At 59.7% G+C, this 56,950-nt stretch carries 54 protein-coding genes, 1 tRNA gene and 2 rRNA genes (1 of these 57 cut by a window edge); 28 read left to right on the top strand and 29 right to left on the bottom strand.

All coding sequences use genetic code 11. The annotated features are described in order from the left end of the window. A protein-coding gene (locus LAO20_09240; GenBank protein MBZ5531603.1) for an MlaD family protein crosses the window boundary here: on the top strand, nt 1-339 show its 3' portion. It extends 735 nt beyond the left edge of the window; the window shows 339 of its 1,074 coding nt (coding positions 736-1,074); the start codon falls outside the window, past its left edge; the stop codon is at nt 337-339. Nucleotides 340-356: 17 nt separating this feature from the next. Here LAO20_09240 and LAO20_09235 read toward each other — a convergent pair whose 3' ends face one another. Next, a complete protein-coding gene (locus tag LAO20_09235) occupies nt 357-782 on the bottom strand; it encodes a hypothetical protein (GenBank protein ID MBZ5531602.1) in 426 nt (141 codons plus the stop codon). Nucleotides 783-823: 41 nt separating this feature from the next. Continuing rightward, a complete protein-coding gene (locus tag LAO20_09230; GenBank protein MBZ5531601.1) occupies nt 824-2,320 on the bottom strand; it encodes a hypothetical protein in 1,497 nt (498 codons plus the stop codon). Nucleotides 2,321-2,544: 224 nt separating this feature from the next. Between LAO20_09230 and LAO20_09225 the strand changes: the two genes are divergently transcribed. Beyond that, a complete protein-coding gene (locus tag LAO20_09225) occupies nt 2,545-4,605 on the top strand; it encodes a M13 family metallopeptidase (protein ID MBZ5531600.1) in 2,061 nt (686 codons plus the stop codon). A 192-nt stretch (nt 4,606-4,797) separates the two neighbouring features. Here the strand turns inward: LAO20_09225 and lipA are convergent, their stop codons facing one another. Next, a complete protein-coding gene (gene lipA, locus LAO20_09220) occupies nt 4,798-5,730 on the bottom strand; it encodes a lipoyl synthase (protein ID MBZ5531599.1) in 933 nt (310 codons plus the stop codon). 193 nt (nt 5,731-5,923) lie between these two features. Between lipA and hemE the strand changes: the two genes are divergently transcribed. The 3 genes from hemE to hemG are packed head-to-tail and all read left to right on the top strand — an operon-like array spanning nt 5,924 to nt 9,390. Further along, nucleotides 5,924-6,979: a uroporphyrinogen decarboxylase gene (gene hemE, locus LAO20_09215; GenBank protein ID MBZ5531598.1), complete on the top strand. Its 1,056-nt coding sequence runs from the start codon at nt 5,924-5,926 to the stop codon at nt 6,977-6,979. Nucleotides 6,980-7,014: 35 nt separating this feature from the next. Beyond that, on the top strand, nt 7,015-7,959 hold the full coding sequence (hemH, locus tag LAO20_09210; GenBank protein ID MBZ5531597.1) for a ferrochelatase: 945 nt from the start codon (nt 7,015-7,017) through the stop codon (nt 7,957-7,959). Between the two features lie 12 nt (nt 7,960-7,971). Then, nucleotides 7,972-9,390 (top strand): protoporphyrinogen oxidase, encoded by a 1,419-nt coding sequence (hemG, locus tag LAO20_09205; protein ID MBZ5531596.1) that lies wholly within the window; start codon nt 7,972-7,974, stop codon nt 9,388-9,390. Nucleotides 9,391-9,412: 22 nt separating this feature from the next. Here the strand turns inward: hemG and LAO20_09200 are convergent, their stop codons facing one another. Then, the gene (locus LAO20_09200) at nt 9,413-9,880 is read right to left on the bottom strand and encodes an MmcQ/YjbR family DNA-binding protein (GenBank protein MBZ5531595.1); all 468 of its coding nucleotides are present in this window, start codon (nt 9,878-9,880) and stop codon (nt 9,413-9,415) included. A 118-nt stretch (nt 9,881-9,998) separates the two neighbouring features. On the opposite strand from LAO20_09200, the gene LAO20_09195 reads away from it, so the two are divergent. Then, complete coding sequence (locus LAO20_09195) at nt 9,999-10,751, top strand: hypothetical protein (protein MBZ5531594.1); 753 nt, start codon at nt 9,999-10,001, stop codon at nt 10,749-10,751. A 129-nt stretch (nt 10,752-10,880) separates the two neighbouring features. After that, the gene (locus LAO20_09190) at nt 10,881-11,327 is read left to right on the top strand and encodes a hypothetical protein (protein MBZ5531593.1); all 447 of its coding nucleotides are present in this window, start codon (nt 10,881-10,883) and stop codon (nt 11,325-11,327) included. Nucleotides 11,328-11,376: 49 nt separating this feature from the next. Here the strand turns inward: LAO20_09190 and LAO20_09185 are convergent, their stop codons facing one another. Both LAO20_09185 and LAO20_09180 read right to left on the bottom strand, forming a co-directional pair. Then, a complete protein-coding gene (locus LAO20_09185) occupies nt 11,377-12,150 on the bottom strand; it encodes a DUF3891 family protein (GenBank protein ID MBZ5531592.1) in 774 nt (257 codons plus the stop codon). Further along, nucleotides 12,147-12,584 carry a DUF488 family protein gene (locus tag LAO20_09180; GenBank protein MBZ5531591.1) on the bottom strand — a complete coding sequence of 146 codons (438 nt, stop codon included), beginning with the start codon at nt 12,582-12,584 and terminating at the stop codon, nt 12,147-12,149. The genes LAO20_09185 and LAO20_09180 overlap by 4 nt, the downstream gene beginning before the upstream one ends. Before the next feature lie 80 nt (nt 12,585-12,664). Between LAO20_09180 and LAO20_09175 the strand changes: the two genes are divergently transcribed. The 9 genes from LAO20_09175 to LAO20_09135 all read left to right on the top strand — a co-directional run bounded on the left by LAO20_09175 (nt 12,665) and on the right by LAO20_09135 (nt 21,073). Then, nucleotides 12,665-13,033, top strand: a complete 369-nt coding sequence (locus LAO20_09175) for a cytochrome c (GenBank protein ID MBZ5531590.1) — start codon at nt 12,665-12,667, stop codon at nt 13,031-13,033. A gap of 166 nt (nt 13,034-13,199) precedes the next feature. Then, nucleotides 13,200-14,354, top strand: a complete 1,155-nt coding sequence (locus tag LAO20_09170; protein ID MBZ5531589.1) for a 2-hydroxyacyl-CoA dehydratase — start codon at nt 13,200-13,202, stop codon at nt 14,352-14,354. A gap of 56 nt (nt 14,355-14,410) precedes the next feature. Continuing rightward, nucleotides 14,411-15,688, top strand: coding sequence for a 2-hydroxyacyl-CoA dehydratase family protein (locus LAO20_09165; GenBank protein ID MBZ5531588.1), 1,278 nt, complete (start codon nt 14,411-14,413; stop codon nt 15,686-15,688). A gap of 7 nt (nt 15,689-15,695) precedes the next feature. Then, nucleotides 15,696-16,535 carry an acyl-CoA dehydratase activase gene (locus LAO20_09160; protein ID MBZ5531587.1) on the top strand — a complete coding sequence of 280 codons (840 nt, stop codon included), beginning with the start codon at nt 15,696-15,698 and terminating at the stop codon, nt 16,533-16,535. Beyond that, nucleotides 16,513-17,310, top strand: coding sequence for an acyl-CoA dehydratase activase (locus LAO20_09155; GenBank protein MBZ5531586.1), 798 nt, complete (start codon nt 16,513-16,515; stop codon nt 17,308-17,310). The genes LAO20_09160 and LAO20_09155 overlap by 23 nt, the downstream gene beginning before the upstream one ends. A 9-nt stretch (nt 17,311-17,319) precedes the next feature. Next, nucleotides 17,320-18,387 (top strand): 6-hydroxycyclohex-1-ene-1-carbonyl-CoA dehydrogenase, encoded by a 1,068-nt coding sequence (gene had / locus LAO20_09150; GenBank protein ID MBZ5531585.1) that lies wholly within the window; start codon nt 17,320-17,322, stop codon nt 18,385-18,387. Between the two features lie 18 nt (nt 18,388-18,405). Then, nucleotides 18,406-19,509, top strand: coding sequence for a 6-oxocyclohex-1-ene-1-carbonyl-CoA hydratase (oah, locus tag LAO20_09145; protein MBZ5531584.1), 1,104 nt, complete (start codon nt 18,406-18,408; stop codon nt 19,507-19,509). Next, on the top strand, nt 19,476-20,315 hold the full coding sequence (locus LAO20_09140) for an enoyl-CoA hydratase/isomerase family protein (protein ID MBZ5531583.1): 840 nt from the start codon (nt 19,476-19,478) through the stop codon (nt 20,313-20,315). Before oah ends, LAO20_09140 begins: the two co-directional genes overlap by 34 nt. A gap of 122 nt (nt 20,316-20,437) precedes the next feature. After that, nucleotides 20,438-21,073, top strand: coding sequence for a hypothetical protein (locus LAO20_09135; protein ID MBZ5531582.1), 636 nt, complete (start codon nt 20,438-20,440; stop codon nt 21,071-21,073). Nucleotides 21,074-21,141: 68 nt separating this feature from the next. Here the strand turns inward: LAO20_09135 and LAO20_09130 are convergent. Next, a tRNA-Ser gene (locus LAO20_09130) sits at nt 21,142-21,235 on the bottom strand. 506 nt (nt 21,236-21,741) lie between these two features. Here LAO20_09130 and LAO20_09125 point away from each other — a divergent pair. Further along, entirely contained in the window at nt 21,742-23,946 is a 2,205-nt protein-coding gene (locus LAO20_09125; GenBank protein ID MBZ5531581.1) for an accessory Sec system translocase SecA2, read from the top strand. Between the two features lie 37 nt (nt 23,947-23,983). On the opposite strand, the gene LAO20_09120 is transcribed toward LAO20_09125, so the two are convergent. The 5 genes from LAO20_09120 to LAO20_09100 form a co-directional block, all read right to left on the bottom strand. Then, on the bottom strand, nt 23,984-24,550 hold the full coding sequence (locus LAO20_09120) for a hypothetical protein (GenBank protein ID MBZ5531580.1): 567 nt from the start codon (nt 24,548-24,550) through the stop codon (nt 23,984-23,986). 398 nt (nt 24,551-24,948) lie between these two features. After that, a complete protein-coding gene (locus tag LAO20_09115; protein ID MBZ5531579.1) occupies nt 24,949-26,793 on the bottom strand; it encodes a BACON domain-containing protein in 1,845 nt (614 codons plus the stop codon). A 301-nt stretch (nt 26,794-27,094) separates the two neighbouring features. After that, nucleotides 27,095-28,861 (bottom strand): hypothetical protein, encoded by a 1,767-nt coding sequence (locus LAO20_09110; protein ID MBZ5531578.1) that lies wholly within the window; start codon nt 28,859-28,861, stop codon nt 27,095-27,097. Next, a complete protein-coding gene (locus tag LAO20_09105; GenBank protein MBZ5531577.1) occupies nt 28,858-29,622 on the bottom strand; it encodes an ABC transporter ATP-binding protein in 765 nt (254 codons plus the stop codon). The genes LAO20_09110 and LAO20_09105 overlap by 4 nt, the downstream gene beginning before the upstream one ends. An 87-nt stretch (nt 29,623-29,709) precedes the next feature. After that, nucleotides 29,710-31,095, bottom strand: a complete 1,386-nt coding sequence (locus LAO20_09100) for a cytochrome P450 (GenBank protein MBZ5531576.1) — start codon at nt 31,093-31,095, stop codon at nt 29,710-29,712. A gap of 696 nt (nt 31,096-31,791) precedes the next feature. Between LAO20_09100 and LAO20_09095 the strand changes: the two genes are divergently transcribed. From LAO20_09095 to LAO20_09085, 3 genes are all read left to right on the top strand, one after another. Continuing rightward, entirely contained in the window at nt 31,792-32,367 is a 576-nt protein-coding gene (locus LAO20_09095) for a pseudouridine synthase (protein ID MBZ5531575.1), read from the top strand. A gap of 87 nt (nt 32,368-32,454) precedes the next feature. Further along, entirely contained in the window at nt 32,455-33,513 is a 1,059-nt protein-coding gene (locus LAO20_09090) for a tetratricopeptide repeat protein (protein ID MBZ5531574.1), read from the top strand. Next, nucleotides 33,513-34,049: a metalloprotease family protein gene (locus tag LAO20_09085; protein MBZ5531573.1), complete on the top strand. Its 537-nt coding sequence runs from the start codon at nt 33,513-33,515 to the stop codon at nt 34,047-34,049. The genes LAO20_09090 and LAO20_09085 overlap by 1 nt, the downstream gene beginning before the upstream one ends. 86 nt (nt 34,050-34,135) lie before the next feature. Here the strand turns inward: LAO20_09085 and LAO20_09080 are convergent, their stop codons facing one another. Next, entirely contained in the window at nt 34,136-34,576 is a 441-nt protein-coding gene (locus LAO20_09080; GenBank protein MBZ5531572.1) for a hypothetical protein, read from the bottom strand. A gap of 71 nt (nt 34,577-34,647) precedes the next feature. Here LAO20_09080 and LAO20_09075 point away from each other — a divergent pair, with 71 nt between their 5' ends. From LAO20_09075 to LAO20_09065, 3 genes are read left to right on the top strand one after another with little or no spacing between them, the layout of a single operon-like run. Beyond that, nucleotides 34,648-35,496, top strand: a complete 849-nt coding sequence (locus tag LAO20_09075) for an N-acyl homoserine lactonase family protein (GenBank protein ID MBZ5531571.1) — start codon at nt 34,648-34,650, stop codon at nt 35,494-35,496. A 28-nt stretch (nt 35,497-35,524) separates the two neighbouring features. Then, on the top strand, nt 35,525-36,055 hold the full coding sequence (locus LAO20_09070) for a cupin domain-containing protein (GenBank protein ID MBZ5531570.1): 531 nt from the start codon (nt 35,525-35,527) through the stop codon (nt 36,053-36,055). A gap of 44 nt (nt 36,056-36,099) precedes the next feature. Next, complete coding sequence (locus LAO20_09065) at nt 36,100-37,155, top strand: succinylglutamate desuccinylase/aspartoacylase family protein (protein MBZ5531569.1); 1,056 nt, start codon at nt 36,100-36,102, stop codon at nt 37,153-37,155. Between the two features lie 6 nt (nt 37,156-37,161). Here the strand turns inward: LAO20_09065 and LAO20_09060 are convergent, their stop codons facing one another. The 7 genes from LAO20_09060 to LAO20_09030 form a co-directional block, all read right to left on the bottom strand. After that, the gene (locus LAO20_09060; protein ID MBZ5531568.1) at nt 37,162-37,599 is read right to left on the bottom strand and encodes a hypothetical protein; all 438 of its coding nucleotides are present in this window, start codon (nt 37,597-37,599) and stop codon (nt 37,162-37,164) included. A 76-nt stretch (nt 37,600-37,675) separates the two neighbouring features. Continuing rightward, nucleotides 37,676-38,287, bottom strand: a complete 612-nt coding sequence (locus LAO20_09055) for a hypothetical protein (protein MBZ5531567.1) — start codon at nt 38,285-38,287, stop codon at nt 37,676-37,678. Next, nucleotides 38,284-38,778, bottom strand: a complete 495-nt coding sequence (locus tag LAO20_09050) for a sigma-70 family RNA polymerase sigma factor (GenBank protein MBZ5531566.1) — start codon at nt 38,776-38,778, stop codon at nt 38,284-38,286. Before LAO20_09050 ends, LAO20_09055 begins: the two co-directional genes overlap by 4 nt. A 102-nt stretch (nt 38,779-38,880) precedes the next feature. Then, on the bottom strand, nt 38,881-39,399 hold the full coding sequence (locus tag LAO20_09045; protein ID MBZ5531565.1) for a hypothetical protein: 519 nt from the start codon (nt 39,397-39,399) through the stop codon (nt 38,881-38,883). A gap of 496 nt (nt 39,400-39,895) precedes the next feature. Next, nucleotides 39,896-40,312, bottom strand: a complete 417-nt coding sequence (locus tag LAO20_09040) for a hypothetical protein (protein ID MBZ5531564.1) — start codon at nt 40,310-40,312, stop codon at nt 39,896-39,898. Nucleotides 40,313-40,474: 162 nt separating this feature from the next. Further along, the gene (locus tag LAO20_09035) at nt 40,475-42,436 is read right to left on the bottom strand and encodes a DUF2207 domain-containing protein (GenBank protein MBZ5531563.1); all 1,962 of its coding nucleotides are present in this window, start codon (nt 42,434-42,436) and stop codon (nt 40,475-40,477) included. Between the two features lie 131 nt (nt 42,437-42,567). Continuing rightward, complete coding sequence (locus LAO20_09030; protein ID MBZ5531562.1) at nt 42,568-43,050, bottom strand: hypothetical protein; 483 nt, start codon at nt 43,048-43,050, stop codon at nt 42,568-42,570. A gap of 153 nt (nt 43,051-43,203) precedes the next feature. On the opposite strand from LAO20_09030, the gene LAO20_09025 reads away from it, so the two are divergent. Next, a complete protein-coding gene (locus LAO20_09025; GenBank protein MBZ5531561.1) occupies nt 43,204-43,764 on the top strand; it encodes a hypothetical protein in 561 nt (186 codons plus the stop codon). A gap of 25 nt (nt 43,765-43,789) precedes the next feature. Here the strand turns inward: LAO20_09025 and LAO20_09020 are convergent, their stop codons facing one another. Both LAO20_09020 and LAO20_09015 read right to left on the bottom strand, forming a co-directional pair. Then, entirely contained in the window at nt 43,790-44,506 is a 717-nt protein-coding gene (locus LAO20_09020; GenBank protein ID MBZ5531560.1) for a response regulator, read from the bottom strand. A gap of 626 nt (nt 44,507-45,132) precedes the next feature. Then, nucleotides 45,133-46,686: a hypothetical protein gene (locus LAO20_09015; protein ID MBZ5531559.1), complete on the bottom strand. Its 1,554-nt coding sequence runs from the start codon at nt 46,684-46,686 to the stop codon at nt 45,133-45,135. A 189-nt stretch (nt 46,687-46,875) separates the two neighbouring features. On the opposite strand from LAO20_09015, the gene LAO20_09010 reads away from it, so the two are divergent. Then, a complete protein-coding gene (locus LAO20_09010; protein ID MBZ5531558.1) occupies nt 46,876-47,901 on the top strand; it encodes a putative zinc-binding metallopeptidase in 1,026 nt (341 codons plus the stop codon). A gap of 57 nt (nt 47,902-47,958) precedes the next feature. Continuing rightward, nucleotides 47,959-49,014 (top strand): D-alanine--D-alanine ligase, encoded by a 1,056-nt coding sequence (locus LAO20_09005; protein ID MBZ5531557.1) that lies wholly within the window; start codon nt 47,959-47,961, stop codon nt 49,012-49,014. A gap of 21 nt (nt 49,015-49,035) precedes the next feature. Here the strand turns inward: LAO20_09005 and LAO20_09000 are convergent, their stop codons facing one another. The 3 genes from LAO20_09000 to LAO20_08990 form a co-directional block, all read right to left on the bottom strand. Next, a complete protein-coding gene (locus LAO20_09000; protein MBZ5531556.1) occupies nt 49,036-49,374 on the bottom strand; it encodes a hypothetical protein in 339 nt (112 codons plus the stop codon). Nucleotides 49,375-49,435: 61 nt separating this feature from the next. Beyond that, nucleotides 49,436-49,951 (bottom strand): nuclear transport factor 2 family protein, encoded by a 516-nt coding sequence (locus LAO20_08995; GenBank protein MBZ5531555.1) that lies wholly within the window; start codon nt 49,949-49,951, stop codon nt 49,436-49,438. A gap of 440 nt (nt 49,952-50,391) precedes the next feature. After that, the gene (locus tag LAO20_08990) at nt 50,392-51,081 is read right to left on the bottom strand and encodes a YdeI/OmpD-associated family protein (GenBank protein MBZ5531554.1); all 690 of its coding nucleotides are present in this window, start codon (nt 51,079-51,081) and stop codon (nt 50,392-50,394) included. 229 nt (nt 51,082-51,310) lie between these two features. Here LAO20_08990 and LAO20_08985 point away from each other — a divergent pair, with 229 nt between their 5' ends. After that, nucleotides 51,311-52,183 (top strand): hypothetical protein, encoded by an 873-nt coding sequence (locus tag LAO20_08985; protein MBZ5531553.1) that lies wholly within the window; start codon nt 51,311-51,313, stop codon nt 52,181-52,183. Nucleotides 52,184-52,516: 333 nt separating this feature from the next. Here the strand turns inward: LAO20_08985 and LAO20_08980 are convergent, their stop codons facing one another. Both LAO20_08980 and LAO20_08975 read right to left on the bottom strand, forming a co-directional pair. Next, on the bottom strand, nt 52,517-53,332 hold the full coding sequence (locus LAO20_08980) for an SDR family oxidoreductase (GenBank protein ID MBZ5531552.1): 816 nt from the start codon (nt 53,330-53,332) through the stop codon (nt 52,517-52,519). Nucleotides 53,333-53,632: 300 nt separating this feature from the next. Further along, complete coding sequence (locus LAO20_08975; protein MBZ5531551.1) at nt 53,633-54,202, bottom strand: DNA-3-methyladenine glycosylase I; 570 nt, start codon at nt 54,200-54,202, stop codon at nt 53,633-53,635. A gap of 398 nt (nt 54,203-54,600) precedes the next feature. Here LAO20_08975 and LAO20_08970 point away from each other — a divergent pair, with 398 nt between their 5' ends. Then, nucleotides 54,601-55,143 (top strand): hypothetical protein, encoded by a 543-nt coding sequence (locus tag LAO20_08970; protein ID MBZ5531550.1) that lies wholly within the window; start codon nt 54,601-54,603, stop codon nt 55,141-55,143. 416 nt (nt 55,144-55,559) lie between these two features. Here LAO20_08970 and rrf read toward each other — a convergent pair. After that, nucleotides 55,560-55,676: ribosomal RNA gene (gene rrf / locus LAO20_08965) — 5S ribosomal RNA — on the bottom strand. Nucleotides 55,677-56,032: 356 nt separating this feature from the next. Next, nucleotides 56,033-56,950: ribosomal RNA gene (locus LAO20_08960) — 23S ribosomal RNA — on the bottom strand; the annotation flags it as partial.

Below are 56,950 nucleotides of genomic sequence, written 5' to 3'. Positions count from 1 at the left end.
AGTCTGGGCAAGTTCCTGAAAGACGAAAGCCTGTACAACAACCTGAACCAGACCGCCGCCAAAGCCAACAAGCTGATGGACGACGTCAACGCGGGCAAAGGGACTCTGGGCAAGCTGGCCAAAGACGAAGAACTCGCCAAGAAGCTGCACAACACCATTGAAAAGCTTTCCGCCATCACGGACCGCCTGGAAGCCGGCGAAGGTACCGCCGGGCGCCTCCTGAAAGACCCGTCGGTGTACAACAACACCGACCAGATGCTGATCGAGACCCGCAATTTGATCAAAGCCGTGCGCGAAAATCCCAAGAAATACCTGACCATCCACTTCCGGATTTTTTGACCCGTGGGGACGCCAGGCTAATCTCCCGGCGCTCGTCCAAAGCCGGGTTCCTTTTCCGGCACGCAGGCCTTCTTGATGGCGTCACAGCGTTCTGTCTCTTTGCATCCGCCTGCTGTGCCATAGCAAGAGCACACGGCTTTGTCTTTTTCATCCAGCACGCCGATGCCCCGGCACGGCTGGTTATTGATGCAAGAGCCGCGAAGGCCGTTGGCGTATTTAGGGCCACAGTCGCCCACGCTGGCCACCGGCCTGGCGTTCACCACAGGCGGGACGGCTTGCCGCAGAGGTTCGAGCTTGGGCGCAACTTCTGAAACCGGCGCGGGCTTCTTCTCGTCGTTTTGAGCGGACTGCTGCTGCCGGCGCGAGCAGCCTGTCGCAATGGCGCAGGCGGTCAGCAGCAACACTAGCCCGCTGCGCAGGACCCGTTCACAATCTTGCATCATGACTCCCTCCTTATTGCGCAAGGCGCCATTCCCTGGCCATGCTAGTAAGAATAGTTGGATTGTTGCACGTGTTGCGCTTCAGCGGTGTACTCCCAGCGCTTGGTGCAGCCGGCAGACGAATCCGTGGTAAATCGCATCCACAGAGAGGATGTGCCCTGCCATCCGGTCTGGATCATCGCGTCGTAGTCGCCCCAATAACCCCGCGTGTCTGAACACACCGGCGCATTTTGCAGGATGTCCACGGGAAAGATAAAGGCGCTGCCGTTTACGTAGCCCAGCGTGGCCCGGGACACGTTCACAAAGTTGGCGTTGCCGTAGTGATAGGCCCACGACGCCTGCCACGTGGGCGGCAAGCCAATGAACCCGGGCCATGCCACCACATCCGGGTTGTAGGTGTCCACGGCGCTCCCTCCCGGACCGCCGCCTTGAAAGTTCCAGCCGGTTACCTGCCAGCAATTGGTCAGCGCGGCGCTACAGGCAGAGGCATCAAGGTACAGATGGCCGTTCGAGCCCATGCGCGTGTACAGGAGGCGAATCGCGTCATTGCCGCCCTCTGAAGCCGCGCCCACGTCGTATCCGAACTGTGGCCCGCTGCGCAACGTCAACTCCGAGCCCTGGACGGTGGTCCCAAAGTCAATGCCGGGATAGAGCGAGGAGGCATAACTTACCGCAACGGGGCTCCCCCAGGCGCCGTTGACCAGATGATTCATGTAGATGTAGTAGTTGCCGTCACCGCCCCTGACCTGGGCCGCTATATAGATTGACCCGTCGCGGCTGGCGCGCAATTTGGCATGAGAAACCGAGTAGAACTTGGGAAAAGGCGTGGGCAGCGGTTGAAAGCTTCCGTTTTCGTTTGGGCTACGGTACACATCAATCAAGCCGGTGGCCACATCCACGTAGGCGGCAAAGACTTCGCCGGCGCTGTTGGAGGCCATGCTGCCTCCGTCGTAAAAGTGCCCTTGCGGCGTGTCCGGGACTCCCGGCACGGATTGCTTGTTGCTGACGCACTGATAATTGGCGAAGGTCGCGCCGCCATCCGTGGACTTGGCGATACAGGCCCCGCCGATGTACGAACTTCTGCCGTCTCCATAATAGAGGTAGCCGTGGATTCCTCCCACGGGCATCTTGGCGCTGGGGACCGCCAGATTGGACATGAAGACCACGTGGTACGAAGCTCCTGAAGTGGCGAGCGCCGGATCGCCCCACAAGACGGCCCAGCCTTTGGGGGGCGACACTTTCCCTCCGTACGTCCACTTGCCGCCGCCGTCGTCGGAGTAGGACCAGCCCATCAGGGACGCGCCGGCGGTCACGGTGCGGTCAAATTGCGCGTAGTTGATGAACTGCTGCTCGTTCGTTTCGTCGTTGTACGCCACCACAATGCGGTTCTGCTGTCCGCCAACATACGAGGTGGTGGCCGCGGTCTCTGACTGGGTCCCACCTGCGGTGGGACTGTCTTGTCCAGTCACGCTGGTGGAATTTGTGCATCCGGCCAGGAAAATCAGGCCCATTAACGCCAACAAGAAGCCAACGGTCTTCACGCAGCTACCTCCTTCAGAAGCGAGATGGCAATCAGCGGCCCGGCGAAGCAGTGCGCAACGCCAAGTCTGAATCATATAGCTAGTGAAAGGACCGTTGCAGGCGTTTCAAGAAAAACTGCGGCGACAGAGCTCCTTGGCGATCTTCCCCGATGTTAGGATAAGGAGTTTCATGCTTTCCAGCGTCCGCGAAAGTGACAAATTAGCTCCTTCGAGGCACATTTCCCATGCGTAAATCTCTGCTCTTGATCGTTGTATGCCTGCTCTCAACTCTCGCCTGGTCACAGGTTGCTGCGGAGAAGAATAAAGCCGCCGCGCCGGCGGACACGGCCAAGCCTGCCTCCAGCCTGGATGTATCCGCGATGGACAAGAGCGCTGATCCCTGCGTGGACTTTTACCAGTATGCCTGCGGCGGTTGGATGAAGAACAATCCCATCCCCGCCGACCAGGCCGCCTGGGGCCGGTTTAGCCAACTCATCGAACGCAACCGCACGGCGCTGCGCGCCATCCTGGAAGAGGCGGCTGCGGCCAGCAAGCGCACGCCCAATGAGCAGAAAATCGGCGACTACTACGCCAGTTGCATGGACGAAGACGCCATCAACAAGAAAGGAATCGCCGTCCTCAAGCCGGAGTTCGACCGCATTGATGCGTTGAAAGACAAGAGCGGCCTGCCGGCGCTCATCGCCCACCTGCACGCGGAGGGCGTCAACGCGCTGTTTGGTTTTGGCTCCGGCCCGGACTTCAAAAACGCCAAGCTGATCATCGCCCAGGCCGACCAGGGGGGACTCTCCCTTCCTGACCGCGACTACTACCTGAAAGATGATGCCAAGTCGCAAGAGCTGCTTAACGCCTATGTCATGCACGTGACCAAGGTCTTCCAGTTGTTGGGCGAATCGCCCAGAGGCGCGACACAGAAGGCCGAGGCCGTGATGGAAATTGAAACGGCGCTGGCCAAGGGGTCCATGGACCGCGTCGTGCGGCGCGAGCCAGCAAACATTTATCACCATCTGTCGTCGGACGAGTGGCAGGAACTGGCCCCGTCTTTTTCTTTGCCCGCCTACCTGGCCACGCTCGATTCGCCCAATTTCAAGAGCTTAAACGTCGTCGCGCCCGACTTTTTCAAGGCGCTCGATGCAGAACTTAAGGACGCCAACCTGGACGACCTTAAAACGTATCTGCGCTGGCAACTGGTTCACAGCCAGGTGCAGGTCCTGCCCACGGCGTTCGTCAACGAAGACTTCGCGTTCTACGGCCAAAAACTCACCGGCGCCAAAGAGCTGCGCCCGCGCTGGAAGCGCTGCGTCAACGCCGCCGACAGCGACCTGGGCGAGGCCCTGGGCCAGGTCTTTGTCGAGAAACATTTCCCGCCCGCCGCCAAGGCCCGCACCCTGGCCATGGTCCAGCAGTTGGAAGACGCGTTGAAAGCGGACATTCAGGGTCTGCCCTGGATGTCAGACGCCACCAAGAAACAGGCGCTGATCAAGCTGGCGGCCATCCAGAACAAGATCGGGTATCCCGCCAAGTGGCGCGACTACACGGCGCTGAAAATTGTCCGCGGTGACGCGCTGGGCAATTCGCTGCGCGCCAATGCATTTGAAGTCCGCCGCCAGTTGAGCAAGATCAACCAGCCTCTGGACAAGCAGGAGTGGCAGATGACTCCGCCGACGGTGAACGCCTACTACGACTCCAGCGAAAATGACATCAACTTCCCCGCCGGCATCCTGCAGCCGCCGTTCTTTGATTTCAAAGCCGACGACGCGCTGAACTTCGGCGGCATAGGCGCCGTGATCGGGCACGAACTCACCCACGGCTTTGACGATCAAGGCCGCCAGTTTGACGCCGAAGGCAACCTGCATGACTGGTGGACCGCCGAAGACGGCAAGGCCTTTGAGCAGCGCGCGCAGTGCGAGGTGGATGAATACAACGCCTTCGTCCCCGTGGCTGACGTGCATTTGAACGGCAAGCTCACGCTGGGCGAAAACACCGCCGACAACGGCGGCCTGCGCATCGCTTACATGGCCTTGATGGCGTCCCTGGGCGCGCAACCTAAACCGCCGGCCAAGATTGACGGCTTCACTCCGGAGCAGCGCCTGTTCCTGGGCTGGGGCCAGATCTGGTGCCAGAACGTGCGGCCGGAGATGTCCCGCATGCTGGCCCAGACCAATGAGCACTCGCCCGGACGCTTTCGCGCCAACGGCGTGGTGCAGAACATGCCGGAGTTCCAGAAAGCCTGGGGCTGCAAAGAAGGCCAGCCCATGGTCGCCAAAAACGCGTGCCGGGTGTGGTAGATGGGGTCGTATTAGCTCGACCTAAATTCATTCGACCACAAAGGACACAAAGGGGCACGAAATCAGAGCTTAAAGGCAGGCCTTCTTGGCGGGAACGGCGAAGTAACCGAATGCTTCTTTCCGCGGCGGGGCCAACTTGTGCGCCGAGCCGCCTGCCACGAGAGCGGAAAGATTCAAGAGCGTTCGAACCCCTTAGGCGGGGTGGAGCGAAGCGACAGAAATAAGCCCCGTGCTCTCCGCCTGCTCATGCGCATGGTATGACGACCGCACCAAGGGGCCGCTTTCCACGTGCTTGAAGCCCATCTTCATGGCTTCCGTCTTCAGGAAGGCGAATTCGTCAGGCGTGTAGTAGCGGGTAATCGGGAGATGATCTTTTGATGGCCGCAGGTACTGGCCGACGGTGAGAATGTCTACTTTTCGCGCGGCCAAGTCACGGAAAACCTCCAGCAGCTCATCCATGGTTTCGCCGATGCCCACCATCACGCCGGTTTTTGAAACCATGCCGGGAGCAAAGCGCTTCACGTTGCTGAGCAGATCGAGCGTGCGTTTGTAGCGCGCGCCGGAGCGGACAGCGCGATAAAGCCGGGGGACCGTCTCGGTGTTGTGGTTGAGCACTTCCGGCCGGGCGTCAATCACGATCTGCAGGCAGTCTTCGCGGCCCTGAAAATCCGGGATGAGCACTTCCACCTGGCAGCCGGGGGCCTGGCGGTGGACCTCGCGAATGGTCTCAGCAAAAATCCTGGCGCCGCCTTCATTGTCGTCGTCGCGATTCACGCTGGTGATCACCGCGTGCTTCAGGCCCAGCGCGGCCACGGCTTCCGCTACGCGGCGCGGCTCGTCCCAGTCCAAGGGCTCGGGTTTGCCTTTGGGGACGGCGCAAAATCCGCAGCGTCGCGTACACAAATTGCCCAGCAGCATGAAGGTGGCGGTCTTGTGGTTCCAGCACTCGCCAATGTTCGGGCACTGGGCCGATTCGCAGACCGTGTGCAGATCGAGCGTGCGCGCCAGCTTTTTCAGGCTGTGGTAGTTGTCGCCCATGGGAGCGCGGGCCTTGAGCCACTCGGGCTTGGCGCGCGGACGCCGCGGCGCAAGGTCAATCTGGACGAGTTCTACCGGGCTGGCCATTCGGTTTGGTCTCTTCTATTGTACGATGCCGCTGGCTGGCGTTGCGATTCGGAGGCACCCACGTGATTTTTGCAACCGAGCTGGCAAGCTCTCCATGTCGTTTCACAACGCCACAGTCACGCTGCCACAGCGTGAAGGAGTCGATTTGCCGCTGTAGTCTGCAAACGCATAAAGATGCTACAGTTTTCAGGTAATGTCTGCTCCCAACTCAAGGTTTGTCCGGGCCTGCCGATGCGAGCCGGTGGACGCCACTCCCATCTGGCTGATGCGCCAGGCGGGCCGCTACATGGCTGAATATCGCACGGTGCGCAAAAAGCACTCGCTGCTGGAGATTTGCAAGACGCCTGCGCTGGCCGCTGAAGTCACCATCACCGCCGCGGAGAAGCTGGACGTGGACGCGGCCATCATCTTTGCCGATTTGCTGCTGCCCCTGGAAGTGATGGGGCTGCCGTTTCACTTTGAGGCCGGCGAAGGTCCGGTGATTGAGCATCCGGTGCGCACCAGCAAGGACGTGGACAAGCTGCGGACGGACCGCGCTGCCGAGCTGGGCTACGTGGCTGAATCCGTCCGGCTGGTGGCCGACCATTTTGGGGCGAAGTTGCCGGTGATCGGCTTCTGCGGCGCGCCCTTTACCCTGGCCAGCTACATGATTGAAGGCGGTGGTTCGCGCAGCTACGTCCTTACCAAGAAGATGATGTACAACCAGACCGCAACCTGGCAGAAGCTCATGCGCAAACTGGTGGACGTTCTGGCCTTTTATGCAGCCGAGCAGGTCGCCGCCGGAGCTGATGTGCTGCAGGTCTTTGACAGCTGGGTGGGCTGCCTGAGCGTGGAAGATTATCGCCAGTACGTGCTGCCCTTCGCCACCGATCTGATCAAGCGGCTCAAAGCGACCGGCGTGCCGGTCATCTACTTCGGCACGGACACGGCCACGCTTCTGCCGTCCATGAAGCAGACCGGCGCTGACGTGATGGGCGTGGATTGGCGCTTCCCTCTGGAACACGCATGGGAGAGCCTGGATTTTAAGGGCGCCGTGCAGGGCAACCTTGATCCGGTCTTGCTCTTTGCCGGACAAGAGGAACTGCGAGCGCGAACGCGCGCCATCCTTCGCCAGGCGGGCGGCCGTCCTGGACACATCTTTAACCTGGGGCACGGAATTCTGCCGGAAACTCCGGTGGAGAACGTCCGCGCGCTGGTGGATTTTGTTAGAGAATTGAGCACGCAGAGTTCTGCTGCGGCAGGACGCTAGAGCAATTTGCGCTGGCGGGTGTCAGGAGCCGCCCTATGAACCGATCAACATCCGCAGTCCTGCTGCTTGCTCACGGCAGCCCGGAATCTCCGGCAGATATCCCGGAGTTCATGAACTACATTACCGGCGGGCGTCCCGTGCCTGACGCGGTGATTGCCGAAGTCAAACACCGCTATGGGCTGATCGGCAAATCTCCGCTGACGGAGATCACCCTGGCCCAAGCCGCCGCGCTTCAGCGCGAGACCGGCCTTCCCGTGCACGTAGGCATGCGCAATTGGCGGCCGTTCATCGCCGACGCCGTCCGCCAGATTGTGAGCGACGGCGTGGAACGCGTCGCCGCAATTTGTCTGGCTCCGCAAAATTCTTCCACTAGCACCGGTCTCTATCGCAAAGCCATGATGACTGAGATGAAGCCGGATATCTCCGTGCAGTTTGTCGAGTCCTGGCATGATCATCCTTTGTTGGTTCAGGCCTTTGCGGAAAAGCTGGAAGCGGCGTGGCGGAACGCCTGCCAGGAATTGGGCGCGCCCGTTCCGGTCATCTTTACCGCGCACAGCGTGCCCATGCGTACCATTCAGGCGGGCGATCCCTATGAGCGCCAGGCCAGCGAAACAGCGCGTCTGGTGGGAGCAAAAGTTCCCGGACTCGCTCCCGAGCTGCAGCGCTTCGCTTTTCAAAGCCAGGGGATGTCCGGCGGCCCGTGGCTGGGCCCTACAGTGGAAACCGCGGTGCTCGAGTTGAAGCGGCAAGGGCACCACGGCGTGCTCATGGCGCCCATCGGTTTTGTTTGCGACCACGTTGAAGTTTTGTATGACGTGGACATTGGCTTCCGCCAGTTCGCCACCGAACTAGGTCTCAAATTCTGGCGCACTGAGTCGCTCAACGCATCGCCAACGTTGATCAAGGCATTGGCCGCGCTGGTGGCATCCTGCTTAGCCGCGGCGACGCAAAACCAGGTCGCGTCCAAACCGGTTTCCTAGAGTTCATCCAACATGAAACGAGTGGCCATCATCGGCGGCGGCATTGCAGGGTTGAGTGCAGCGTATTACCTGGAACAAGCGCGCCGCCGCGGCGCCCAGGTCTCCTGGACCCTGTTTGAAAAGTCTTCACGCCTGGGCGGAGTGATCAAGACCGAACTGAGCGAGGGACTTGTCCTGGAAGCCGGGCCCGATTCCTTTCTCACCATGAAGCCCGATGGCGCCCAGTTTTGCCGCGATCTTGGCCTGGGTGATCAGCTCATCAGCTCCAATGATTTTCAACGCAAAACCTACATCCTGGTAAAGGGCCGCCTGGTGGCCATCCCTGACGGACTGGAATTCATGGTGCCGACGCGCGTGTTGCCCATGGCCACCACGCCGCTTTTTTCTTTTGCCACCAAATTGCGGATGGCCAAGGAGTGGTGGTCGGGGCCAAGCGGAGAGAAACCGCACTGGGGCGACCCGCATGCGGACGAATCGGTAGCGGACTTTGTGCGCCGCCATTTTGGCCCGGAGATGGTGGACCGGGTAGCCGAACCGCTGCTGGCCGGCGTCTACGGCGGCAACGCTGACAAAATGAGCGTCCGCGCGGTGCTGCCGCGATTCGTTGAGATGGAGCGCGAAGCCGGCAGCCTGGTGCGGGCCTCGATGAACGCCCGCAAGGCGCGCGCGCAGAGCGGCGGCCCGTCCGGCGCTGCGTCCACAGGCGCGCAGCCGTTGTTCACTTCGCTGCGCAACGGCATGCAGCAGATGGTGGACGCGGCAGTCGCCGCGTTGCCGCAATCGTCCGTCCGCCTGGGGCAGGAGGTAACGGTCGTCCGTCCCATGAATGATGACTGGCACGTTGAGTATGAAAACAGTCGCGAGCGATTTCAGGAAGTCCTGCTGGCGGTGCCCGCGTCTTCGGCTGCGGGAATTCTGCGGCAATGCCATCCCGCGCTGATGGAAGGGCTGGCGCGAATCCAGTATTCCTCTTCCGCCGCCGTGCTCCTGGCATACGACCAGGCGGAACTGCCGCCGGGCTTCGGGTTCCTGGTGCCGCGCACGGAAGGCCGCAAGATGCTGGCGTGCACGTTTGTGCACAAGAAATTTTCTTTTCGCGCGCCGGAACGCTCCGCGCTGCTGCGCTGCTTTATTTCCAGCGCGCGCGTGCCGGACCTGCTCAGCTTCAGCGACGACCAGTTGCTGGCCATGGTCCGCAAAGAACTCAAAGACATTCTGGGACTCAGCGAGCAACCGCGCCTCACCCGCGTTTTCCGCTGGCAGCAGGCCTTGCCGCAATATGAAACCGGGCACCTGGAGCGCGTGGAGGCCATGGAGAAAATCCTGGAAGACATTCCCGGACTGCGGATCATCGGAAACTCATTTCACGGGATCGGCATCCCCGACTGCATTCGTTCCGGAAGAGAGGCGGCTACCGCCGCGGTGGCGTAGTTTCTGTCGCTGCGCTCCATTATCACGATGTCTTCTTTTTTCTAGCTTTCCGTTTCGCCTTTGTCTTGGTTCTTGATTTCGATCTTCGGGTCCCGCCAGGTTTGGGCCTGCGCGCGCTCTTTCCACGCGACGGCGCAGGCGTGGTCCCGCTCAACTCCGCTTGCTTGCGCTTCGGCAGCTTTTCCAGCACCAGACGATATGAGTATTCGATCAGCTCCTGAATTTCCGGCGGCCGCAGCGCGTCCACCTCGGTCATCGCCACCCAGTGGTTGCGCGCCATGTAGGGCGCAGGAATAATGCCTTCGACTTCCACCAGTTCTGTAAATCTCTCCGGCGTGCACTTGAAGGCAATCTTGGTGGGACCCAGGCCCGGCTCCAGGTTGGCGACGCAATAGATCTTGCCCGCAATGCGGAACAGCAGGTCGTGCTCCCACTGCACGTCTTCCGTGGTGTGCGGAAGCGCCAGGCAGACTTCGCGCACCCAGTCAATGTAAGTCGCCACGGCGGATACTATATCCGATGGAAGTTCTTTCCGTAATGCGAAGGTAACTTTTCCTTCTGCTTGGGGTTTGCTAGCCTTGGAACAAGGGAAACGGGGGCATCTGACGATGAAAACTTTAGCCGCCTTATGTGTTACTGGGCTGCTGGCCGCAGCGCCAGTCGTCTATGCCCAGCAGGAACGCCAGGACCTGGGGGCCGCTACCCAGGCCATGAGCAACCATCACCATGACCATCATGAGATGAGCGTGCACATGAAGATGAGCGAGCTGCGTGATCCCCAGCCGGGCGACGCGAAGAAGGCCCAGAAGGTGGTGGAGCAGGCGCGCCAGGCCCTGGAAAAATATCGCGACTACAACGTCGCCCTGGCCGAAGGGTTCCAGATCTTTCTGCCTAACATCCCCCAGCCCATGTATCACTTCACCAACTATGGCTACGCGTACAATGCCGCTTTTGAATTTGACGCCACCAAGCCAACTTCGCTGCTCTACGAAAAACACGGCGACGACTACAAACTAATCGGCGCCATGTACACAGCGCCCGTGCGCTTTACCGAAGACCAGATCAACCAGCGCATTCCCCTGAGCGTGGCCCAGTGGCACCAGCACGTGAACATGTGCAAGCCTCCGCTGGGGCAGGAGCTGGACCAGTTGTCCAGGCACGCCCGGTTTGGCTTGCGCGGCTCCATCAACACGCGCGAAGAATGCGAAGCCGCGGGCGGGACCTTTATGCCGCACGTCTTTGGCTGGATGGTGCATGTCTATCCCTGGGAGAAAACTCCGGACGCGATCTGGTCCGTGGAACGCCAGCTCAAAGACAAGCCGGCAACGGGGCACGATCACCGTGATCACAGGGACAACTAAGACCGAGCCTTTCTCATATTTCGAGCGAAGCGGCTTTACTCAACAACTGACGTTATAAGCTAACTACTTGGGCAGGACAAATTGTGCCCCACAAACTCCGGGTTCAGGAATTACTGAGTGGAGGTGAATGTGACTGAAGAAGAACTAAAACACATTAAACATGAAATCAAATTGTTTGTTAATGCAGCACGCGTCTGGGAGGACTCGAATACAAAATATGAGGATGTACCTAATTTAAAAGCATTGGCCCAAGTTGCAGTGTTTACGCACGGTAGAAATCTGATCGAGCTTTTGGGTAAGCGCAAACAAAGTCCTGAACTAGAAAAGTACTACGCCCATATCTGTGACGCCGTAAGTCACATTAAACTTCGAGGGAAAACAGGCCCGAATTGCAAAGTAGGCAAGAATGAGTGCAGGAAAACTCTCAAGGAGCCTTGCGCCAATCCACAGCACTCTCGCTGGAATACCCCGCTCCACGAAGAAGTCGGCGTTTTTTCCCGAGAACTTGCACACCATATCCTCAAGCACCTCAATATTCCAAAGGAATCTCGTCTCCTTCTTAGCCAACTAGGCTGAGTGAAAGACTATAGGGTTCCCTCGCTCCGCTCGGGATAAAGAAAGGCAATTACCAAATCTTGATCCCAAATTCCCGTGACGAAATCTCTTTCGTCGCCGGATGCCGTAGCGCAGCCACGGAGAATTCTGTCCCGCCCGGTATCAGCGCAGGCTCCATCCGGTAGCCGCCCGCTTCTGCGCTGAGCTTGGGCTTCACACCGAAGTATTCCGGAAACTCCACGTTCTCTTGCGCGCCGCAACACCAGTAGAGTGACAGCAAATCGCAAAACTGCAGCAGGTCGGTCAATGCTTCTAACTCTTCTGCGCTACGCTCCTGCTTGCCGGCGAGCTTCTTCTGGCGTTGGGATTCTGCGCCGAGAAACTCCTGGAGCTTCTTGCGGTCTCTTTCGCTGTCGGCGGCGGACTGGAGGCGATGCTCGGCCAGCCGCCAGAAATGGCGGCTCACCATGTAACCTCCGGCGGGGGAAACCGGTTTGGCGATTTCAATGGACTGCGTCCACGCCGCCAGAAAGTCGGGCACAGCCATGTGCAGGAATGATCTTGGTTTGAACCCCCGCCCCGCGCGGCTTCCCTGAACGGCCTGCGCGTCGGGCATGCCCCATCCGGCATCATGCAAGGCGATGGCCCGTCTCAGCGGCGCGTCCAGCTTGGGCACGCGAGGCCCGCTGAGCTTTGCCGCGATGTCGCCGGCAAGCGCCGCGTGCGAAGGCTGGGTGATCATCCAGCAGCTTTCGTACTCGCGCTTCTGGGTTTCAGAGATCACGTCCCAGGCGGAGAGAAGCTTCCCTCTGGGAGCTGCCGGCGCCAGAGGGCAGAGAATCATGAGCGTCTGCTGGGCCGGCGCTTGGCTACCCGCCCCGACGCGGCTGCGGCCTTTGCCGGACCGCTGCTCGATGGCGGCTTCTTGGTTCCGTCAAGAAGTTCTTTCAAGGCGACAGCGTTGTTGCGTTCCAGGTTGCTGGACGAATAAATCAGCGTGACCTGGTCGTGATGGTTGATCAGGTCGTAGAGCACGGCCAGGGCCTCTGTGGCTTCCGGTGTGGAAAGTTCCTTGAAGTAGCGCTTCTTGAACAGCGCCCAGTTGGCGCTGGCGTGGTACCACTTGCGCAGCTCGTCGGACGGGGCCAGGTCTTTCAACCAGTGGTCAATGCGCGCCTTCGCTTTGGTGAGGCCGCGCGGCCATAAGCGGTCCACCAGGACGCGCTGGCCGTCGGCCAGAGACGGCTGGTCATAGGCGCGTTTGATTTCGACGGGCATGCCGTGCACCGTTTGTGCTTCGCACCATTTGTACTGCAAACGGGGTTTGCAAAACGGCTGTCTCCAGACATAATAGTCATTTGAGGCAAACAGCGTCCATCCTTCTTGTAGCGCTTGCGGCGGCATTGCTGCTGGCCATCGCCGGCTGCGGCAAAGATCCCGCAACCATGACGGACGCCGAACTCGGGCTCAACGCCGAGCAGTCCCGCGGGCGGCGCGTCTACAATCTCTACTGCCTCAGTTGCCATCCTGCGTATTCCACCCATGGCAACAAAGGTCCGGGATTGAAGGGGATGTACGGCAAGCCGTACCTGCCCAGCGGCCTCACTGCCACCGACGAGCACGTGATCCAAGCCATCATGCAGGGCCGCGGGATGATGCCGCACTTCGGAGATTCTGTGAATCAGCGGGAATTGCAGGACATGATCGCGTATCTGCACACTCTGTAAGCGAAGGCGTGCCCCGCGCCGGCTGATGGTCCCAGTCAGGCTGTGACACCGGCGACCCTGGGCAGTCGCCACTCCGAAACCCCCAAAAGTGGCCGTAAAAGAGCGCACTCATCCAGAGTGATGCCCGTCACATCCCTTCCGCCCGCCCTAGGTGAATCATTGCTGCATGGAACAATTCGAACGAACGTTCGATAGTCTTTATGAGGGGATGCAGGACCTCACTTTTGCCGGCGTGCGGCAATGGAAAGAGCAGCATCCCGGAGCAAAATCCGTAGCGTTCTTTCCCGTCTATGCGCCGATGGAGCTTGTCCACGCCGCGGGCATGCTTCCCGTGATGCTGAGCGGAGCGGGCGACCGGCTGGACATCCAGCACGCCGATTCGCGCTTCGGCTCGTTCATCTGCTCCATCATCAAAACCACCATGGAGATGGCCATGACCGGCCATCTGGAGCCTTTCGACGGCCTGCTTTTCTCTTCCATCTGCGACTCCGCCCGCAATCTCTGCTTCGTGGTCAAGCGCAACTACCCGCAGACGTATGTGGATTTCCTGCATCTGCCGCACAGCACTTCAGAGACCAGCGTGGAGTTCCTCAGAGCCGAATACCGCCGGATCATCACGGAACTGGAGCGGTTGGGCGGAGCTCCGATTCAGGATGAAGCGCTGCGCCGGAGCATCGCGCTCTACAACGAACAGCGTCGCCTGGTGCGGCAACTCTACGAATTGCGCACGCAAAGCCCGCACCTGTTACGGGCGTGGGAATCGTACGTGCTCATCCGCAGCGGCAACCTGATGCCGGTGGAGGAGCACATCCAGGTCCTGAAGCAGGCCCTCGAACAAATTCCAACTCGGCCGGGAAAGAAGCGGGACGCCATCCGCGTGGTCATTGAAGGCGCGTTCTGCGAGCAGCCTCCTCTAGAGCTCATTCGACTGCTGGAAAACGCCGGCTGCGACATTGTGGAAGACGACCTGGCCATAGCGCAGCGCTGGTTCACCGAAGACGTTCCCGTCACGGGCGACCCGGTGCACGCGCTGGCTGAGAGTTACGTGCAGCGTTCGGTCTATTCCTCCGTGCGCCACGATTTTTCCAAGCCGCGCTGGGAAGGCCTGGCGGAGAAGGTCCGCAACACGCGCGCGGAAGCCGTGATCTTCCTGATCGCCAAGTTCTGCGAGCCGGCGTATTTCGATTTTGTGCTCTTCAAGAAGAAAGTTGACGAAATGGGTCTGCCGCACCTGCTGCTGGAGTTCGAAGAAAAGCTGTTCACCTTTGATCGCCTGCGCACGGAAGTGGAGACGTTCGTCGAATCCCTGGTCTTTGATTAAGCAGACCAGACTGAAAACCAGACTGATTGGTACCTGACCAAGAAGGAGCAGCCGTAATGGCCGAAAAATCTACAAGCGAATACCGCGGAAGCATTCACCAGCAGCAAAAGGACCTGATGCTGGATTGGTACCAGCGTCTGGACCACTCGGCTGAGACCGGAGACCCGCCCACGGTGTCCATGATGATTTCCGGCAACTGCGTGGAACTGCTGGAAGGCTTTGGCGCGATTCCGCTCTATCCTGAAGTGAACGCGCTGCAGCTGGCCATCCGCCACCAGTCGCTGGAGCCGATTCTTGCGGCCGAGGAGATGGGTTACGCCGGAGACAATTGCGCCTACGTGAAGGCCGATATCGGCTGCATGCTCAAAGGCATCACCCCCACCGGCGGCCGGTTGCCCAAGCCCACGCTGGTGTTGTGCAACTTTGTCGGCTGCAACACCTACGTGAAATGGTTCGAGCACGTGGCCGCATTCACCGGCGCGCCTCTGTACGTTGTGGACGTGCCCTTTCTCCGCGGCGACCAACCTTCGCAGGCAGATATTGACTACGTTGTCCGGCAGCTCAAGGAAGTTGTGGTGCAGCTGGAGAAGCTGACCGGACGCAAGTTCGACTACGACCGCTTCCAGCAGTCGGTGGCCTATTCCAGCGAAGTCGAGGACCTCTGGTCACAGATCAAGCACCTGGCCAAGAATTCCCCGTCGCCATTTGACGCTTACTTCGATGCCATCACCCTGATGGGCCCTTTGTACGTCTACCGCGGCAAGCGTGAAGGCGTGGAGTTCTTCCGCGCGGCGCTCAACGAACTCAAGCAGAAAGTCCAAGCCGGCGAAGGCGTCTATGACCAGGAGCGCTTCCGCGTGGTAGTGGAGGGCCCGCCGCCGTATCCCTACTTCCGCACCTTCCGTGACATGTTTGCCAGTTGGAAGGCGGTTGCTGTGGCGTCCACCTATTCCACCGTCGGCGGGTTGTGGGAGTTCGGGTTCCGGCACGATTCGAAGACTCCTTTCGAATCGGTGGCCATGCATATGCTCGCGCAAAACGTGACGAACCGTAACTATCTGCAACGTTACGACCAGATTGCACGCTACGTGAAGGAATGGAAGGCCGACGGCGTGATCATCCACTTCGTCAAGAGTTGCCGCCTGTTTTCCGCCGGACAGGGAGACATGCGCGACTACTTCACCAAGCAACTGGGCGTTCCCACGTTGTACATAGAGTCCGACCTGGAAGACCCGCGCTATTTTGCCGAAGCGCAAACCAAGAACCGGATTGATGCTTTTTTTGAATCCCTGGAGCACGCCAAGCACACGGCAGCACACGCCGTGGGTGCGTGAGGTCACTATGAGAATTGCAGCAGGAGTGGACGTAGGTTCAACGCAGACCAAAGCGGTGCTGGTGGGGGCCAACGGCGACGGCGTGAAAATTCTGTCGCGGTCGCTCATGGACACCGGCGCCAACGTCCGCAAAGCCGCGGAAAAGGCCTTCGACGAGTGCTGCCAGGCGGCGGGCGTCGCGCAGGCTGACGTGGGCTTTGTGGTCGGTACCGGCTATGGCCGCTACAACATTTCCTTCGGTCACACACAGATGACGGAGATCAGTTGTCATGCCCGTGGCGCCCACTTTCTCTGCCCCGGCACTCGAACCGTGATTGACATGGGCGGCCAGGACGCAAAAGCCATCGGCGTCGGCCCTTCCGGCGAAGTCCTGGACTTTGTGATGAATGACAAATGCGCCGCCGGCACGGGACGTTTTCTGGCCAATGCCGCCGAAGTGATGGGACTGGGCTTGGATGATATCGGGCCGCTGTCTCTCCGCGCGACTCGCCCGGTGAAGATAGCAACCGTGTGCACGGTCTTTGTGGAGTCTGACATTCTCTCGTACCTCTCGCAGGGCAAGAAACCGGAAGACATCATGGAAGGCGTGCATCTGGCGATTGCCAAGCGCACGATGTCACTGGCGCGGCGCGTAAACATTGAGCCGCTGGTCACCATGACCGGCGGTGTGGCCCGCAACGTGGGCATGGTGCGCGCCCTGGAAACGGTGCTGGGACAAAAAATCATCGTCACCCCGGACGCCCAGTTCATGGGCGCGGTGGGCGCTGCGCTGTTCTCGCTGGAGAAACTTGGCGAAAGCTTCGAAGCCACTGTTTGGAGGGACCATGCCGTTAGTAGCCGGAATTGATTGCGGATCAGGATTCACCAAAGCGCTGGTGGCCGAGCAGGATTCGCCGGGAAGCGAGCTGCGCATTTTGGGCCGCGGACGCGCCCGCAGCGGCATCAATGTTGATCAGGCGGCCAATGAAGCGCTGGAGCAGGCACTGGCCGGCAATCTAAGGTCGGACTTGAACTACATTGCCGCCACCGGCTTTGGACGCTACAACCTGAGCTTTCGCGACATCGCCATTACGGAGATCACCACGGCCGCGCGCGGCGCCTATTTTCTCTTTCCCCATCCCGGCGCTGTGCTGGACATTGGCAGCCAGACCACGCGGGCCATCGCCGTCAAGGAAAACGGCCGAGTGAACACTTTCAAGAGCAATGACAAGTGCGCTGCCGGCTCCGGCATGTTCATCGCCCGGGCGGCGAAATATCTGGAGGTCCCGCTGGAGCAGGTGGGCGAACTTTCCCTGCATGCCGCCCACTCGCATCCCATCAGCAGCGTATGCGCCGTGCTGGCGGAAAGCGAGATCATCAACCACGTCAGCAGCGGCGTGAGCGTGGAAGACATTTTGCGCGGCATCCATGATTCGCTCGCAGACCGCGCCGGCGCGCTGCTGAAGCGCGTGGGCCTGCACGGCGAGCTCACCTTCATCGGAGGCGTTGCCCATCAGCAAGGGATGGTGCGGGCGCTGGAGCAGCGGCTCAATGTAAAAGTGAATGTGGCCGAAGATTGTGAATACGTTTGCGCGCTGGGCGCGGCCGTGCTTGGTTTGCGCCGCCTGGCCAGCAGGAACTGAGAGGGAAACATGGCAATCCAGGGTGCGTATGGATACCGGCTTTCGACCGTGGGGAAACCGCTGGATCTGGCGGAGCTGCCGAAGCTTGAGCCCGGACCGGACGAGGTCATCGTTAAGGTAGCCGGATGCGGCGTGTGCCACACCGATGTAGGCTTCGCCTCAGAAGGCGTGCCCACGCGGCACGTCCTTCCTTTGGTGCTGGGCCATGAAATTGCCGGCCACGTGGTTGACGCAGGCGCCAAGGCGCAGTTGTGGATAGGGCAGGCGGTGATTGTCCCCGCGGTGATCGCTTGCGGCGAATGTCCCGCATGCCGTGCAGGCCGGCCCACCACTTGCCGCAAGCAGTTCATGCCCGGCAACGACGGCGATGGAGGCTTTGCCACGCACGTGCGCGTGCCCGCGCGCGGGCTTTGCCGCGTTCCAGACAAGCTGCCTCCGGGCGTTTCTCTGGCAGCCCTGTCCGTGGTGGCTGATGCCGTGACCACTCCTTACGAAGCAATTCGCCGTTCGGGATTGAAGTCCGGCGACGTGGCGGTGATCGTGGGCGCGGGTGGCATCGGCAGCTTCGCCGTGCAGATTGCCGCGGCGATGGGCGCCAAGGCAATCGCCATTGATATTGATGCCGAACGCCTGGAACTGGCCCAGCAGTATGGAGCGTCACTCATCCTGAATTCTGACCGGGGCGATGAGAAACAACTCAAAGCCAGCGTGCGCAACTTTGCCAGCGAGCAAGCTGCGCCCGGCTCAACGCTGAAAATTTTTGAGATGAGCGGCACTCCGGCGGGACAAATCACGGCGTTCAACTTGCTCGATTTTGGCGCGCATCTGGCCATCGTCGGCTTCACGCCGAAGAAAGTTGAAGTGCGGCTGTCAAACCTGATGGCCTTTGACGCCACGGCCCGCGGCAACTGGGGTTGTCCGGCGGAAAATTATCCCGCCGCGCTTGACCTGGTGCTCAGCGGCAAGGTCACCATCGAACCATTCATTGAGCGCCATTCGTTGACTGAAACTCCGGAAGTGCTTGCCGGAGTCGCCCGGCACGCATTCCGCCGTCGCGTGGTGCTGGTGCCAAACTAAGAAGCCTGGGAGGCTGCGATGAAAGACCACAACCTGACTGAGAATTTTGTTCCGCGTGAAATCCTGGTGGAACAGAGGCCGGTGCGCGACCGCGAAGGCCGGGCCGTTCCGGGGCTGCACAACGTGTGGATCACGTTGAACAATCCGGCCGAGCTGAACAGCTACACCACGTCCACGGCGAAAGAAGTGATCCTGGCGCTGCGCGAAGCCAGCAATGATCGCGCCGCGGTGGCCGTGGTGCTGACCGGCGCGGGCACGCGCGCCTTCTGCAGCGGCGGCAACACGCGGGAGTATGCCGAAATCTACGCCGGATCGCCGGCCGAGTATCGCCAGTACATGCGGCTGTTCAATGACATGGTCACGGCCATCCTGCATTGCGACAAGCCGGTGATCTGCCGGGTGAACGGCATGCGCATGGGCGGCGGACAGGAAATCGGCATGGCCTGCGACTTTTCCATCGCCAGCGATCTGGCCGTGTTCAGCCAGGCCGGGCCCAAGCACGGCTCCGTGCCCGATGGCGGCAGCACGGATTTTCTTCCGCTGTATGTGGGAATCGAGCGCGCCATGGCCAGCGCGACTCTGTGCGAACCCTGGAGCGCACACCGCTTCTACGCGCTGGGCGGGCTCACGCAGATTGTTCCTGTACTGAAAGCGAATGGGAAGTGGGCGCCCAATCCTCTCGTCGTCACCGACCGCTACCTCGACGAATTCGGACGCATGGCGCTGGGCGAGTGGAAGACCGGCGAAGAGAAAGATCGCGCCAAGAAAGTCTTGGCCGAGGCCACCGTTGATCTGCAGCTCCTGGACGAAGCGGTGGAGAGCATGTGCACCAAGCTGCTCTACACCATGCCGGACTGCCTGACCAAGACCATCGAGAGCCTGCGCAAGCACAAACTGGAACACTGGGACCGCAACCGCGAGACCAGTCGCGCATGGCTGGCTCTGAACATGATGACCGAGGCCAACGCGGGCTTCCGCGCATTTCACTTCGGCACCAAAGAACAGCGCGAAGTGGATTTCGTCCGGCTGCGGCAGCGCCTGGCTGAAGGCGCGCGCTGGGGAGAAGAATTGATCGAAGAAGTCGCTCCATGGACGGCGAAAGCAGAAATGGCCAAGGTGTGACCATGGAGAACACGGTTGTAGAGAACAAAGTCCGGCTTGAGTTCACGCATCAAGGCCAGGTCGCGCGGATCACCTTGTCCGCGCCCAAGGCCAACATCCTGGATAAGGCCATGATGCTTGGCCTTCACCTGACGCTGGAAGGACTCACGCCCCACACAGACCTGAAAGCAATCGTGCTCGCCGGGGCGGGTCCGCACTTCAGCTTTGGGGCCAGCATTGAAGAACATCTGCCGGACCAGATCGGCGATACGCTCACTCATCTGCGCAAACTCCTGCTGAAAATGGCGGGGGCGCCGGCGCCGCTGATCGCCGCCGTCCGCGGACAATGCATGGGCGGAGGATTTGAACTCGCGCTGGCCTGCGACCTGATCGTCGCCGAAGAAAGTGCGCAGTTCGCGCTGCCGGAGATCAAGCTGGGCGTGTTTCCGCCTGCAGGGGCGGCGTTGCTGCCCGTGCGCATGGGCGCGGGACGCGCCGCGGAAATGGTGCTGACCGGCGCCAGCTGGACTGCACAGAGAGCCGCCGCTGCTGGATTGATCAACAAGGTTTTCCCCAACGGGGAACTCGAGGCCCAACTTGACGCTTGGCTGGAGTCGGAATTTCTGCCTCGATCAGCCGCGGCATTGCATTTTGCCGCGCAGGCAGCGCGACTGCCTCTGGTTCGCGCGTTGGAAATTGACTTGCCCGCGTTGGAGCACATTTACCTGAACGAACTCATGCAACAGCCCGATGCCGCCGAAGGAATTCTGGCGTTCCTGGAAAAACGCCAGCCGCACTGGTCGGTAGAGCGTCAGGTTCCGGCATAGAGCAGACTCCAGCTCGGGTACCGGCACGTTTCGCGCGTGAGCCGCAAGTCCGCTTCTTCTTTGCAGTGATTCGCCCGCGTTCTGGTGTTACACTTCGTGCCGGCGTTTTACTGGAGCGAACCATGCGTCGAACCATTGCAGTTCCTTTGATGCTACTTCTCTTGGCTCTGGCAGCAGGCGCGCAGCAGCCCGCCATTGGATTCTGCACCCTGGACAAAACTTTGGACTTCAAGACGGCCAAGGCAGGAGACAAGATCGCCCTGCACCTTACGCGCGATCTTGTGGTCAAGGGGAAGACTCTCATGCCGCACGGCACTGCGTTAAGCGCGACGGTGGTTGACGCGAAAGACGGGAATACGGTTTCGATCGCGCTCGACCAGGCGACGCCGAATCCCGGTCAAGAGGTCCGCCTGGTGGGCATCATTGCAGCGGTGGCGACTCCACCGGAGGACCTGTCATCTGACCCGTTCTACTCCATGAACCACTCCGCTGAGCCTACACAGCGGACTGGAAACGCGGGGGCTAGTTCAGCCGCAGGTTCAAGCGCGGCGGTGCAGACCGCGATCCTGAAAGGCAAGAACGAACCGAAGTCGAACCTGCAAGAAGATTCCAGCGGAGCGATAGGGATCGATGGACTAAAGCTGAATTGGGTCCTCGATAAGCGTCCGGTGATGACGGTGATGACCGCCAAGAAGAAGAACTTCAAGCTCCTAAGCGGGACGGAGTTCCTGCTGCGCATGGCCCCACCGCAGATGTAACGAAAGTGATAGGGGGAACGCAGAGGATACGCAGGAATGCTGAGCTGCTGAGGAAACAAAGGAGAATCTGGCGGAGAGAGGGGGATTCGAACCCCCGATAGAAGTGTTAGCCCCTATAACGGTTTAGCAAACCGCCGCCTTCAGCCACTCGGCCATCTCTCCGCGAGGATGCGACGCGCTGGACATTATTGTACCAGCTTTCGCCGGCGATGATCGTCTGCCTAAAGGCCCGCAATTCGCAAGCGAATCGCTAGACGCTGATACGGGTAGTGGCTCAGCTTAACCTGATTCACTACCCCGGCAAAAGTGTTTCTGAATTCATGCCCACCGTGCCATACTTTTAGGCGGATGGTCCGGCGTACTTCAATTCTGATTCTGGCGGCGGTGGTTTCTGTTCTGACAACGCAGCCGGTACCCGTGCGCGCCGAGCGCGCCGCCGATGCATATGCCATCCTGTGGCAAAGCGAAGCAAGAGCCAGCCGGCCCGCGGAGGTCAGGTTTGTCGCTTCACCTTGCCGCGCGCTTTGCGATTTCCAGCACCCCGCGCAACCGGCTCCTGCCCTTTTGACCGGGTTTTCTGCAAGTTTGCATTCCCGTGCTCCTCCTTCTTTCTCACTCGCCGATTAAACACGCAAATTGCAGCCTGGAAGTGAGATAAAGGAGGGGCCATGCGCCAGCTCTTACGAGCATTGTTTTCCCGCCGCGACCCGATGGCGGAGGAGGTCCGCCACATCAATGCCCTGCGCGCGGAGTTGCGAGAAAGGACGGACGCGGAACTGCGGGCGTTCGCGCAAGACGCGACGAGCCGGACGGAGATCACGGCCGCGGCAGCCGATGCAGCGTCCCGCGTGCTCAGCCAGAACATGTTTGACGTCCAGCTGCGCGGCGCGCTGACGCTCAGCGAAGGCCGCATCGCTGAGATGCAAACCGGCGAAGGCAAAACCCTGGCGGCCGTCCCCGCGGTGATTTGTTATGCCCGCGCCGGACAGGGCGTCCACGTGATGACCGTGAATGACTACCTGGCGCGGCGCGACGCCAACTGGATGCGCGGGATTTACGAATATTTTGGTCTCAGCGTCGGGTACATCCAGCGCGAAATGACTGCCGCTGAACGCCAGCAGGCCTACTCGCGTGACGTCACCTACGCCACGGCCAATGAAGTTGGCTTTGACTTTCTTCGCGACCAGCTTGCCTTGCATGCGGAAGAACAGGTGCATCGCCCGTTCGCGGTGGCGGTGATTGATGAAGCCGACTCCATCCTGATTGACGAAGCGCGCATTCCGCTGGTGATCGCCGGCGGCGACGCCGTGGTTGAGTCGCTTCCCTACCGCGTGGACACAGTCACGCGGCACATGCGTCGCGGCGTCCACTACACCGTGGATGAACACGGGCGCAACGCGGTCCTGACGGCGGAAGGCGCGCACATCGCCGAGCAGGCTTTTCACTCCGGCAGTCTGTACGAAGAGAGAAACCTGAACCTGCTGTGCGCGATCCAGGATTCGCTCCACGCGCACGCGCTCCTGCGGCGCGACGTGGATTACCTGGTCAAAGATGGCGCCATTGAGTCGGTGGACGAGTTCAAAGGACGCATCGTACAGGACCGCCGCTGGCCCGCGGGATTGCACTCGGCGATTGAAGCCAAAGAAGGCGTGGCGCTGAAGAAGCAAGGCCAGGTGCTGGGCTCCATTACTTTGCAGAACCTGGTCGCGCTGTACCCGCAGGTCTGCGGGATGACCGGCACGGCCGCCACGCAGGCCCGCGAACTCCGGGAACTCTACGGGCTGGAGGTGGAGGTCATCCCCACCAATCGCCCGGTAATTCGTGTGGACCATCCCGATGAGCTCTTCGCGAACAAAGCTGAGAAAGAAGAAGCGGTGCTCGATGAGATTTTTGCGACCTGGCGCTCAGGACGCCCGGTGCTGGTGGGCACCACCAGCGTGGAAGAATCTGAACGCTTCAGCCGGCGGCTGCACGCTGCGGGCATTCCGCACCACGTGCTGAACGCGCGCAATGAAGAGCAGGAAGCTGGCATCGTGGCGCGCGCCGGCGAGCGCGGCGCGGTCACCATCTCCACCAACATGGCGGGGCGCGGCACGGACATACAACTGGGCGCCGGGGTGGCGGAGCTCGGCGGGTTGTACGTGATCGGCACCAACAAACATGAGAGCCGCCGCATTGATCACCAACTGCGCGGGCGCGCCGGACGCCAGGGCGATCCCGGCTCGTCACGCTTCTTCATCTCGCTGCAGGATGATCTGCTACAGCGTTTCGCGGGCGACGATCCGCTGCTGCGCAATGCAAGCGCCGAGGCGATCCAGCGCGTGGTGGAAGGCCAGAACCTGACCGCCCGCCAGTTTCTCAACAAGTATGAATCGGTCATTGAAGGCCAGCGCCAGATCATCCAGAAAAGGCGCCAGCAGGTGCTTAAGGGGGAGCGACCCGCGAAGTTCCCGCGGGAAAACCGCATCGGACTGGAATACACGGATGAACCCGACGCGGAAAATGAAAGCGCTGATGTTTCTGCCACTCCGATGTCAGAGTTGGAACGCCTGGTCCGGCTGACGACCCTTGACGATCTCTGGGCGGACTACCTGGCCGAGGTCGCCGACTACCGCGCGGGCATCCACCTGGTGTCATGGAGTCGCGACCCGCTGCACGAATACTTGATCAACGTCCACCAGATGTTTACGCGGCTGGAAGCCAATATCGAAGAAGAGTCAGCGCGGCGGCTAGCGGAAGCGCAGACGTCTGGAATCTTGCCCAAGCAACGCGGCGCCACCTGGACTTATCTCACCACCGACATGCCTTTCGGCCCCGCCACGGAACGAATTCTGCGCGGCCTGGTGCGGATGGCGGGCGGAAAGGTGTTATAAGGCGCGCGCTCCCGCGCAACCAAGCAAACGGTGGCTCTTACGCGACGTCCGCCGCCAGCATCGCCCGTCGAGGCAGCGCGAAGCAATTCGGCGTCGCCGGCTTGGCCAGCTCCACCTGGGAGAGGTCCCGTAGCGCCAGCTGTTGCGCCGCGACTACTTGCTGCACGGTGCAACCCAGCAAGCTGGAGCACTCCTGCACGGAGTAGCCTTCCAGCACGGACATCACGAACACAAACCGCTCAAAGGGCGCCAGCGCGGTCACCGCTTGCAGAATTTCCTGACGGTTGAAATCTCCCGCCATCGCGCCGTCAATCTGCCACTCAGCTTTTTTGTCCGGCAACGGATCGCCGGGTTGCGGCGTCACCGCTTTGATGGCGTTCTTGATGATGGCCCGCTTGCTCCATGACCGCGCCCACTGCGCGAACACCGCGTTGCCGCCGATGCTGTCTTCCAGTCCGGCCACAAAGCATTCCGCCGCCACGTCCTGGTCCGCGGTGAGCAGCAGCGCCAGCAGGTGCAGGTTGTTCATGTCTTCCGAGAAAATCTTCTGGAAGTCCTTGCGGGTGGCGAATTCTTCTTCCCGGGTTTGCTTGCGGCCAAACATCGTCTGCTTCTCCTTGTTCCTGCCGGCTCAATAAACGTTGGACGTAAAAAGCTTCATTGCGGTTCAGTAATTCTGCACTTCTTACAGATTCCCCAACTGCCAACAGGTTTCACTTGACTTATAGTGCACTCCGCCGGCCAGACGTTGCAGCGACCCTAACAAATTCATTCAAAATGACTTGCTGCAATCTTTTGCAGCCGGCGACGCTCTCTGGAATGTGTCCCCCATTGCACATTGTGGGCCAGGGGACACGGTTTCACTGAGTTCCAAAGACCGTTGATGTGCCAGCCTCCGGTGGAATTACGGGGCGCGAGGAGGTTTGGATTTGGAAGTTATCTCTTCAAGATGCAAAGAAATCCCGGGAAAGAGCGTAACCCTTCCCCGGGATTATTAGAGTGTCAATTTACGGGAACCGCCCCTGAAAGAGCAGTTAGATCGTCTGTTTGCCAGGTAGACATCGCAAAGATATGGTGCACGTGATGGTCCGTGCCCACATAGAAGACGCCCTGACTTGCTCCTGTGACGAGCGTGTTATCAAGAAAGCTGGAAACTGGGCTTCCAGACTCAGCGGCCAGTGCTTGAGAAAGGCTCGAAATATCGTCCCGCTGCCAACCGGTCGCCGTCCCAAATATATGATTCACATGCCCATCGGTTCCGAAATAAAACACCGCCTGGGCAGCGCCAGTAAGGAAGGTTCGGTCCAGGAAGCTGGAGATTGAAGATCCAGCCGATGCGGACGGGGCACCTGTGATCGCCGAGATATCGTCGGTTTGCCATGTGCCCGTGCTGGTGAACGCGAAGATATGGTGCACGTGTTGATCTGATCCTATGTAATACACATTTTGCCGCGCTCCGGTCGCTGAACTCGCGTCCAGGAATGTCGACAACGAACTCACAAAAGTGGCCGCAGGTGCTCCGGAGAGCGCTGTAAGATCATCAGTCTGCCAGCCACTCGGAAATTCAAATATGTGGTGAACGTGCTTATCAGTTCCCAGATAGAACACTCCAATCGGGGAGCCGGTAACACCGTTGGCATCCACAAAACTGGAAAGCGGACTGCCTGCCATCGCCAACGGAGCATTGCTGCGAACAGTCAAATCGTCACTCTGCCAGGTTGTCCCACTCAACGAAATGCGATGTACGTGCTGATCGGTACCCAAATAGAAAACGGATTGAAGGAATCCAGTACTTGAAGTTGGATCCAGGAAGCTTGACAAGGGACTTCCCGCTCCCACGGCGGTGGCGCCGCTCAGAGTGGTAATGTCATTGTCGTGCCAGGCTCCAGCTGTTCCAAATAAATGATGCACATGGTTATTACTGCTGAGGTAAAAGATATGCTGGGCGGTGCCTGTGATCTGCGCGGAGTCCAGATACCCGGAAACCGGACTGGAAGCGGCGGCTGCAGGTCCTGCGGAAAGTGCGGTCAGGTCCTCTTGCTGCCAAGCCGATGTGGCAAAGATGTGCCGGATATGCTGGTCATTCCCAACATAAAATATGTCCTGACTGGCTCCACTCGCAAAAGTAGGATCTACGAAAGTAACCAGGGAACTTCGGGCCTGATTGGCCACATTCAAAGTAACTACTATTGACCGGTTTACATTTCCATTCGTACCTTTGAGCGTCATGGGATAAATCCCAGGCGCGACATTCGTGGCTACGGTGAGGGTCATGGTGGATGAAATGCCCGTAACAGGATTTGTGCTGAAACTCGATCCCACGCCACTCGGAGGATTAAGAAGCGCGAGGCTGACAGCCCCGGTGAAGTTCTGGAACCGTACCACTGAAATGTTATAAAGGGCCGTTCCGCCCGGTGTGGCTGTCTCCACGGGGTCTGCAGATATGGAAAAATCTCCGATGGCCGCATCTTGAATGATGTTCACTGTCGCGGTGGTCTGATCTGACTGGGTGATCACAATGTTGCCGGTTCGAGAAGCCAGGTCCGGATTCGCGGACACCGAAAAGGTCAGGACAAATTGATTCGCTGAGCCGCCCCCACCCGACAAAGGAGATGCCGTGATGAATGTTCCGCTTGCCTTAGCTGTCCAAGTACAGCTTACGGAGCCGTTCATGCCCGCGGTGATAGTGACAAAGTTAGGGCCGCCTGCGCCTGATCCATAGTGAAATGTTGGAGCAGCTGGAAGTATGCTAATAGGTGCGCTGCAGGCAGCAAGAGCTGGCGTACATAGCCCAGTCATAGACAATATCGCTAGAGCTAACCGAGCAGCGACGTGGAATAGTTTCATCTCTGATCTCCTGTTTGGAATAAACTATATTAATCTATCGCCATATATGGGTATATGTAAGTCGTGGCAATATAGGCCTAGGTGAAATATTGTTGAATAAATATAGCGCTAGTTCCATAATGGGACGACTGGAAGTACCTATGTAGGGGCGCTATCATTGGCTAGTCATGTGAAGATTCCTGGTTGATCGCTGAAACGCTCCGCTTAGCCGCTGCGGTAAGAAGCCGGGCTTCTGTTCGATTTCCTTCGTCACAAGCCCGCAAGAGCGATGACCGTTGCCTTGAAGGCGTCCACGAATGCTTCACCTTCCCTGCAGGTTCAGCCACTGGTATCCCGCCGCCTCGGGTTCTTCAAACACCAGGTGGGTCTCATCGAGTTCGTCGTAACGGAACCAGGCGTAGAGCTTCCACGCGGCAAAGATCATCGCCGCGAGCAGCCAAAGCATCCACGGGCTGCGCCGCAGGAATATCCGCTCCCACTCCGGCACGGTGGTCACGAACATCAGAAAGCCCAGAGCGTAGAGCACCGCCATGACCGTGGCGCTCTGCTTCCAGGGCGCGTACGCGCAAGTGAACGGGACCTTGCGGTAGCGGCGCAGCAGCACGCCGGCCAGACAATAGCTGGCGGTCATGACCACGGCCACGTGTCCGGCGGCGAGTGTCCAACCAAAGGCGCGGGCGTAAATCGGCAGGGCGACCAGCGCCAGCCACGGCCACACGAAGGTCAGCATGATCTTGCGCGCCAGCCGCGCGGCCTGGTGCTGGTCATAGTCCACAATGGCGCGGTGCAGCCAGTTGGCGCGCAGTTCCGCCGGCAGCTCAAAAACAAACCTGAGCCCGCAGATCACGGTGTAAGAAATGATGAACGGCAAAGACAGGATGGCGACGCCGGGCAAGCCGGGCGCGGCGGCAGGCGGGTGGGCGAAAGCTGACGCCAGAGTTTGCGCGGCGATCACCACGCCAAGTCCGGCAAAGCCACCGAAGAAAAGCATGTGCCGGTCGCTGCGCAGCAGGGCCTTCATGGCAAAGCGATACTCGGCGCGCTCGAACGGTGTGCGCAGCATGATGCGGTCCGCCGCGCGGCCCAGCATGTTCCACACCCGTGAGCGGTTGCGCCGCGCCGTGGTGGTGTCCAGCATTTCCGGCAGGCGTATGAAGTGCCGGTAGTAGCTGAGGACGTAAACGCCCGCGGCAGTGACCATCGCCAGGCCGGTGAGTTTGAGCCCCATCATGCCCAGACGCATCAGGTCCGGGTCAGCGCGATGGAGCAGCGTGCGCGAAAGTCCCAGGAACCAAACCGGAGGCAGCAGTTCAAAGACCTTGCCGCGCGTGCCGGCGGGCGCGGTCAGCAGCGGCAGGACGGCAAAGCTGTAACAGAGCAAGAGCAACAGCGCCGTGACGACGGCCATCCGCGCGTAAATGGAAACGCGGCGGAACGCGGCTTCCGGCAACACCACCATGAGCAGGCCGATGATCGCAAACAACGCGAAGAACGTAAACAAGCTGGCCAGCAGCACGCCGAGAGCGTGCGTCGCGCTGAACGCCAGGAAGTCATGAAACTTCAGGTTGATGGTCACGTCCATGGAAAACAGGAACGACGAGAACAGGTTGACGTCAACGGCAAAAATCACCGCTAGGGTGATGATGGCCGTGATGTTGGCCAGAAAAATCGTCCGCGTGCGGATGGGCAGCGGCGCCAGGTTGGCGTAGTCGCGGCGGTCGGGGAAAATGCTGTCCCACTTGAGCACCGTGACAATTCCGGTGATGGCCACGGAGAAGGCAAAGAAGAAGTATTGGTCGCCTAGCGACGCCGGATACGGATCAAACTCCAATTGGCCGCGCACCCAGCGCAGCAGGGAAGAATACTTGTTGAAGAGGAGGATCGAGATGAAGCCGCCCGGCGCCGCCAGCAGCGCCAGAATCGCGCCGATGCCCAGGTTGAGTTCGCCTTCGCCGGCATCGCCCGCGGCGGTCAGGCGCAGCCCAAAGTGCGAAACCAGCCGCCAGAACGGCTGGGTCAGCATCCGCGCTTTGTGTTGTTCCAGCAGCAAACGCCAGGTTGCGATCACGCGCTCATGATCTCCACAATGCTGCGGGCGGTGACTTCCGCGTCGTCGTCTTCCATGAGGTGGGAAAACGTGTCTTCCAGTGACGCCAGACCGCTCATGTTCTGTATGTCATTGACGGTTCCGTGGGCCACCAGTTCGCCCTGGCGCAGGATGAGCACATGCGAGCAAAGCTTCTCCACCACTTCCAGCACGTGCGAGCAATAAAAGATGATCTTGCCTTGCTCGCCCAGCGACTTCACCAGCTTGCGGAACACCATGGCGGAAGTGATGTCCAGGCCGGAGAGGGGTTCGTCGAAGACCAGAATTTCCGGATCGTGCATGAGCGCGGCGATCAGCAGCACGCGTTGCCGCATCCCCTTGGAATACGACGCGATGGATCCGTGGCGGTGCGGGTACAGCTTGAACAACTCCAGCAGCGCTGCGGCGCGTTTGCGCAACTGCTCGCGGTCCATGCCGCGCAGGGTGCCGACAAATTCCAGGTATTCCCATCCGGTAAGAAAAGGATAGAGCAGGGCTTCTTCCGGGACGTAACCCAGGCGCCGCTTGAAGGCCGGCAGATCGCGCGTGATGTTCTGGCCATGAAACAGGACTTCGCCGCGCGTGGGCTCCATGAGCCCGGTGATCATCTTGACGGTGGTGCTTTTGCCCGACCCGTTGGGTCCCAGGTAGCCGAGGATTTCTCCCGGGCGGATGGTGAAGCTCACATTGCTCACCGCCGGCAGGCTGGCGTAGCACTTGGTCAGGGCCCGGGCTTCCAGCATGGATGGCCACCTCACGGGTGTTGGCAGATTGTCCGAAGGACTAAGACACCGATCAGGCGCTTAGGGTTCCAGCGAGAGATGAGGGCTTCACACACTCCGCAGTCGCACCGGCACACCGCGTCGCGGACGCAGCGTCACGGAAGGCTCGGCTTCCACTTTGGCGGGGTCCACCGCCAGCTCCAGGCGAAAGCGCTGGAGAGTCATCGCCAGCACCACCAGGATTTCCGTCATGGCGAAGTTCAGGCCCACGCAGGTGCGCGGTCCGGCGCCGAAAGGAAGATAGGCGCAGCGCGGACGCGCCGCCGCATTCTCCGCGGCAAAACGCTCTGGATTGAAACGCTCCGGCTCCGGCCACCAGCGCGGGTCGCGGTGCGTGACGCAAGGGAAGATCAGGACCTCCGTCCCCGGCGCAACTTGGTAACCGCCAATCTCGTCTTCCTTCACCGCCGTCCGCGAGATCGCCCACACCGGCGGGTACAGACGCATGGCTTCTTCGGCGACGTTGCGCGTGTACTTCAGCTTGAACAGGTCTTCATACGCGGGCGCGGCGCCGTTGAGGAAGCGCGCCTCATCGGCCATGCGTTCCATCACTTCCGGCCGCGTGGCGATGAGAAACAGCGCCCAGGCCAGCGCCAGCGTGGTGGTCTCATGTCCGGCGGTAAGCAGCGTGGCCACTTCGTCGCGCAGTTGCTTGGCGGACATGGCGGCCCCGGTGTCGTCGCGAGCGTCCATCAGCGACGTCAGCAGGTCGGTCTTGCCTCCGCTCTCCGGCGAGTTCTCGCGCGCGGCGATCATGCGGTCCACCACGGCGTGAAAGCTGGCCATGGATTTGCGATGCTCGCGGTGGCGGCGCGTGGGAATCTGGTGCGGCACCCGCACCACCGACCATGCGCGGTCCACGGAAAACTCGCGGCCCACGTGCAGCGCCTGCTGGATCACGTCAAGATCGGCTTCCAGGCTGGTGGAGAAAAGCGCCTGGCTCACAATGTTCAGTGTGAGCCGCATCAGGTCGGGAACAATGTCAAAGACTTCGCCCGAGGCCGCGCGCTGCTGCCACCGTTCCAACATCGCCAGCGCCTGCCCTTCCATCACGCGCACGGACGAGGCCACCTGCTGGCTCTGAAACGCCGCCTGGGTCATCTTGCGCTGCCGCTGCCACAACGCGCCTTCGCTGGTCAGCAGGCCTTCGCCCAGCGAGAGCTTCAGGATGCTGTAGTCGCGCCCTTTGCGATAGGCGGCAAAATTGGTCTGCAGCACCTGCTGGATATGGTCGGGATGGTTTAGCTGGTAGGTGGTCCACATGCCGCGATAGCGGACCACGTCGCCGAACTCGCGCGCCATTTCAGCAAAGCAGCCTAATGGATCTCTCTTGAATTTCGGCAGGCTGAGAAAAAAGCCGAGAATGCCCGGTCCCGGCGCCGTGCTCCGCAGACTAGGGGACTTGTGAGAGGAAACAGAAGAAGGAGTTACCACTTCCTGATTTTACTGCACGGGAGATCGCTGAGCACACGCAGACTCGCGTGTGCATGCTCATTAGACGGACGCTCCGCTGTTTGGTTTGGTCTCTTTATTAGTGTCCGATTGCGAACAGTATTAGATTCGAAAGCGAACACCTTAAGGCCATGATCATTGCTCAGCGGCGCGATTACATGCTGAAAACCAAGGCTTTGCAGCTTGTCGGCGCCTTGGCATGGCAGGTGCAATAGAAATGCTCGAAGTTTGTTGTAACCAAAACCCAACTACAAACGTAATTAGTTTTGAAAGGAAACAATACATGATGTTCGACGGCAAAAATAATCGCACTCTTGATAGTTTCTCTCTCCGGGTCGCGCTGACCGTGGGCGCGTTTGCCACCTGGCTCGGTGTTGGCTATTTCCTGCTGGCCATGGCGTAAGCTTCCGGCAGCTCTGTGCGGAACGCCAGACGTTTCGCGCACTCGTACTTGGTCTTTGACAACAGATTTTCTGGCGGTGTTGGCGATTCATACTGCGTTTGCGACTCTTCATAACCGCAACGCCAGCCAGAAAGAAAGCGATCATGGGCGCTGATGCAACGTTGCGAACCTGTAGCCTCAACTGTCGCGCAGTTTACGCTCCTTTCCACTCGTGCCTTTGCTCTCCGCGCCCATGCGTTGCTTTCTGACTCCCCGGCATCAGGTAAGCTTAGTCGGTGCCATACCGCTACATCCTCTTTTACAAGCCGTTTGGCGCGCTGAGCCAGTTTTCCGGCGCTGGGCATACGCTTAAGCAATACATTTCGCTCAAAGGCGTCTATCCCGCCGGCCGCCTCGATCATGACAGTGAAGGCCTGCTGCTGCTCACCGACGACGGCGACTTGCAGCACCGGCTCACCGATCCCAAGTTCCAACACCCGCGAACTTATTGGGTGCAAGTGGAAGGTAGCCCGTCGGGCGACGCATTGCGCCGCTTGGCCGAAGGCGTGGTCATCCAGGGCAAGCGCACGCTGCCGGCTCAGGCACGGCTTCTGGCGGAAGAACCGGCGCTTCCGCCGCGCGACCCTCCGATTCGCTTTCGCAAGAACATTCCCACGGCGTGGCTGGAGCTCACGCTCACCGAAGGCCGCAACCGCCAGGTGCGGCGGATGACCGCCGCGGTCGGCCATCCCACGCTTCGCCTGGTGCGCGTGGCCATCGGCCGGCTCCAACTGCAAGGTCTCCAGCCGGGAGAGTGGCGGGAGATCAGCGTCGAAGAGCTAAAAGCGATCCAGGGCAGGCCGGCTCGCTAGCTGGTGCGCACGCTGGCGTCCTTCTTTGGTCCAGCGTCGGAAGGCAGTTGCGTCTTGTCGCCAACATTGCTCAAATAGAACTACTACATGCGCAAAGCAACCTGTAGCGTCTGCGGTTCTGAACAACCGTCGGGAGAGATGTTTGCCCTGGACGGGAGGCCCATCTGCGCGTCTTGCGCGGAAAAGCTCCCGGCGGAAACCAAAGCAGCGGGCGAAAAGCTGCAGCTCGGGCGCATCATGGACCCCACCATCTGCTCGGTTTGCGCGACGGACCTCGGCGACACCGCGCTTCCGCTCATCGGCGGCAAACCGGTCTGCGATAGCTGCGCTCCCGGGCTCTACCATCGGCCATTCCCGCTCTGGCTCAAAGCCAGCCTGGCCGTGTTGCTCGTGCTTCTGGGATGGTCGCTGTGGCGCAGCCGGCATTACTTTGCCGCGGAACGCCACATGGTCCGTGGTGAACGCGCCATGGGCCGCCAAGACTATACCCGCGCTTCCAATGAATTTCAGCAAGCGCTCTTGATCTTGCCGGACACGCAAAAGGCCGTCCTTCTGGGCGCCAAAGCGAATTTCATGGCGGGTGATCCTGACGGCGCCGAGCGTTTCCTCAGGCAGCGCTCGCATTGGGATCATGATGATGCCCTGTACAAAGAAGTCAACGGGATATTTAAGCGCTCGGTGGACGCGGTGCGCAAAGCGCGGCGCGCCGTTACGCTTGATGGCCAAGGCCAGTATGGCGAGGCCGCTCGGCTCATGACCGAAGCCGCCAAGGAATACCCGCAAGCCCTTAACCTGGTGATTGCGTCTGAGGTCTTCAATTCGCGCGCCGCGTTTTATCGCAAAGATTATGATGCGTCGCTGACGTTTGCCCAGGCTGCCCTGGACAAAAGTCCCAACGATCCCAACCTCAATGCCGGCGTGGCTGCCGCCGTGGCTTGCAAATACGCTCTGACCGGAGACGCCAAGTTCCGCGACCAGGCCGAGCAGCTGCTGGCCAAGGCGCAAACTCTGGCGCAGGCCTCGCCCGACGACCGCGCTGCTTATGACAGCTACTCGGTGCGCATTCGCTACCGCTTGCAGTCCCGCGAGATTCTGGACAAAGACGAATACGACCGCCGTTTCCCGCCGAAAGGAGCCAAGCGCTGATGTTCCTGATCCCTGGCGTCGTCATCTCGGTGCTTACCTTTCCCGGAGTCATCGTGCACGAGGCGGCGCATTTGCTCTGCTGCCGCATTGCCCGGCTCGCGGTCTTTGACGTCAGTTATTTCCGCTTTGGCAATCCCGCCGGATATGTAATTCATGAAGCCACCACTGATTTCAAGAAAAACTTCCTGGTGGCGATGGGGCCGTTCTTTCTGAACTCAGCGTTCTGCGTGCTCTTTTGTTTCGCTGCATTTCTGCCGCTGTGGGAATTCCGCATCGCCGACCCTTTGGCCTATTTCTTCTACTGGCTGGGATTGTCCATTGGCATGCACGCCTTCCCCTCCACGCAGGACCTGAAAGCGATGTGGAAGCTCATGCCGGCGGAAGCGCGAAAGTTCAACCTGCTGGCGATTGTCAGCTACCCCATTGTGGCTGTGGTTTACGTCCTGAACTATGCCAAGTTTTTCTGGGCGGACCTGGCTTACGGGCTGGCGATTGGCATTTTGTTGCCCATCGCCATTTTCAAAGCGCTGGTTTAACGCAAAAGAGTGGTCCAGCGCGAAGAGTTGGTCTAGCGCAAAGGGCTGACTTCGCGCGAAGAGGTGGTTTAGCGCGAAGGGCAGGTTTAGCGCGGCGTGTTCGCCGGGAACTTATGGCTGTATGCTTTGACGCTGCCCTCGTCCGCCGGCTCAGATTCTCCCGGCAGGACTTCGCGCAGCGCCCACTCGATGCGGCTCACCGATTCGCTAATCATCTTGATCTGTTTTGCCTGCTCGGTGTAGGGAGCGTAAGATATCGCCTGCAGCGCGTTGCGGACGTGGTGGTTCATACCCGCGATGACACGGATCTTTTCCATGGTCGCGCGATACTGCCTTTGCTCGTAACTGAAAACCACCAGCGCGGCAAGCATCCCAATAATGATGTCATCAATCGCCTCGACCATCGAGAATGACTTGTGGCTGATCAGAATCTCGAACCACACGCCAAGAGCAGCGATGAGGACGCCCAGCAACACGCTGGTCCCGATTCGCCGCATGAGAGACGGGGCTTGGGGAGTCCTAAACATTCAGATTCCCATTATTTCACGGGCGCGCAGCTTGTAGTATTTGAAAACTTTTCAAAGCCAGGACCACCAACATGTTTGCTCAGTTCAGATGCATTGTCTTTAGTTTTTGCGCGATCGTTTGCTTCTGCGCTTCGGCTGCCGACAACCCGCCGCCGCAGTATGAGGTGTATGCCATCCGCTACGCCACCATTCCTGACTTTCCCGTGGGCGCGCTGGTCCAGGGCGCCGATCCCGCGCGCAAGCTGGACATCGCCATGGCCGTATGGCTCATCAAGGGCAGCGGCCGCAATATTCTGGTGGACTCCGGGTTCTATCGCGACCAGTTTTTCAAAGACTGGACGGTGAAAGACTTCCTCAAGGCGTCGGAAGCCGTGGTCCGCGCCGGCGTCAAGCCGGAAGAAATCACTGACGTGATCATCACCCACATGCACTGGGACCACGCCGACGGCATGGACTTGTTTCCCAACGCCCGCATATGGCTGCAGCGCGACGAATACACCTACTACACCGGCGAAGCCTGGCAGCACAAGAACACCCACGGCGGGATTGAGAAAGATGACGTCATGGCACTGGTGAAGCTGAACATGGAAGGCCGCGTCGGCCTGGTGGAAGGCGATGCCCAGGAGATCCTTCCCGGCGTGACTTGCTACATCGGCGGGAAACATACGTACCAGTCGCAATATGTCGGCGTGAAGACCAAAGCTGGCACCGTGGTCCTGGCCAGCGACAACATGTATCTCTACGAAAACCTGGAGAAGCACCTGCCCATCGCCCAGACGCTGGACGCGGCCTCCAACCTTCGCGCTCAGGACCGTATGAAACAAATCGCCGGCAGCCCCCGCCTCATTGTCCCCGGCCACGATCCGGCCATGTTTGAGCGGTTCGCCAAGGTGAATGAGCGAGTAGTGAGGATCGAGTAAGACCGCGCAAGGGCGTACAATGGCGCGCATGAAGATCCGACGCGTCGTCACCGGTAAGACCGGTCCGGGAAAATCAATTTTCGTCCATGATGAAGCCGTCAACCCAGCAGCCTTGGCGTCCGGCTATGAGTTCCATCGCATGTGGGGCAGTGACCAGCCACCGGCGCTTCCTGCCGACGGCAGCGCGCCGTCGCAACCCAGGTACTTTCCTTCCACCGCCGGCTACCGCTTCGGCTTCTTCACGCTGCCGCCTTACACCGAGCGCGCTCCTGAGCCGCCTCCGGATCCCGACAAGGTCCTGGCGGAACTGGAAGCCAAGGTGCCCGGCATGGCTGAAGCCCTGGAACCGGGCGGCCGCGGCATGCACACTACGGACACCGTGGACTTTGACGTGGTGATCTCCGGTGAAGTCTGGCTGGAACTGGACGACGGCGCGGAGGTCCATTTGAAGGCCGGGGACTGCGTGGTGCAGAACGGAACGCGGCATGCCTGGCACAATCGCTCCGCGCAGCCGTGCGTGATCGCCGTGTGCCTGCTGGGGGCCAAGCGAGCGCGCTGAGCCGCTGAGGCTTCCGCCGCCGGAGCGAGTATACTTTCGTCGCTATGAAAAACTGCTTCACCGTTGTCACGCTCGCATCTCTGTTGGCCGCGTCGCTCACCGTCTTCGCACAGAACAATTTCACGCTCGGCACCGCCAGCGCCGCGCCCGGACAGAAAGCCACCGGCGTTCTGGAAGTCCCCGCCGGCTCGGACGCTGCAACCGCGATTCCGGTTGTCGTGGTCCACGGCGCAAAGCCTGGCCCAGTACTGGCATTGGTATCTGGTTCGCACGGGACGGAATACGCATCGGTGATCGCCCTGGAAAAGTTGATTCAGGCACTTGATCCCGCGCAGATTTCCGGCACGGTGCTCATACTTCCGCTGGTCAACACTGCTTCGTTCGAGCAGAAAGTCCCGCACCTGAACCCGGTGGACAGCAAGAACATGAACCGCTTCTATCCCGGCAAGGCGGACGGCACGCAGACCGAGCGCGCGTCGTGGGTGATCACCAAGCAGGTCATCGAGCGCTGCGATTACTTGATTGACTATCACGGCGGCGACCTGGACGAGAGCCTTACGCCTTACGCGTATTGGCCCAAGAGCGGCAACGCCAAGCAGGACGCCATCACCCATGACATGGCGATGGCTTTCGGCCTCAACACCATCATCGTCTGGGCCGACCGCCCCAAAGATCCCAACGCGTCGCGTTATCTGGACAACACCGCCAACACCCGCGGCAAGCCGGCCATTGCGGTGGAAGCCGGATACGCCGGGACCGTCCAGACCGACGACGTGCAATCGCTGGTCAACGGCACGCTGAGCGTGATGCGCTATCTGAAGATGCTGTCCGGCGCGCCCGCTGTGGTGGAGCATCCGGTGTGGATCGGCAAGATTGACACCGTCGCCAGCGACCAGACCGGCATCTTCTATCCCTTGGTGCAGCGCGGAGCGTACGTGGAAGCGGGCATGAAGATCGGCTACGTCACTGACTACTTCGGCAAAACCATTCTGGAAGCGCGCGCGCCCGCGGCCGGCGTGATCCTTTATATATGCAGCGTGCCGTCCATGAAGAATGGCGACACGGTGGCGTACGTGGGGGAGATTACGACGAACCCGTAAAGGAAGTTAGATGAGGAACGGAACCACGCGAGCAGTTTTGCGCGCATAGTCTTCATATTCAAGGTAAGCCGCGCGGAGAAAGTGCTCTTCGCAGGCGATCCTGACGAGCAGCATGGCGGCTATCAGCAATCCCAGCAGCGCATTGACCAGCGACCAGTGCACCGCGACGCCAGTCCACAAGATCAGCCAAGCCGCGGCGTAAATTGGATTGCGAACATATCGGTATGGGCCCCGCGTGATTAGAGCGCCTGCCGTTGGGTTGGCCGCAAAATGAAAGCTGCGCAAGCCAAACGTTAAACGCGCCCACAGCATCAGCAGCAGCCCGCCAATTTGCAGCGAAATGCTGACCGGGCCGGTGCCGAGCAGGCCGCCGGCAACGCCCAGAGCTACGACCGCCGCGATTAGAACGAGAGTCGCAAGGACGGAGACAGATCTTAGATTCACGCAGAGTGTATCCTAGCCAATTTTGGAGCCGTCATCCCAAGAGATTTTCCGATAGCATTTTTGCATGCGCACAATGTCAATCACGAGTCACCCTGGCTTTCCATCGCTGATAGAAGTACACGCCCCACAGGACCACCGCCAGTCCGGCGAAGATGAAACCCGCGGTAGGGTCGGCGCCGAAGAAGACCGGTTTGATTTTGTGGTCCTGGATCCGGAACAGCAGCGTGAGCAGCGTATAGAAGAATGCCAGCCAAAAGAATATGGTGTAGGTGGGCAGAGGTTCGCAGCGGCGGCGCACGCGCAGGTAGAACAGCCAGAAGAACACCGCCAGCGCGGTAAACGTCATGCCCACGGTGGGCGAGGTGCCCCACATGATCCACACAATCTTGCCTTCGTGGACGCGGAACAGCAGCAGGATCAGGGTGTAACACACCGCCAGCCAGAAGAAGGCGCTGCGCGTCTGCATTACCTGGCGGGCGCGTTCGAGCGCGAGCTTTTCCCGCGCGTCGTCCAGGGGAGCGAACGGGGCCTTCAGCCCTTCCACGGATTTGTTGGCGCCGCGGGCGATCCGCTCAAAGTCCGGGTCCTGGCGGAAATATTCTTCCACCAGGGCGCGGGTGGCCGCGCTGGCTTCGCCGGAAAAATAGGCCGGCAGCAGATCAATGATGACTTCGCGCTCAACATTCATGGTTGTTCCTCCTGAAACATCTCACGCACTTGCATCAGCTTTAAGCGCGCGCGATGCACTTTGACTTTCACCGTGCTCACCTGCAAGCCCAGGGCGTGGGCAATTTCCTCGTATGACATTTCTTCCTGCACGCGCATCAGCAGCGCCGCGCGGTCCACTTCCGTCAGGTGCTGCAGCGCCGCCATCACCGCGTCCAGTTCGGCCTTATGTTCCGCGCGCGCTTCCAGCCCGGGGGATTCATCAGGCATGGAGTCTTCCAGTTCAGTAAAGCGTTTGTTGCGCCGCAGGTGGTCGCGATAAAGATTGCGCGCGATGGTGAACAAGTAGGCCTTCACCGTGGCTTCGCGGATCTTGCCGCGTGACGTCCAGGCGCGCACAAAGGTCTCTGACGTGAGGTCGTCCGCCAGCGCCGGCTCGCCGCACAGGAACAAGGCAAACCGCCGCACCTGGGGCGCGTAGCTCTGGTAGAGACTGTGGAAGTCTGTGATCACGGCCAGCCTGGAATCGTAATAGATACGGCAGAAGAAGGGAAAAGTTACTGCGACGATTCCTGCATCGCCATAGAGAGTTCTTTCCCTGACAGGTGTTCTCTCTTAGCGATGGTCATCGCTTACTTTGGGGCCCTTGCTGCCGCGTGCCCACGCCGGAATCGCCGGTGGTAGGGGCGGGGTCCAAATCACCTTCTTGAATCGTCCATCACCCTCTTCGTCGTACCACATGGCGAACTTGATTGCTCCGGTTGCCCGTTCATGCCCGCGCTCATCTCGATTGACCGCAACTCCGGAAATCAGGTACGCAAACACGTGGCCTTCAAAATCAATGCGGCCAATGCTATTGGTTCGCAACAGGTGACTCGTGCCACATCCTGGGACCGGGATTGAGATTTCCTTAGCAAAGGTCAACAGCTGCTTATGGATCACCGTCGGCTTTCCGTTATACAAGAGCACCGCGCGGTTCGAGATTGAGTATTTCATGGCCGACCACGGGAACGGCCAGCCAGCGTCGTTCTGTGCGACGCAGTCTTCTTTCTTGAATTCTGCGGTTTGACCTGCCGCCACCACAAAGGGCGCAGCTAAGCACAATGTGAGGAGAAAGGTTTGGGAGAGTCTCATTTGCGGTCGCTCCTGCTTAGGCACCACAACTTTATACCCTTTATTGTTTGGGTACTTTACTTTCTAGCAGTGCTCTGCGCGGCCGCGTCGTTTCGGATTGACATTGACGATTCTGGTTTGAGTCGGAGCGACGCAAATCCCGCTCGTGAATTCGCCGCGTGCTAGGCACGGAGCTTGTGCGGAGCGAGCCAGGGCACGCAGGCGGTTATTTAGAAGGAAAGAAACGACGGCGAGGCCGGCTTGCGCGCCGAGCCGCGTGCCACAGGTGCGGATTACTCGCAGAGCACTCTAAGCACGCAGGCGGCTTTTTAGAAGGAAAGAACGACGGCGAGGCCGGCTTGCGCGCCGAGCCGTCTGCAGTAGACGCTGAATGCTCCGAGAGCATACGCAGCTCCCAAGCGGTTGTCTAGAAAAACGAAAGGCCGAGCGATCAGGCAGATGCTCGGCCTTTCAATTGCCATTTCCTCCCCCGGGGAAACAGCAACGGCTCATCCTCTTACCAAAGCGGGCGGCCTTTGGCGTCGCGGAAGGTGAATGTCGCCCCGCCTACCGTCACGCTCTTGGCCAGCAATGCCGGCTTGCCTTCAAACTGGATCTTGACGCCGACAAGCTTCACGCTCTCTCCGGCATGAAACGCCATTTCGTATTCTTTCAAGTACGTTGCCGGAGCCAGGTGGACTTCAAGCGCTTCGCCGGCGGTCTTCACCGTGATGTGCGAACCCACCGTGCCGGTAACCGGACACTTGTAGTCTTTTGCCTCCTGGATGGTCCCTTCCACGGTGACCTGGTCAGCAACGTTGTAAACAAACGCGCCGTTGGCCGGCGGCACTTTGTCCTGGGCAATCATTCTGCAGGCTGCTCCCGCAAAGAAGAGCAGAAGCAGGCTGGTAAAGGCGATCTGGACTTTCCTCATAGCCGCCTCCGTAAGCAAGGATTGTCACTCCGTGGATGTGTTCCCGGCTGTGATGGTGGTCACACGAGTTTTGAGGCCAGATTTGGCGCGGGATTGCACCAGGCGCAGGACTATCTCAGAGAGCGGGGAACACGCAAGCGGTTTACAAGGATAAAGATCCGCTTACCAGCCGCCGCCACCGCCGCCGCCACCCCCGCCGCCGGATGAGCCTCCTCCGCCTGAACCCGACGAGGACCCTGGCGAGGACGACGCCGACGACACGGCGCTGGAAAACGAACTGCTGAAGGACGAAGTAAAGTCCGTGGCCGACGCGGCGGCAAACCCCGCTCCCACACACCATGACGGGGTGTAGCCCCCGCCTTGCGGCGCCACGCCGGCAGCCGCCAGCACCTGGACAAATTGCTGCGCCCAGGCATGTTCCACGCCCAGGGCCAGCGCGTAGGGCAGATACTTCTCAAACAGCTCCGGGGTCTTCGCCGGCGAGGCCAGGGCGGCGTAGCGCGGGCCTTCCACCTCGGTCAGAAAGAGCATGAAGCCGTCCACTTTGTCCATCAACTGCCGTCCCAGCCGGGTGGGGGCTTTCAGCAAGTGATGGAACAAGACGTTCAGGCCAATAGCAATGCACACAATGGCAAAAGCCGCGGCGCCCGCGTTCCACCACAAAACGCCGATGCCGAAGCATTCACCCGCCAGAAAGGGCACGCTGAACAAGGTCAGGAACAGAGCCGCGGGAGCAGCCAGCGGCCCTTCCGTCCGAACGCTCCGCCAGGCATGCACCACCTGGATCAAGAGGGCGCTTACGCCCAGCGTCCAGCCGGTAAGCCATACGCTCATGAAGATGGCGACGGCCGCGGCCGGCCCGCGCCCCACAATCAGGGTGACCGCGACAACAATCACGGTGAGCCCAATGCCGGGCCACAGGAAGCGCTGGTTGGTGACAAAGTAGGTGGTCTCCATGCCCGCATGCAACGCAAGTTGCAGCGCTTTTCGCGCGGCCTGCAATATGCTGTGGTTGCTCTGCTCCAGTATCAGTTTCTCGCCGTTTTCAAAGAGCTTGCCCGCCAGGGCTTTCTCGTCGGACGCCAGCTTTTGTTCGGCTTCCCCCCAACCTTTCTTCCGTTCCAGCCGGTAGGTGTGCGAGTCATCGCGCTTAACGATGAGGTAGCCTTTGGCGGCCAAGCCCAGGACGGCGGCAGTAAAAGTCTTCTCGTCAAAGCCCATGCGCTTCAGATAGCGCATGGCAGCGGGCGAGAGATTCTCCGGCGGTTCATAGAGCGGCACAATGGTCCCGGCTGCAGGGTCACGCCCCACGGCCATCCACACCACCACGTAATACAACAGGAGAATCGTCAGCCCGCCGATGCCCAGGATCGTCCCTTTGTTGTCCGCCATGAACCAGTCCATTTTTTCCTGGCTGGTGGGCGCCTGGATCAGGCCTTTGGGCCACGTCACCACAATGGACAAGCCCTGGTGCGGCCCCAGGCCTTCAGCGCGGAAGACCGGATTGCTGTTTTCATCGCGAGCCGCCGTGAACGCTTTTTCCTTTTCTCCGGCGGACCCGGTATAGCCGTCCAGTCCGGTCACCAGGTTGCGAACCCGGGACGGCAGCACGACCGTTGCGGTGGCCACGTCAATGGGAAAATCCCATCCCACGCCGGTGACGTTCCAGTAAAGCTCGTCGTGGTCGGGGAAAAAGCCGAGTTGGCGGCTCGTCCGATAGGTGAACCGGTAGGTATATTTTCCAGGCGGCAGCATGGTGTCTGATCTGCCGAAGTACACGCGCACGCCGTTGCTGAGATCGGACGTGTGATACGCCTCAGTCTTGCCGTCGCGCTGCAAAGACACGATATCGAAGGTGACGGAGTAGCGGTTGCCCAACCGGTCTTTGTATGCGGTGGGAAAATCGCGGTAGATGCCGTGCTTGATTTGCTCGCCCGCCGACTGCACAGTAATGGTTTCCGTGACCAGCATGGAGCGGTCTTCGGCGACGACAATGTGAGAATCAAAGGATAGGATGCGCTCGATTTGCGCGATTTCGGGTTGCGCGTCCTCTTCGGTCTGCGCGACCAATGGCCCTGCCAGCAGCAACCCGAGCAGTGCGGCGATCACGATGCGTAGTTTCATAGATAGGTCGGTTTCATAGATTGCGAAGACAGCAAATATAGTCTGACCGGCGAAGGCAAACCAAGAAATATCGCCGACTTCAGGTGCGCGGCGCGAATTGCGCGCGTCCGCGGGCGATGCCGCCGCGCAAGTCAAAACTCCTTCATGGGTTTGGCTTGCTCCGGTCCCACCCGCCCAGCACTAATTTCCGCCTTAAAGTAGTTCTCTCCGCGAATTGGGCATCCGGCCAGGCGGCGAAGTATGTTGATCTGGCCGGTGTGGGTGAGAGCGTCCGCCACGGCGCCTTGAAAGATCTTGCCCGCGGGATGAGCCAGAGGCGCACTGGAAGCCAGGTAGTCGTCAAAGGCCTTCACCGCGCCAAAGAAACGCTCAACCTCCTCCGGCCAGGGCAGGGGCGCGGAGTCGCTCCAAACCTGTGCTCCCTTGCTGATGGAGAGCGCCCAGTCCATGAGGTCGCCCATGTGGGCCAGGATGCGCGCCGGCGTCCGGCCGGACTTGTCTGGATCGAATGCTGCAAAAGACTCCGGCGCTCCACGCAGCGCTTTGCCTGCGCGGTAAGCCAAGGTGGCCAGCGTGTGGCGAAGGAATTCGCGCTTTGAGCTGTTGTTCTCCACTTATCATCCCTGCTTTTCAGCCGGTGATTTCGTCACCACCAGCGATGCCATCAGCTTACCATCCGCTTCCCGCGGGAGAAAAAGAGGGTGTGCTTTTATGCACACCGGGTCACTGTGTCCATCGCTATACTTGCTGCCGAGGAGAACCTTGCGATGAAACAGTTGCTTACATTCTGCTTTGCGGTTTTGTTGGCTGCCGGCAGCGCCCGCGCGCAATCCGGCCATGATATGAGCGGGCATGACGACCAGAAGAAAGGCCACGATCATCAGGCAGCCGCCGGCCATGACCAGATGGGCGCCATGCACGAGAAGATGATGAAAGAGATGCAGGCCGACATGGACGGCATGAAAGCCAACCTGCAAAAGATGAAGGACCTTGCTGCCAAGACCAACGATCCCGCCGCCAAGGACCAGCTCCAGCTGAACATCAGCATGTGGCAGTCTGTGGTCGGTAACATGGAGAAACACATGCACATGATGAAGGCCATGCATGAGCACGGCATGGGCATGGGCATGGGCATGGGCGAAGGCCACGACGCTCATGGCAAAGATATGCATGGTCATGAAATGGGCGGAAAAGACGGCATGAGTTGCTGCGGCGGCAAAGACGGCATGTCTTGCGGCAAGGGCGATGGCAAGGAAATGTCCGGCTGCTGCTGTAAGCGGGCTGCGTCCGAGAAGGCTCTTCCACCCGACGCGACGAAAAAGCCCTGACTGAAGCTACGTCCGGCGTGACCGTCTATTCCGGGCCTAGGATGTAATCCAAGTCGTGCGGCAGCCGGGCGCGCAGCCGCTCCTTTAGCAGTTTTTCTTCATGCGCCGGCAGATGATGGAAGCGCACACCGGTCTTGCCCGACAGGTCTGACCAGACAACGGTGCCGATGATGTGCACCTGGCGCTCGCTTTCCGGCAGCGCGAAGCTCACACTGACAATGCCTCCGGGCGGCAGCTTTTGCGGGGTCGTCAGACATAGTCCGGTCTGGCTGACGTTCACGACGGCGGCGCTTTCCAGCGATCGTTGTGTTCCGTGGTGCATCAGCGTCCCGGAAAGCGGACGCAAGGCCAGGGTATGCCGGTACGTTGCGAAGCGGCGCTTGGCCATGGTGGAGTACGCGGCCTTGAGTCCGCGAGCCAGCAAGTCCGCAGTCACCGGCTTGGGGACGGTGAAGTGTATGCGTTTGCCTAGATTCTCCAGCACCCCGGCGTCGCCCACCACCACCATGGAAATTCCGCCCCATTGGCTGTACGAATCCAGGCACGCCAGTTGCGACGCTCCAGGAACGTCATAGTCGCAAATGGCCAGATCAAACCGGTTGCCCCGAAGCAGCAGGGTCGCCTCTTCGGCGGTGCGCACGGTGCGGACCTCCACCCCGTATTCGTCGAAAACTTTCCTGACCGCATCCAGCGGCAAGGCGTCTCTGGACAGCAACAGCGCGGAGAAAAAATTGCGTAGCATGAAATTCTTTCAGCTTTCCCAGCAGAAGTATGCTTGCAGGCAGCGGGGCGGAAGTGTTGCTGCTTACAGGTTCTACTTTGTCATTCTTTGGCAGTGAAACACCGTGACCATAGTCACGCGCGAGGGACTGAGCGGAGAGTGGCCGGATGGACAAGCGCGGAGAGGGCAAAGAGACATGGCGAGGAATTGTTCGTCCGCGATTGGCGATTCCCGTCAAACGCTGCTGGGCGCAAGCGTGGCTCAGCCAAATAGTTGACTGTGGCACAATGTGTTCATGGCAAATACCAGCGGCGCGACGTCTAGTGTCCGGCCGAGACCTGCAACGAAAATGCGCCTGGCCAAGCTTTCGCAAGCCACAGGACGTAGTCTGTTCGGTGATATCGGACGGCGTGGAGTCTTACGTGGCTGACCAGGAGGGCCTTCGGGCCGAGGTCCATCAAGCCGATCGTCAGCGCAAAGCCGGCCACTATGTGAAACATGAGGACATGAAGGCCTGGCTCCTGTCCTGGGGAACGGACAAGGAGCTGCCTCCGCCTAAGTGTGCTTGCGGCAAAGAACACGATGACTGGGCACTGTGCCGTTAGAGATCTTCCAGCCGCCAGAGGTCTCGCGCGCTCCGTATTCCGTCACCAGGTGTAATGCGCCGTGTAGGTCACAGTCTTCTCGCCATCGGCCGGAACCTGCACGCGGTACTCGATGGTCTTGCTGTCCAGCTTGTTGAAGGGGTCTGAGTTCTTTTGGATGTCCCAGTTGGACCAGCGATACAAGTGCTCCACCACGCGAACTTCAATGGGTTCTTTCTTGTGGTTACGCAGCTTAATCTCAAAACTCTCGTCTAACCAGTGCGCGTTGCGGTCAACCTTGTAATACGTCCGCTTGCGTTCGCCCACGGCGTCAAACACGTTGCCGGTGTACAGGCGGATGGTCTCGTCGCTGGGCGTGTGGTCAATCAGGTTCTCGCCGGTAAACTCCATCTGGCCGTCAGTATCGCGGCGATAGAAACGCACGCGGCCCTTGGGCAGCGGCAAGCCCAGGTGGTTCTCTTTGCTGTTCTTGAATTCCACCATGGCCCAGATCTTGGGGTTGGATTGGACCCCGAAATTCTCCATCTCGCGGATGTTTTCCATGGGATAGTTGCGGTAGTTCTGGTCTATCTTCACGCCGTCATACACGTAGAGCCTTTGCGAAGGGATCCCGGCGGCGCGGACGAACTCCACTTGTTTGGTCTCGCGATCGTAGAGCGTGGTGGCGCGCTCCAGGGTGTAGAGATGGTATTCGTCAAAGCTGCGCTCGGTGACCGCGGGCGCGGCTGCTTCCATGCGCATCGCGCCGTTGACGCTGAAGGAATCAGCCGCCCCGACGCCCGGTTGCAATTTGTTCACGTCGCCGGCCATCAGCTTGATGCGCGCGTTGGGGAATGTTTTGCCGGTCTGGTTGTCCAGCGTCACCCAACCGACAATCTCCAGCAGGTTGCCGCTTACCGGCGCTACCACGTTGTAATCGGCGTGCCAGCTCATGCCGCCGGTCACGTAGCTGAACTCGGCGTTGGTGGCGCCCGCTTTGTCGCTTTGCAAGAGCCAGGAGAGCGTGGGTTTCAAAATGGTGTCACTGCTGAGCGCGGGAAACACCGGCATGCCGGGCAGTCCGAACTGCAATTTGCCGTCAATCTCAATGATCGGCTCGCCACTGCCGGAGGCGGCGTAGGCCTGCTGTGCCTGGTAGTACTGCTGGCCGTAAGCGTTGTAAGCCTGGTAGTGCGGAGTGTATCCGCTGCGGATGATCCTGCCCGGCATCAGCCGGCGGTTGCCGTCTTTGTCCGCCACCAGAAATTCGATGGTCTTGCCCTCATAGAGCGACAGCAGTCTTCCTTGCGACGCCACGTCACTGCGGTAGTTCTGCTCCAGGATGCGAAGGTCGCGGCCGCTCTTGAGGTCGCGCAGGATCACCGAGTCCGGCTCCAGGTGCGACGTGATGTCAGTGATTTCCAGTTGATTGGCGCCGCTCTTCAGTTCCAGCGGCAGCGTCTGCCGCACCACCGCGAAAGACTGGTTGTAGATGGTCAGCGCCGGAGCGTCATTGCCAGGCTTGCCGGATTTGTCCTGAGCTAGAGCCGCGTTCGCGAACAGAAGCCCCATCAGCAGAGACGCGGGCAGAAATCGAGTCCAAAGAGTTCGCCGCATGGTTGTCATCCTTTTCTTATTATGTGTTTGGCCGCAACGAGGGGGAGATAGTGCGGATTTTAAGCTAAACAGAGAACGCAGCGACTGGTCTCTCTTGCGAGGACCTGCAAACGGAACGTTCCGCAGGTAGCGGTTACATGGTATGCCTAGAGTAACTCCTCAGCTATTACTGCGTGTGCTAACCTTCTGATGGAGTTAGACTTGCGCCCATTTGAAAAAGCACCGCCGGATGTCCAGGAGCTCCTCAGCAAGCCGATTCGCGAGCTGGGGCTGAAGCTGGAAGGTTCTCCCCTGGAGCGCTACGTCCAGCAGCTTTATCGCGAACTGGAGCGCAAGGGCCTGAAGAAGTTTCGTCCCGCGTGCTACCTCACCGACGAATGGGGCTGCCCGTCCGGAGAGCCGGTGATCGGGATTCCTTTTTACCTGGCTGATCCCAAACTGGCGCGGCTGGAAAAAGAGATGAACGATCTGGAGGACTCGCGCCAGATCATGATGTACCTTCGCCACGAGGCGGGCCACGCCATCAACTACGCATACGCCCTCTACAAGACGCCGGAATGGAAACAGCTTTTTGGACCGTACCGCAAGCCGTATCGCGACGCGTACCGGCCCATCCCATTCTCGCGCAGCTTTGTGCGCCACATGGAAGGCTGGTACGCGCAGAAGCATCCGGACGAAGACTTTGCTGAAACCTTTGCCGTGTGGCTCACGCCGGGCTCGCGCTGGCGCAAGCGCTACCAGGGCTGGCCGGCCATGGAGAAAATCCGCTACGTGGACCAAATGGCCCGGCGGCTGGGCAAGACCGATCCGGTGCGTCCGCGCGGACGGACCGACATCACCGTGGAAGAAATGGACACCACGGTGGCCGCGTTTTATGAGATGGCCCAGTTGCAGGAGCCATCGCCCGGCGACTTGCCGCTGGACTCCGACTTGGAAGACATCTTCAAAGTCGGACGCCGCCGCAAGAACGGCGTGCGTCCGGCGGCGGAACTGCTGCGGGAAAACCGCAAATCATTGGTGGACAAACTGACCTACTGGACCGGCGTGCAACGTCCGCTGGTCAAGAAGCTGGTGGAATCCATTGAAGCCGGCGTCAGCGAGCTGAACCTGCGCGCTGACGTGAAACTGGAGAAAGACTATCTTACGGAAATTACCGTGTACGCCACCGCGCTGGCCATGAACTACGTGGCGCGCGGTAAATTTGTGCAAACATAAAACACGAGGGACCGTCGTGGTCACGGCTTGTTGGCCGCAAGCTGAACGGGAAATTCTATGGAGAAGAAACTAAAAGTCGCGATTCTTTACGAAAACTGGGGCGAGGAAGAAGAGTCCGCACCGGAACCGGAAAAGAAGAAGCGTGCGGGCAAGAGACGCAAGAAGCGCGAGAAACACGACCGCGAAGAGATTTTTGAAGCGCTGGAAAAACTCGGCCACGAGCCAAGCTACGTTGTGCTGGACGGAGAAGACAAGTCGCTGACCGCGCTGGCCCGCGTGGAAACCGACCTCTTCTTCAACCTGGTGGAGTCCTACGCCGGCGACGACAACAAAGAAATGCACGTGGCCGCCTACCTGGACCTGCTCGGCCGCCCCTACACCGGCGCCGGCCCGCAGGGGCTGTACATGGCGCAGGACAAGGGCCTGGCGAAAAAGTTGTTCGAGTTTCACGGCATCCGTACGCCTTACTTCGCCACCTGTTATCAGGGCAATCTGGAACATTCGCACGACATCAAGTTCCCGCTCATCGTAAAGCCCATCTCGGAAGACGGATCGCTGGGCATTGACAAGGACGCCGTGGTCACCAGCGTGAAGGAACTGATGCAGCGCATTCATTACGTCCAGGAGGAATTCGACTCGCCCGCGCTGATTGAAGAGTACATTGAAGGCCGCGAAATCTACGCCGGCATTCTCGGCAACCAGCGTCCGGAGGTGCTGCCCATGATTGAGCTGGACCTCTCGCGTCTTCCGGCCAGCATGCCCAAAGTCGCCGGCACGGAAGTGAAGTGGGAAAAAGACAGTGAGGCGTACAAAGTCACCAAGTCGGCGCCGATGGAAGACATGGATGAGGCCACCGCCAAGCTGCTGAGCAAGACCGCTCTGGTCACCTATCAGATCCTCAAGCTGCGCGACTACGGCCGGATTGATATGCGAATTTCCACCAAGGGTGAGGTCTACGTGATTGAAGCCAATCCCAATCCCTGGCTGTCCAGCGACTCAGAGTTCTTTATGTCAGCCAAGAAATCCGGGCGCTCGTACGCGGAGATGATCAGCGAGATCGTGGAGCTGGCCCGCGGTGATCGCCGCCGCCGCGATAAACTGCGGATTGGATGAGGCGGAACCTAACTTGGGCCATCAGCGCGCCCGGCGCATTTCAAACCGCTGGATTACCTCAATTCCGCTCCGCGCCGGGGCTGACCAGTCATGCTTGCCGAGCGACGCATGCGCCTCACACGCGCAGCGGCGGTTCTTTGGAGAATGACACAGCAGCATGGTTGTCAGCAATCGCTCCATGACCTCATCGCTGGTCACGTACCCATCGTGCTGCCACGATTCGGAATCCAGGCTGCCGTGCCGGCTTTCGCGATAGACAGCCAGCCCGCGGAAACTGCATTCCGCGCACTTCACGGTTTGAAGCGTGACTTCATCGTCATCACCGCTGGGCGGCAGTTCCAGAGAGAAAGTAATCTTCAATGAGCTCTGATCACAGACTGGGCAGACAAAGGACATTTACTCTCCGTGCAGGACTCGCCGTTCATTCCACGCGCACGCCTGGTTCTTTCTCTTCAATGTGGGTGGCCTGGAAAGCAACTTCCCGCCATTTTCCTTCGCGCTTGACCAGCACACGCGTGACCCAGTTGGGCCCGCTGCTCTTCTTGCCGTTCCTGGTCATCTGGAAGTCGTAAATCACGCTCACGACCGCCGTATCGCCATAGACCCGCACCAGCATTTCCCGGGGCTCGAGCATGTGGTATTTCACCGCGCCGGTTTTCATGGCAAGCAAGGCAACGTCCTTGGAGACCATCTGCCCGCGCGCTTCCACGCGGACAAGGTCATCGTCAAAGTATTGCTGGAAGAAGGCGGAGTCGCCTTTCAGGGCAGCTTGCTCGACTTTCTCCATCAGTTCGCGGACTTCGCGCTCGACCTTTTTCTCCGGCGCGGGTTCAATCTCTTTGGAGTCTTGCATGCGGGCCGAAGCCACCACCGCACAAACGGCGGCAAGGCAAATGATGAGTATCAGGGCGATGGGGGAGAATCGCAGGCTTCTCAATGGGGTTCTCCTTAAAAGGGGCGTTTGGTAGCGACGTAAACGGGCGCCAAGCGCACATGTTAAGAGTGAACGCTGACGGCGGTCAAATCTTGCGAAGCGCGGGCTGCCAGTTTTTAGGGATTACGTAACCATTTTGACCTTTCATGCTGAGCGCGGGTCGAGCTGAGCTGCGAGAGCAAGTCGAGGCATCTCGAAGATGTCAATTCCCAACACGCTTGGAGCGTCTCGCCAGGGACCTTCCTTTTGTCTTTGTTGTAGGACACCGTGCTTTGGGAGAACTCACTGTAGCGGCATCGTCAGGGAAAGATTCTCGGGGTCCTTCGACTGCGCGACGCCGTGCTGCGCAGCGTCGCTACGCTCAGGATGACACAGCAGAGGAGCAGCTGAAGTCCTGAAAACATACGGATTCCTCCTGATTGATCCGACATGCTGTTCGGGGTTCAGGCCTGCTTGCGTTCCTGCTTTTCCGCGCACTCCACCATGGCTTCCATGGCTTTGGCGATGCGGCGGGCCTGCGACTCCGGATTGCGGTAGCCAAAGATACCGAGCAGGTGGAAGCGGCGTTGTCCGGGTGGCATGAGCTCCCATCCGGCGCGCGCTTTGGGATTGCGCGCCAGAGCCACCTGAAGCACAGGAGGCAGTTCGCGTTCGCCTTCCATGGCCAGCATCAGGCGCTCGGCAAGTTGTTCCGCGCGGCGTTTGCGCGTCTCCGCTTGCTTGCCTTCATTGATCCATCGGGCGATGTCGCGGCGCATGGAGAAGCTCAATGAATCGTGGAACTTCTTCAGCGTCTTGGACTGCTTGAGAACGCGCTCGAGCTCGGGCGAGGGCGGCATCTCACGCTTCTCGGTGTCGGGCTCCAGCCGGAAACGGGCTTTCATCCCAGCGCGGACGCCGCTGCCTTTTTGCACCTGTTTGTTGACCATCATCATGTGGCCGCGCTCGCGCGTGGGGAACAGCGATGTGCGAAAGGCGAAGCCGTTGATCTCGCCTTTGACCCTGAGTTGCCCGCGCACACCCCATGCTTTCGACACTTCCGGCGGCACGCGGGCGATGGTCCAGTTCAAGCGGTTGCCGACGCGCTCCAGCACGGCCTCAAACTTTTTGATCACGAGTTTAGGGGTGGGCATGGCTCCAGAGCTTAACTCAAGACTTCCGTGGATGTCAGCGTTGTTCGCCGCACGACTTGCTGAGCGTGTCTCAATTGACACACTGTGATTCGCCTACCACGCCGTGCTAGAAATCGTTGGCTAATAACTAATGCAGAATCAATGACTTCTGGATTGGCTACGTCCGTGCCATTCACCAGGATGCTGCCGCAAGCCACAGACGCTCACACCGGCAGCAGAGGTGACAAACATGAAGGACATGAAATCATTCGACTCCAATGAAGCCAAAAGCCAACACGACTTTGGCCGCGCGTCGCAAGCCATGCGGCACACCCTGGGCGTGGGCGTATCGCTCACGCTGGTCTGCACCACGGTGCTGGCGGTGGCCTTCGCCATCGCGCTGGACGGATGCAGCAGCAAAGAAAAACAAACCACCGTTAGCGCGCCCAACACGACCATCGTTCCGGCGGCGCCGCTGCCCAGTCCAGCCACGCTGCCGGACGCACCCGCGGTGACGGCGAAGAAAAAGGCGCCGGTGTGGGTTTCAACCTTGACCTATAAGAACCCGGATGACGGCGTGACCTTCCGCTATCCGCGGACGTTCAAGCTGATGCCCGAGCCGGTGAGCGGGAATTCGCCGCTGCCGGATCCGGTGCCCACCAATTTTTCCCAGCCCGGCGGCGTGACCCTGGCGACCATCGGGCAAACTGGCGATTCTGCTTCTTCGTTCTTCAAGGTCAGCGTGCACCAAGGCCTGACACAGGAACAATGCTGGCAGTTTGCCAACCCGTCTCCTGAAGCGGTGAAGAGCAATCCGCCGGTGGACCCCACGGACGCGTCGCTGCCCATCATGGCCAGCGTGCGCGGCGTGCAGTACTCCCGAGTGGAGAACGCCACCGAACAGACTGACGTGAAGTACTTCCACCACTTTGTCCCCGGGCCGACGGGTGAGAAGTCCGGCGCCTGCTACGAGTTCGCGCTGGGCGTGGAAGAGTCAGCCAACAACACCAAACCCGTGGACTACATGGCGTTGTTCGACAAAATGGAACGGATTTTGACTACGGTGAAGATCCCTTCCGAACAACCGGCAGCGGTGACGGCGAGCGTGACCAAGTCGAAGTAGTGCGTAACAGTGGGTGACAAGCCAGGCCGGGTGTTCAAGCCCGGCCTGTTTTCTTTGGGATGTTGGTTGCTAGTCGCAAGGAGGCAAGAACCTTGCCGCTGATGACGCGGATTGAACGGATTTTCGCAGATAAGACAAGAAGGTAGGTGGGCACTCAAAGTCAAGAAAAGGCGCGCAGGCAGGAGTGCCCCCAGTTGTTCAGATGCTCACGCCGCTTCGAACACTAGCATTTGCTCCAAGCTTTATCAGCGCAATCAGCGTCATCAGCGGTAAGGTTTTGATTTCCTCCGTGTCTCAGTGTCTCCGTGTCTCCGTGGTGGAATTTTGTATTTGTTACGGCAAGCGTGCCTGCTTGCGCTTCCCCAAGCGCGTCATGCGGCCGGTCAGCAGGCTGGCCACGGCGGGCCAACCGCCGGCCACTTTCGCCAGCAGGGCGCGGCGGCGCGGGAGGGCGATTTCCACGGGACGCTTGACCAGCGCGCGTTCCACGATGGCCCGGACCACTTCGTCCACGCGCAAGAGGCGCGCTCCGGTGAAGACCAGTGCGGCCGCCGGTTTGTGCGCGAGCGGCGCGGTCATGGGCGAGGCCACCGCGTCGGGGCAGATCACGGTCAGCGAGATGCCGAGCTGCTTGAGTTCGCCGGCCACGGCGAGCGAGTAGCCGCGCACCGCAAACTTGGACGCGCAATACAGGGCCAGGCCGGGCAGAGGCGCCAAGCCTGCCAAGGACGCAATGTTGATGATGTGGCCGCGGCCCTGGCGGTCGTCGGGGGCCTGGTTGCGCATCACGCGAAAAGCCGCTTGCGTCCCGAAGATGGTGCCTTTGGTGTTGACGTCCAGATGCAGGTCCACGTCACTGTTCTGGATGTCGGCGAGGGCGTCCACGTGCATGACTCCTGCGACGTTCATGACGGTGTCAATCCGCGGCCACAGGCGTGAGGCCGTTAGCATGGCCGACTCCCACTGCGCGGGATCGCGGACGTCGAGTTGCGTGATTTGCAAGTGGCCCGGGGCGGCGGCGTGCGGACGAAGTTGGTCCATGGGCGCAGTGTTGACGTCGCAAGCCAGGACGGCGTCTCCGCGGGCGAGAAGTGTTCGCGCCAGCTCAAAGCCGATCCCGCTGGCGGCTCCGGTGATCAAGTGGTTCATGAGAGGTATTTCCTCACGAAGATGTTAGCCGCGAATGGGCGCGGAGTGCACACGAATCGAAGGAAACCTTACCGCTGATGACGCTGATTGGGCGGATTTCCGAGGATAAAGCTCGAAGAAGCGCGGGTTCTACGGAGAACGAATGCAATGCAGCCGGGAATCTTGAAGCCTGCGCCTGGAGAACCCGATATTTCTTCAATGATTCATGTTTCTTCGGGATTTGTCAGCGTGAATCCCTGCGCGAATCTGCGTCATCAGCGGTAAGATTTTATTTTTCTTTTGCAGTGCGAGGTTTCCGCTTCAACGGTTCGTTGGCTTGTACTTCCAGCAGTTCACCAGGTGGTCGTTCACCATCCCCACGGCTTGCATGAAGGCGTAGCAAACGGTCGGTCCAACGAAGTTGAAGCCGCGCTTCTTCAGATCTTTGCTCATGGCGCGGGATTCCGCGGTTTCGGCGGGAAGGCTTTTCATGCTGCGCCGGGAGTTCTTGATCGGCGTGCCGCCCACAAATTGCCAGATGTAGCGGTCAAAGCTGCCGAACTCCTTCTGCACTAGCAGAAAGGCTTTGGCGTTCTGTACGGCGGATTTGATCTTGAGCCGGTTGCGCACGATGCCCGGATTTTTGAGCAGCTTTGCGGTCCGCGCCGGCGTATAGCGCGCGACTTTTACGGGATCAAACGCGCTGAAGGCTTTGCGGTAAGCTTCGCGCTTGGCCAGGATGGTGGACCAGCTCAGGCCGGCCTGGGCGCCTTCAAGGATGAGGAATTCGAAGAGGACATGGTCGTTGTGCTGGGGAACACCCCACTCTTTGTCGTGGTAGGCGATCATGGCGGGCGTGGTGGCCCAGTGGCAGCGAAGTCGGGAGGACATGCAGAAGATAGTATACGGTCGGCAATGTGGTTAGGAGCACAACGCAGCCGAGGGCGGCTGCGGTCCACAATTCTTAGAAGCCCACGCTTCTTCAAGCTTTCCCAGCGTCAATCCGTTGAATCTGCGTCATCAGCGGTAAGGCTTTGAGTTTTCTCTTACAGTGCGAGGGCTTCGGTTAAGCGGAAGTCCCTGTAACCTGCATGTTCCCTGTGACTCTATCTTTTACGGAATCCTTCATCGCTTGCAATTCAATCCTGAGGGAGAGAGGTCATAAGATGAGACTCAAGAAATACGATGCTTTTCGCCGCACGCTGGCAACGTTCCTAGCTGGCGCAGTCCTGCTGGCGCTGTGGACAGCGCCGGCCTTCGCCGCTACCGCGCCCGCCGACTCCCAGCAGATGTCCCAGGCTGATTTCAGCAAGGCCATGCGCAAGCTCTGGGAAGACCACATTACCTGGACGCGTCTGTACATCATCAGCGCCGTAGCAAACCTGCCGGACAAAGACGCCACCACGCAGCGGTTGCTGCAAAACCAGACAGACATCGGCAACGCAGTAGCAGGGTTCTACGGAGATGCGGCCGGGGCCAAGCTGACGGCGCTGCTCAAGGACCATATTCTGGGCGCGGCCGCTCTGATCGAAGCCGCCAAGTCGGGCGACAAAGCGAAGATCGATGCCGCTGCCGCCAAATGGTACGCCAACGCGGATGAAATCGCGGCGTTTCTGAGCGGCGCCAATCCCAAGCACTGGCCGGCCGCCGACATGAAGGCCGGCATGAAAATGCACCTGGACCTGACGCTGGCTGAGGCCACGGACCGGCTGCAAGGCAATTATGCAGCGGACATCCAGGAGTATGACAAGATCCACGCGCATATTCTGGGCCTAGCGGACCTGCTCAGCAGCGGGATCATCGCGGAGTTTCCTGCGAAGTTCAAGAAGTAAGTCTTTCTCCTGAGTCCCGAGGATGGGCGCATTGCTAAAGCGGTGCGCCCTTTTTTCTTTTGGAGGGAAGAATCGCAGTACCTCAATAAACACTTAACTAAGAGTTGCGTTGATGGGCAGGTCGGAAAGACGCACAGGGAAGAGTGCCTGTGTTACACGATTCTCCAAGATGCTGGATTTCTCTCAGCCGAGGGCGGCTGCGGTCCACATATCTTCAACGGCCGCTTTTCGGTAGCCATCGCGAAGGCTTTCTCCGCCCCATCTCTCTTTATGCCTTATCTGCGTGAAGCCGTTCAAATCCGCGTCATCAGCGGTAAGGGTTTGGCTTTCCTCTGCGAACTCCGCGGCCTCTGCAGTAAGAGATGCGCTGCAAAAGGAAACGGCCCGACTCATTTCTGAATCGGGCCATTATTTTAATGCGGCGACGACCTACTCTCCCACACACTTTCGCGTGCAGTACAATCGGCCCTGCGGGGCTTAACTTCCGTGTTCGGGATGGGAACGGGTGGAACCCCCGCGGTAAGATCACCGCAAGATTGAGGCGTTTTGGCGGCGTCTGAGCCGCCAGCCGAAATCCTGAGCGCCCTGCGCGAAGGATCTGCTTTTACACCTCTTGAATTTGTCAATGCGCGGCGCGAGGTCAGGTTCTACTTCGTGTTATTCCGCGCAAGGGGTCCTCCTAGGAAGACCAAGCTTGTAAAAGAGCGCGAGGACGACGCCTCACAACTGAATAGATTGACTTCCACCGCTAGAGGCGCAGCAAGCTGCGTCTTTTTGCGTTTAAGGCGCCGACCATAAGTTTTGAACACCGCCGTGAGGCTAAGTGCCAATGACCCATTGTCAGGAGCGCGATTGTGCCTTGCGGCGCATGTTGCCCTGAGTAAATTTTATGGTCAAGCCGAACGGGCGATTAGTACTCGTAAACTGAAGCCATTACTGGCCTTACATTCCGAGCCTATCAAACAGGTGGTCTTCCTGTGCCCTTCATTACCCTTAAGGGTTGGGAGATCTCATCTTGGGGAGTGTTTCACGCTTATATGCCTTCAGCGTTTATCACAACCGAACTTCGCTACCCAGCCATGCCGTTGACACGACAGCTGGAACACAAGAGGTTCGTTCATCCCGGTCCTCTCGTACTAAGGACAAGCCCCCTCAAATCTCCTACGCCCACACCAGATAGGGACCGAACTGTCTCGCGACGTTCTGAACCCAGTTCACGTACCGCTTTAATAGGCGAACAGCCTAACCCTTGGAACCTTCTACAGCTCCAGGATGCGATGAACCGACATCGAGGTGCCAAACCGGAGCGTCGATATGAACTCTTGGCTCCGATCAGCCTGTTATCCCCGGCGTACCTTTTATCCGTTGAGCGATGGCCCTTCCATGCAGAACCACCGGATCACTAAAACCTACTTTCGTACCTGCTCGTCTTGTAGGACTCGCAGTCAACCACGCTTATGCTTTTGCACTCGACGGCTGATTTCCAAACAGCCTGAGCGTAGCTTCGTACGCCTCCGTTACAATTTAGGAGGCGACCGCCCCAGTCAAACTACCCGCCTTACTATGTCCCTTCCCCGGATTACGGGGATAGGTTAGAACCACAGAACTCGCAGGGTGGTATCTCACCGTTGGCTCCTCCAAGCCCAAAAGCCTGGATTCAAAGCCTCCCACCTATCCTGCGCAGCAAGTGCCATAGTTCATAGTAAAGGTATAGTAAAGGTGCACGGGGTCTTTCCGTCTAGATGCGGGAAACCGGCATCTTCACCGGTACTACAAATTCGCCGAGTCACTCGTTAAGACAGTCGTA

The sequence above is a fragment of the Terriglobia bacterium genome (assembly GCA_020072815.1).
In the GTDB taxonomy this organism is placed as follows: domain Bacteria; phylum Acidobacteriota; class Terriglobia; order Terriglobales; family Acidobacteriaceae; genus Angelobacter.
Note: the sequence above shows the minus strand (reverse complement) of the source record. Positions and strands in the feature narration are given on the sequence as shown.

Bases quoted from the DNA above. Each gene is read 5' to 3' on its own strand.
- LAO20_09065 (MBZ5531569.1), top strand. From the start codon at position 36,100: ATGAAAAACTGCTTCACCGTTGTCACGCTCGCATCTCTGTTGGCCGCG.
- LAO20_09155 (MBZ5531586.1), top strand. From the start codon at position 16,513: ATGCCGTTAGTAGCCGGAATTGATTGCGGATCAGGATTCACCAAAGCG.
- LAO20_09075 (MBZ5531571.1), top strand. From the start codon at position 34,648: ATGTTTGCTCAGTTCAGATGCATTGTCTTTAGTTTTTGCGCGATCGTT.
- hemH (MBZ5531597.1), top strand. From the start codon at position 7,015: ATGAACCGATCAACATCCGCAGTCCTGCTGCTTGCTCACGGCAGCCCG.
- LAO20_09085 (MBZ5531573.1), top strand. From the start codon at position 33,513: ATGTTCCTGATCCCTGGCGTCGTCATCTCGGTGCTTACCTTTCCCGGA.
- LAO20_08985 (MBZ5531553.1), top strand. From the start codon at position 51,311: ATGAAGGACATGAAATCATTCGACTCCAATGAAGCCAAAAGCCAACAC.
- LAO20_09235 (MBZ5531602.1), bottom strand. From the start codon at position 782: ATGATGCAAGATTGTGAACGGGTCCTGCGCAGCGGGCTAGTGTTGCTG.
- hemG (MBZ5531596.1), top strand. From the start codon at position 7,972: ATGAAACGAGTGGCCATCATCGGCGGCGGCATTGCAGGGTTGAGTGCA.
- LAO20_09080 (MBZ5531572.1), bottom strand. From the start codon at position 34,576: ATGTTTAGGACTCCCCAAGCCCCGTCTCTCATGCGGCGAATCGGGACC.
- LAO20_08990 (MBZ5531554.1), bottom strand. From the start codon at position 51,081: ATGCCCACCCCTAAACTCGTGATCAAAAAGTTTGAGGCCGTGCTGGAG.
- LAO20_08970 (MBZ5531550.1), top strand. From the start codon at position 54,601: ATGTCCCAGGCTGATTTCAGCAAGGCCATGCGCAAGCTCTGGGAAGAC.
- hemE (MBZ5531598.1), top strand. From the start codon at position 5,924: ATGTCTGCTCCCAACTCAAGGTTTGTCCGGGCCTGCCGATGCGAGCCG.
- LAO20_09225 (MBZ5531600.1), top strand. From the start codon at position 2,545: ATGCGTAAATCTCTGCTCTTGATCGTTGTATGCCTGCTCTCAACTCTC.
- LAO20_09120 (MBZ5531580.1), bottom strand. From the start codon at position 24,550: ATGTTTGGCCGCAAGCAAACCCGGGAAGAAGAATTCGCCACCCGCAAG.
- LAO20_09040 (MBZ5531564.1), bottom strand. From the start codon at position 40,312: ATGAGGAAAGTCCAGATCGCCTTTACCAGCCTGCTTCTGCTCTTCTTT.
- LAO20_09180 (MBZ5531591.1), bottom strand. From the start codon at position 12,584: ATGCCCGTCGAAATCAAACGCGCCTATGACCAGCCGTCTCTGGCCGAC.
- LAO20_09090 (MBZ5531574.1), top strand. From the start codon at position 32,455: ATGCGCAAAGCAACCTGTAGCGTCTGCGGTTCTGAACAACCGTCGGGA.
- LAO20_09135 (MBZ5531582.1), top strand. From the start codon at position 20,438: ATGCGTCGAACCATTGCAGTTCCTTTGATGCTACTTCTCTTGGCTCTG.
- LAO20_09170 (MBZ5531589.1), top strand. From the start codon at position 13,200: ATGGAACAATTCGAACGAACGTTCGATAGTCTTTATGAGGGGATGCAG.
- LAO20_09195 (MBZ5531594.1), top strand. From the start codon at position 9,999: ATGAAAACTTTAGCCGCCTTATGTGTTACTGGGCTGCTGGCCGCAGCG.
- LAO20_09055 (MBZ5531567.1), bottom strand. From the start codon at position 38,287: ATGAATGTTGAGCGCGAAGTCATCATTGATCTGCTGCCGGCCTATTTT.
- LAO20_09105 (MBZ5531577.1), bottom strand. From the start codon at position 29,622: ATGCTGGAAGCCCGGGCCCTGACCAAGTGCTACGCCAGCCTGCCGGCG.
- LAO20_08980 (MBZ5531552.1), bottom strand. From the start codon at position 53,332: ATGAACCACTTGATCACCGGAGCCGCCAGCGGGATCGGCTTTGAGCTG.
- LAO20_09160 (MBZ5531587.1), top strand. From the start codon at position 15,696: ATGAGAATTGCAGCAGGAGTGGACGTAGGTTCAACGCAGACCAAAGCG.
- oah (MBZ5531584.1), top strand. From the start codon at position 18,406: ATGAAAGACCACAACCTGACTGAGAATTTTGTTCCGCGTGAAATCCTG.
- LAO20_09025 (MBZ5531561.1), top strand. From the start codon at position 43,204: ATGAAACAGTTGCTTACATTCTGCTTTGCGGTTTTGTTGGCTGCCGGC.
- LAO20_08975 (MBZ5531551.1), bottom strand. From the start codon at position 54,202: ATGTCCTCCCGACTTCGCTGCCACTGGGCCACCACGCCCGCCATGATC.
- LAO20_09140 (MBZ5531583.1), top strand. From the start codon at position 19,476: ATGGACGGCGAAAGCAGAAATGGCCAAGGTGTGACCATGGAGAACACG.
- LAO20_09125 (MBZ5531581.1), top strand. From the start codon at position 21,742: ATGCGCCAGCTCTTACGAGCATTGTTTTCCCGCCGCGACCCGATGGCG.
- LAO20_09115 (MBZ5531579.1), bottom strand. From the start codon at position 26,793: ATGAAACTATTCCACGTCGCTGCTCGGTTAGCTCTAGCGATATTGTCT.
- LAO20_09005 (MBZ5531557.1), top strand. From the start codon at position 47,959: ATGGAGAAGAAACTAAAAGTCGCGATTCTTTACGAAAACTGGGGCGAG.
- LAO20_09010 (MBZ5531558.1), top strand. From the start codon at position 46,876: ATGGAGTTAGACTTGCGCCCATTTGAAAAAGCACCGCCGGATGTCCAG.
- had (MBZ5531585.1), top strand. From the start codon at position 17,320: ATGGCAATCCAGGGTGCGTATGGATACCGGCTTTCGACCGTGGGGAAA.
- LAO20_09035 (MBZ5531563.1), bottom strand. From the start codon at position 42,436: ATGAAACTACGCATCGTGATCGCCGCACTGCTCGGGTTGCTGCTGGCA.
- lipA (MBZ5531599.1), bottom strand. From the start codon at position 5,730: ATGGCCAGCCCGGTAGAACTCGTCCAGATTGACCTTGCGCCGCGGCGT.
- LAO20_09015 (MBZ5531559.1), bottom strand. From the start codon at position 46,686: ATGCGGCGAACTCTTTGGACTCGATTTCTGCCCGCGTCTCTGCTGATG.
- LAO20_09165 (MBZ5531588.1), top strand. From the start codon at position 14,411: ATGGCCGAAAAATCTACAAGCGAATACCGCGGAAGCATTCACCAGCAG.
- LAO20_09070 (MBZ5531570.1), top strand. From the start codon at position 35,525: ATGAAGATCCGACGCGTCGTCACCGGTAAGACCGGTCCGGGAAAATCA.
- LAO20_09185 (MBZ5531592.1), bottom strand. From the start codon at position 12,150: ATGATTCTCTGCCCTCTGGCGCCGGCAGCTCCCAGAGGGAAGCTTCTC.
- LAO20_09020 (MBZ5531560.1), bottom strand. From the start codon at position 44,506: ATGCTACGCAATTTTTTCTCCGCGCTGTTGCTGTCCAGAGACGCCTTG.
- LAO20_09045 (MBZ5531565.1), bottom strand. From the start codon at position 39,399: ATGAGACTCTCCCAAACCTTTCTCCTCACATTGTGCTTAGCTGCGCCC.